Below are 49,573 nucleotides of genomic sequence, written 5' to 3'. Positions count from 1 at the left end.
AAAACGGGAGCAGCCGATCGTTTTATTGATTAGAACTAGTTGTTCTTTAGTTGGATAGATTCGAAATTTATAAGCTTTGTTTACGACCATTGGTTCCACCCCCTTATAGTTATTATTAACCACCGAACGTACGTTTGTCAAAAGAATACTTTGGCTTATGCCAACCGCCATTCATCTCGCCCTTCACACGCTTGAAGAGGGAGTCTTCTGGCGGGAAATGATAAAACACCCATCCAAATTTAGATAATTTCGTATAATCCATAAACATGACCGCACCAGCAACTCCTATACCAAGAAGGCTGCCGACCAATTTAGCATAGAAAGAATAATAATAGGACTCTGCACTTAATACAAACAGTGGAATGAAACCAAGAGCCGTCACCAATAAAAATAAAACTGTCAAACGCCAGTCTACTTTAGGCCTGTGCAAACGATTTAACTTTTGGCCGATTGTAATCGGGCTTCCCATCTGTTGAACGGCCCTCACTTCGGCCTCTTCTTCTGTGTATCCTTGTTTCTTTAGAGCCTCAGTTGACTGCTTCAGATGGAATTCTAGTTCATCTGATACGAATCGTTTTGCCTCTTTGGAACGGATAAACTGTTTTACATCATGAAGAAATTGTTCTTTTTTCACCATTTTCACCCCTCTAAAACAGTTTGCAAGATGTTAGAACCTGCACTTTGTTTAGATTCTGACTTTGCAAGCATTCGGCGCCCTTTATTACTAAGACGGTATAATTTCTTCTCCGTCTGTTCCCATTTGGCCTCAATGAAACCCCTCTGTTCCAAGTCATGCAGCATTGTATACAAAATCCCCTCCTGCTTGGTGAACTTTTCAATGCCCCGCCTTATTAAGGATGACATAATCTGATAACCGCTTTGTTCCTCCTGGAGAATTCGAAAAATGGCGATCATTACTTCCTCATCGCTTTCCTTTACCTCGACAAGTCTCTGTTTAATAGACGTCTTTTGTTTGTCAGTAAACTTTACATCAGCAAAAACGGTTCTTTTCATTGCACGGTTGAGCTGATTCAATTTATCTTCCATCGTTATAACCCTCCAGCTTCTCTTTTAGCATCGCTTTCGCCCGCCGCATCCGGGTTTTTATTGTACCTTGGCTGATTCCCGTCATTTCAGAAATCTCTTTTATCGATAACTCTTGAAAATAAAATAAGTAAATCACTTCCCTGTGTTTTATCGGCAGATTCATCACGGTATGAGCAAGCATTTGATCCTAATCAAGCTTAAGAATGGTTTCTTCGACACTCACCCCTGCCTGTGGCTCCACCCGCTCATCCACCGTATATTCGATGTTCAGATGGTACCAGCTTTTCAAATAATCCTTACAGTGATTTATAGCAATCTTCCATAACCATGTTCTCAACTTTGATTGCTTTTTATATGTAGGCAATGCTTTATAACACTTCACAAAAATCTCCTGCGTTAAATCTTCGGCCACAGTGAGATTTTTCACATATGAGTACACAAGCTGAAGAATATCCTGGCCGTATACAGTCATAATCTCATCCAACCAAATATCTTCTTCACCAGTTACCAGATATTCTGTAAACATCTCCTCCATTACCCTCATCCTTTCTTCCAAATTTATAGACAATTGTCAACAGGTTAAAGTTTTCTTAATTCAACTTTTATTATTAATGGAAGGATTCTTTCCATAATTATGTAAGGATAAATATATAAGAAGAAACTAAAAAAACTGCCCTATACTGGATAGGACAGCCTGTTAAAATTTTATAAAAAGAAAATATAAAATAATCATCAATAGCATAATCACCATAAAGACCGCTATGAGAATTACCTGCGCACTAGAGGGCTTGAACTTCTCCTCGTTAATTTGTCGCTTCTTATGCAAATAACCAATAGTCGCCAATACAGTAATCACTAAACCCAAGGCACAAGTAAACATCCCCAACACAATACTAATCAAATCAATCCGGTCGTCCCGATGCACGCCAATCGTAAAATGCAAACTCGTGGTTAAAAAACCAACACCTACAATCGCAATCACCGTTCTGATCCACGCCAAAAAGGTACGTTCATTAGCCAGATGCTGCTGTGCATACTTTAATTGATTTTTTTCCATGTCATCACCTTATCTTGAATGATTTATGATTAAATCATATCACAGTGATAGCTTTTTCACATTGACACACGGAGCTAAAAAACAGACTGATACACCAAAGACCCTCGATTATTTCTAATGCCCCTGGTATATACCAACCTTTTCATTTATTATTTTATCTCTTAAGGAGCGAAAAGGCTCTAAACATAGATCCGACAAACATAAGCCCCGCACCACCAAGTAATAAATAAATACATAGTGTTTTATCAATAACATTCAAAGGATAAAGCAAGGCACCCAGTGCGAAAAAAGCCCCTATTCCAGTTATAATCCATCCTATTTTTTTCATGCGCAACTCCTAAAAATTAATTATTTAGTAAAGCTCCTCTAAGAGACTCAGCATCTATTCCAAAAAACAGCTCTATCTGATTCCCATAATAATAGCTTAAACCATTTAAAAACTAACAACAAGTACGAGGTTATCATTAACCTTCTATAAGGTTCATTTAAAATTAACTAGAACTAAGAATCTCTCTATACTAAAAAAGGAACCATAACTGGTTCCTTCAGACTGTAAACAAACTCGATAGTATTATAGTATTGGAGATTGTCTAAGTTTTTTTGAGGGGGTGTAAAATTTGAACGTTACTTTCCACTTCAGGCACTCGCTTTCCGCGGGCGGTCCGGGAGCCTCCTCGGCGCCTTTGCGCCTGCGGGGTCTCCCTTGGACGCGCTTTTCCCGCAGGAGTCTCACACCTTCCGTTCCAATCCACTTTGCTTTAACAATTAGATATAAGCTTTTGCCTACAGTCTTTTTTGTTGGCTATGTTCTAAAAGATTGTTGCTATCTTATTAATAGATGAGGACCATTTTGAAGTTAGCTTTTGTCGGCTTTGGATTAATAAGAAAATCATAAATTTTAAAAAAACAATTGATTATATTTTTATAACCTAATAGTATTCGAATTGCAGTAAGTATTTATGGAGAAAGGAGGAAGGAACTATGAATATTAATGTTGAAATTCTTCCCAATTATCGCATTGCATATGTGCGACAAGTTGGTCCATATAGTCCCAATAATGGTCAAGCAATGGAAAAATTAAAGAAATGGGCTGAAGAGAACAATCTTCTCGAATCGGCAATCATACTTGGAATTCCACAAGATAATCCTGAAACAACACTTCCTGAAAATTGTAGATATGACGCTTGTATTGTGATTTCAAAGGATTATCAAATTGATGATTCAATTTGCGAAAGTGAACTTTCTGGTGGTGAATACTTTATTCGCAAAGTCAAACATACAGCAGAAGATATTCAAAAAGCCTGGGCTGAAATTTTCTCATCTTTCCAAAACAGTGGATATCAAATTGATAATAAACCGATTTTAGAAAGATACACTGGTGATATGATTAACAACGAATATTGCGAAATATGCGTACCTGTAAAACCGTTATAGTTTGATTAGTATATTTTACTTGTTCGCCTTACGTCCATCTTTAGAAGATTAAACATAGAAAGGGAGGAACAAGTAGGTTTTAGTAACGAAACTTCTTGTTCTTCTTTTATTCTTCCGCTCCAAAAGTGAAATACATCAGTTTATATTTCTGATATCGATTCAGTTGTAAAATTTGCTTTTTTACAAGCATTCAATAACATTTCATTTGTATTTTCTTTAGAAGACAATTTTTTATTTAACTCTAAGAAACGATGCCATATCAGATAACCATTTAGATATTTTGTTGCTACACCATTAAATCGTTCCATCCAGTCTTTTAATCTTCGATGATAGCTATTAACGTGCTGAACGTGATAAATTTTTTGTCGAACAAATTCCTTATTACGTGCATTAATAGCTTGGTGCTTTAATCCTTTTATAGCCACAAACTTTTTATAGTTAGTTGCCGTATCTGTACATAGTAAAGCAGATTTATCTAAGTAATCACCTAGTACAGCATCTATTTCAAAAGCCGTTATTCGTCCTTTACCAGCCACTTTAGAAAGGATTTCACCGTTTCTATCGTGAGCAACAATCACACATACTTGTTCTTTCGATATACCCCTTTTGGAAGCAGAACCTCCTCTTTTACGAGGTTTTCGGTGAGTAATATTCTTCTTACCTTTATCGCTCTCTAAGAAAAAGGTTTCTTCACTTTCAATAATTCCTAAAAGTTTCCGGTGACCAAGTGATTGCAAGGCATATAAAACCTTATGTATCCAATAGAAGGCCGCACTCAGGTGGATTTTTAATTCTTTAGCGATCGCTCCATTACAAGCTACCTTTTTGACAAAGAAATCACACCGGCTTAACCCTATACACGTCTTCGAGCAAAAGAAGGATTCTTCCGCAAACATGAGTATGTTTACGATGAACATTATGATTGTTATCTCTGCCCATCGGGAGAGATTTTAAAGTACTCAACAACAAATAAAGAGGGCTATCGCGAGTATAAATCATCCAAACACATTTGTGCGACTTGCTCATCACAGTGTACAGAAAGCTAAGACCATCAAAAAGTGGTGACACGCCATATTTGGCAAGAATATACGGAAGAAGCAGATCATCTGCGTCATTATCAAGATGTAAAACCTATTTGTGCGAAACGTAAAGAAAACGATTGAGCGTTTATTCGCAGATGCAAAAGAAAAGCATGGTATGCTTTGGACTACTTTAAGGGGACTTAAAAAATTGTCGATGCAAGCGATGCTTTCTTTCGCATCCATGAATTTAAAGTAGAGGCCAATTGGACATGGCAAGGTCCAAAAATGGCCTAACGTTATGATCTCGTAGAGACCCAAGCTCTTAATCTTGAGCAAAATTCCAAGAAAATATCAAAAGGGGTTCGAAATGTTTTAATTCCGAACCCCTTTTGTCTTAAAAACTGAAAAGAACCATAACTGGTTCCTTACATTGAACTTATTCATATTTTGTTAGATATCCTTTTTATCCTTTTCCATGTATTCCTTTATCTTTCTTTCTTCCCATTCCGATCCGAAGTTACCATGTGCAAAAGTTGTTAAACCGTGTACCAGAACTCCAATTCCCCATCCTCCAAGGGGATAGAGGAACCACCAATAACCAGCATCCGTCATTAGGTTAATAACAAAAAGCATAATATTAACCAAACAATACACCGTTAGATGAATGTAGAATGCCTTAAGGTTTTCCACCCTCTTTTTCGCTCTTAAATATTTATCTTCATTTCCCATTCCCTCGTCCCCTTATCGTAAACACTTAAATATATTATTCTTCACATCAATAATACCTTATTTACCCAATTTTTTTACAGAAATGAGGGCGATGTGCATCCTACTTTGGCATGCCGGGAATTCGGTGAATAATCTAAGATTGATTATCTGCTATCTCTTTAAATTCAGATACACTTCAGCTGGATTTTACCCTATTGTATCCTCTTTCTTCATATGGCTGTATTTTTTCCAACCATGCTTCCTCAAGTTTTTTCAATTCCCGTTTGGCGTCAAAATATCCTGTTTCTTTCGGTTTTAGAACCTCTAGCACCTCAAAAGAAAAGGCTTCTTCCCCATATTGATTCCATTCATCTTGCAGCATTTTATTAGTACTTGATCCCATTTCCAATTCAAATTGTTTACCCTTTAATGTCTTTAAATTCCTGGTGCTTCCGATAAACACTTTATTATTTATCGTGTTTTTTATTTGATAAACTCCCGCCTCAACTTTTGTTTCTTTATATAATTGCTTCAATTCTTTTTTTCGATCCATCTTCATTGCCTCCAGTCGTCATTTCTTCAGCCAATATTGGCTTCCATCAGGCTTTCTATCCAAGAATCCATATTCTATTAAATATCTTCTCAAAAGAACATAGTCATGATAAGCCGCATCCAATATTTGATTGATTTCTTTTTCGTTATATTTCTGATCATTTTTAAAACGTTTCGAAATTTCTTGAAGAACAATAAACCTTTGTTTTTCCTTTGGTGGAAAAGTACTCAAAGCAGCCTGACTACCTTGTGGAAAGAATTTTTTCAATATGACCTTCATTTCATCCTGTGTAACATTATAACGATCATCCACCATCCTTGCTTTTTGATGAAGAGGGACAAATGCCGGCGCATGTTTATCTTTATCTTTTAAAAGTTCCATCATGGCCAAAAATAACTTAGCTTGACGCTCCTTCTCTTTTAATACAAAGCGATGGTTCCGAATGGTAGAAGAACTTCCAATTCCCATTTCCTCTTGAACCTCAGCATCGTTTTTCCCTTGATAAAAAAGACGAAGAAGGCGATTCTGATGATCTGTGAGACCTGTTAGTTTCTTATCGAGATCAATCAAGTATTCGAATACCGATTGATGTGCATTTTCGATATGAATACGCATATACCTCTCTGCCTCATAAAGAGTCCCATCTTTTGGATACACTATCCCTTTTTGAACTGTATTTCCGCACAGCAAACAAATAAACTGATTCTCTTCTTGGATATAGCCCTGTTTTAGCTCATCATGCGATGCACTCCAAAACATTTCTGCATCTTGCATCAAACAAACACTTCCTTGTAAAGTTTATAATATAATAAACATAATATTAATTTGTTTGCATTATGTCAATATTTTTTGAGAATTAGTCACTTTTATATCATAATAGGATAACCATTTATTCATTTTCACCATTAGTTACGTTACACAATATGGGGTAAGACTTTGAGGGCATATAGGTTTGGAAAAAGAGAGAGCTTTCAAGAAGGTATTAAGTAATTGGGTTATTGGGAGTTTGTTATTGATTGGCCAGATTATTTACTGAGTGGATTGGACGTTCCTTGATATGAGGAGGCTACCAACAAGAGATTTTCTTACAAAAGAATCATCTCCTGTTGACAAATATACGTTGAATGTTATCTTTACGAATGATGCTACATCGGTCTATGCATGTTTGATGAATTAGTATTTAATGAGCGAAATAAAAAAACAAAATTTATCTGTAACAATCGTGAGGAAACCTCAACAATACTGGTTTAACACTGACACAGTCATTTTATATCAACATATCCTACTAACTATGAATATCCATTTTTCACAAAATACAGACATTCTCCCGCGTTCAACTTACTGATTAATTAATCCTTCTGATCTATAAAATTCATTGAACGCCGATCTAAAATATTTAAGGAAACTATATCCCCCTGCTTTTAATACTTTGTAGTGATATACCCAAACAGTGAGTAAAGTTCCTGCTAATAAAAACATTCGCAAAAAGCTAATTGATTTCTTTAAGCATTTATTCCGATGCTTTGACAGCCTTTTTATTGTGTGAGATTGAAATTCCACATGCTTAGCTTCATCACGAAGAATTTGTCCACATAAATCATGTAAATCCCCAGAACTTGTAACTTGTTTTAATGCATCATAATACACAGTAGCGATTATTTCAGCAGTTAACAAAACAGTAATAGACTGTTCTAAATTAGCAAACCTTCTAAGCCGCCTAAATACTTGGTCCACCCAGTGCTTTTTAATTATTGGAATGTGCTGCTTTTTCATAAATAGTCCTAAGTCACGCGCATGTCTTTGTTCTTCCTGAATAAAAAGTGTAAGTGCTTGCAAATAGCTCTTATCATGCTGATCGACTAGATAATCCTTGGCAGCTTTGATTAAAAACTTCCCCTCTGAACTTTCCCCTACTTGAAACTGTTGAATGGACTTATAGATCGTTTGTAACTCATGCTTAGAAAGTTTATAAGCATCACTCCAATTCACCTGCTGCACATTCATCTTGTTTTCTTGAAAATAATCTCTCCATACGGTGAAATTAAAATCACCATGTCCCTCCATGATCCATTCATCATTAAGTCCCTTCATACATTCCTCCTATATTTTCTGAATCCTGTTAGCCATTTCCGTAATTATATCAAAAATCGAATCTCATTTAGAAAAAATAACCTATGGAAAAGTTGATTTCAGAGTAACATTAACCAAGGATTCTCTTCAGATGTTACTAAACCACTTCGGCAAACTCAATAAGTGAGTGTAATTGATTTACACAAGACACTGCATAATGTATCGGATGGATATGCTTGAGTTACATGAAACCATTGAAATACTTATACAAAACCAATTAAGTGCCAAGCAACCTAACAGTGAAGATAAAAGTTCAACCGTTGAAGGATTAAAAACGGCAATAATAAAAATCGCAAAATTATAAATAAAAACCTTCAAACATTTAATAGGAATTGATGTACAAAGTAAAAAAAGCATCCAACTAGTTGGATGTTTTTTCAAATAATGATTGGAAATGATTCGATAAAACTGAATAAGTATTAGTTAGGCACAAACTTAAGTATTCCTTCCAGATAAACACCTTGTTCTTTTCTCGTACACGCTCTTAACTTAATTCTTCCTTCCTTTTCTAATTCCTTAGCTAATTGAACTACCTTAGTTCCATCTTCGGCTATCTCTACTGAAAAGAAATTACCTCGAGTGGAAGTTTGAATGAACTTAAATAATCTATCTTTATTCATCTGAACAACTCCTTATTTATTACAAATTCGACATAAAAGATAATCTACCTGCGATAAATAAGAAATAAAAAACTTCCTTGAAGGAATACGAACATGAATAGTTCTATAATCACAAATCAATAGACATTCATTCTTATGCTTAGAAACCGATTTATTTCCCCATAGATTTTTTCCAAGGTAAAAAGAATTGATTCAATCCTGATATTATGCTCGTTCACTTGCCCTAAAACGAAAAAAAGACCCTACACCAATGTATAGGACTATTATTATACATAATAAAAATCAATACCTAAAATAAGGAAAAACTCCCCCGAACAATCATTTTAACTTTCTCCCGATAAAAGTAAAACAGCCAAAACCTTTTAAAGGTCTTGGCTGTTTTTGTTAGCGTCCCAGGAGAGATTCGAACTCCCGACCGACGCCTTAGAAGGGCGTTGCTCTATCCAGCTGAGCTACTGAGACATTTCGCTGATTTTCTTCAGTTCAGTATAACGGTCACTTTTCGAACTTAGACCGTAATCGTGATTTTTATTATAACCTAGTATAATACTCATTGCAATACTAGTAATAATAAATTTTGCAGAGTTATAGAACACCCCTACATTAATTCAAAATTTATCATGGTACTTGAATGAAGCTTGCAGTAAAAAAATGCAGAATACACTCTATCGAACAATTCGAAGTTATCATAATAATCAACAAGAGGAGAACACTTTGTTATAAGCGTTCTCTTCTTTTATCATATATAACTTATTAATTCATGATGACCTACCCATGTTATAAAAGGCAGCTAGAGAAAGCAATGTCATCCTGTTTATTTTAGTTAGATAAGTTACAAAACTGACGAATGAATTTCCGGAGTCTTTGGCATAGTAAACTTTTCATTCCTTCATAAAACCAGTAATTTGACGATACAGTTTCTCGGGATGGGTGAGATTGACCATATGATCAGCACCTGGAATTTCTATGATTCGAGCGTCTGAGTGCTTTCGAAAGTAATTGGCAACACGAAGGTTATCGGGTGAATCTTCCTTACCGATTATCAATAATGTTTTGGCCGTCAATTCTCCTAATCTTTCGATGGCCGGTGGTTGCGGCCAAATCAATTTAACAGCCGGCCATTCAAACATTCGGTTCATATGGTGCCGGAGCATTTGAACCATCAAATTCCGGTGAGGACTCATTGTTACAACACGATACGATGGATCACTGAGCAAAAGCTCAATCATCTTATCGATATCGGGGGCAGCTTCATGAATCGTCTTCATACTCTCTTCAAATTCCTTAGAATAGCTAAACCCAGATAATCCAGGCGCAAGCAAAACAAGTTTTGAAACCCTTTCAGGATAATTCAGAGCGAATTCAGTGGCAATTTGGCCACCCATTGAGTGACCGATGAGTGTCGCCTGATTGATTTCTAGATGATCAAGCAGCGACAGCAAATCTTCAACCTGGTTGACATCTTCTAAAGGGGACGGTGATTTCCCGGTCCCACGTCCGTCAAAAGCAACGACCTTGTAGTGTTTCGCTAAAAGAGATGCGACAAATGTCCAGTTCCGTACATCAGCACCACCAGTGAGGAGAACCACAGGATGACCATTACCATTAACTTCGTAATACAAATCCATTGAAATCCCTCCACCCATTACGATTTAATAATTAAAAATATGTTATCTCTCTTAATAATCCTGCCTTTTTCTGGCTTAACTTACAATTCAAGAAGTACCTTTTAATTCCCTTCCTTATTCTAGAATATGGCCCGATTGCGGAACAAAAATAAAGGAAATATCTTCATCTATAATACACGTTACTTCAAAAAAACCAGCCCCACAAACAGTCGTTTATGGGGCTATTAATCCCTTTAATAAAAAAACAATTTATTTATGTCTATTCATAGAACCAAAACTCATTCCCAAAAACAAATTAACATTTTCGATCATTTACACCTTTTTGGTGCTAATATATGAAAAAAATACATTGGAACGCCCTTGGTTTAGAAGCGATAGTACTAGATACAGGTATTTCCTCTAATAGTCCTCTTACGTCTACTTCAACATCTAATAATCCTTTTCTTTTGGTCATACGAAAAAAACCTCCTATATCGTTAGTAAGATAAGTCGATATACGGTGTAATTTCTTACATGACCGTTATACTGACCGTTTCACTAAACGATATAGAAGGTTTTCGCATCGGGCTTTAAAGCCACTTTGTTAGCGTCCCAGGAGAGATTCGAACTCCCGACCGACGCCTTAGAAGGGCGTTGCTCTATCCAGCTGAGCTACTGAGACATTTATGATATAAGTTGCGGCAAAACTTATGTATTACCTTAACTGTTCCCTTAGGACACTTCTTATTATAGTAGGATACCAAAAGAAAGTCAACGGTTTTTCATAAAAAAGTTTTTTTCTTTTTTATAAGCCAGGAAGCGGGAAAAACGCTTCCTGTTCATTATACATTAAGTTAGTCGATTCGATAAGCCCTACCTAGCTCCTCAACGATTTTTCCTTCAAGATCATAATAGATGATTTCAAGTTGGTCGCTTCCAATATCCAAAATGGCATATGTTTTCTCTTTTCGTCCGCGTGGCTGGCGTATGCTGCCTGGATTGATGAAGAGCCTGCCGTCAATCCACTCGGAACCAGCGGCATGGGAGTGACCGAAGCAAATAATATCGGCACCGATTTCTTCACTTTTATAAGACAAATTCATTAAAGTCATCTTGATGTTATACAAATGTCCGTGGGTAAAGAAAAAGCGCTTGCCACCGATTTCTTCAACAATGTCATCCGGATAGGCAGCATCAATGTCACAGTTCCCCCGTACAGCTAAAAAGCCCTTCATGAGAGGGTCTTTGCTTTCTAGCTCTGAATCACCGCAATGAATCATGGTTGCAACTTCTTGTTTATGACGGTCGGTTATCATGCTGATTTCATGAGTTAAGCCATGACTGTCACTCATTATTAGCACTTTCATCGTCACATTCCTTCTTCCCTTTTTAGAAATTGACCTAGTTTTTCATCCAAAGCCTTCAATGCATGGGCACGGTGGCTGATTTGGTTTTTTTCCTCTTTTGTCAGTTCAGCATTTGTTTTCCCTTGCTCTTTAACAAAAAAGACTGGGTCATATCCAAACCCATTCGTTCCTGAAGGCTTTTCGGTAATCAAGCCTTCCATCGTCCCAGAAACAGTGATTGTTTCCTGATTTGGTGACGCTAACGCTAAGGCGCAATAAAACCTTGCTGTTCTTTCCGCTTCTGGTACACCCTCTAGTTCCTGCAGAACCTTTTTCGTGTTCGCTTCATCACTCTTTGACTCGCCAGCATAGCGCGCAGAGTATACACCTGGACGTCCATCTAATGCATCGACAATCAAACCGGAGTCATCAGCAATCACGAAGTGACCTAGTTGATGGGCAATGGCTTCTGCTTTAAGAATTGCATTTTCTTCAAAAGTCTTTCCTGTTTCCTCCACATCCGGTGCGTCCGGTACGTCAAGAAGTGTTTTTACTTCATATCCTTTTGCAGAAAATAGACTTTCGAATTCTTTGGCTTTTCCTTTATTTTTCGTTGCAATAATTACTGTCTTCATACTTTGTCTCACCCTTTTGTATTTTATCGGCAATAACTCCAAGTGCTTCTTTTTGCACCTCAAATAAGGTTTGAAGTCCTTCTTGAGCTATTGAAAGTAGTTGCTGTAACTCGTTATATGTAAAAGTTGCCTCTTCCCCTGTGCCCTGCAATTCGACAAATTCACCACTGCCGGTCATGATGATATTCATATCCACAAGGGCGCTTGAGTCTTCAAGATAATTTAAGTCTAACACAACTCCTGCTTCTTCAATAATCCCGACACTTGTTGCTGCTAGATAATTTTTCAACGGAAATACCGCCAGTTTCCCCTCTTCATCCAGCTTATTTAAAGCAAGAGCCAATGCGACGAATGCGCCTGTAATTGAAGCTGTCCGAGTGCCGCCGTCTGCTTGAATAACATCGCAATCAATCCAGATCGTTTTCTCACCTAGCGCCTCTAAATCGACCACTGCCCGCAGTGACCGTCCAATTAGCCTCTGAATTTCCATCGTGCGCCCTGTTATTTTCCCTTTTGCCGATTCCCTGATTGTCCGTTGATTTGTTGCTCGCGGAAGCATCGAATACTCCGCATTAATCCAACCTTTCTTTTTACCACGCATGAACGGCGGAACCCGCTCATCAACGCTTGCGGTACAGATGACCTTTGTGTCACCGACGGTAATTAATACCGAACCTTCAGGATGCTTCAAATAATCTTTTTGGATCTGTATCGTCCTTAATTCAGTATTCAGCCTTCCGTCAACGCGCATTTTGTATCCCCCTAATTTCAAAAAAAGAATAAGAGGCAGCGAAAGGCTGCCTCATTGTGTTATATCTATAGTATACAAAATCGATTCTTTAAAAACTACCTGTGTTCACTTTTTCTGGACGGACCACAGGTTCTGATAATTTCTTTCCTTCTTCGTTAAGAATCTCTGCACTGCCTTGCACCTGTACCTCAACACTTTGAATTCCCTTTTGCTCCGTCAAAGATAAAACTAATGCATCAAGAACATCTTGAGAAACCTTTTTCTCTTTAAAACTGCCAAGAATGTTTTCGTTAAAATTGAGGGTAACCTTCCCTTTTGCCACTTTCGGCTGATCAAGTAAGGCCACATCACTCATGAAGCCCGTTTGCAGGTTTGTTCCAGAAGGACTCTTCGTTAATTCCTCAACAGCTGCTGTTACATTATCCGACACCGTCTCGCTAATACGGCGTGTTACCGGTACATAATAGGCATACTCCTCGTCCCCGCCAATGTAATAGACAGTCAAGGCTTTCGTATTCGAAATATCTACCACGTCACTCGTATCAATATTGATTCCGGAAGAACGTGAGATATTTTCATCTATAGGCGTGCCATTGACTGGCATTTCCGAAATATCTTCCCCATTAATTCTCATTTGGATTTTATCAACCGAGTCGAATTGAGTTAGTGTCCATGTAATAGCTTGAAGAATTTTGAGTTCATCTTCTTTTTGGTAATTTTTGAATTCTGGTGAAAAGTCAGCCACAGCCACTCCTTCTTTTATGTTTACACTTATTTGAGTATCGGCAGGAATAACCGCTCTAAACCCATTTGGAAGCTTATCCGTAACTGGTCCATTATCCACGAGGTAGTCAAGGGCCTGTTTTGCGACGGCTTCCGATTTAGGAAGTTCCATTGTCTGTGGTACCACATATCCACTTTTATCAATTAAATACAACTCGGTCTTCACTGTTGTTGTTTCAACAGCTCCCTCTTCCCCATCTGCTGCCGGCTTTTGCTCCCCGTTGGTCTCTTTTAATGAAGTTTCATCCTCGACTAATGAAACATCCTTAGGCGGATCAATCTCCTTTTTCTCTTCACCGCCAAATAATCCACAGCCGGAAAGAAAAAAAGAAGATGCTAGAATGGTAACAACTATTGTTACTTTCGATTTATTGGACATAAAATCACTCCTAGGACAGTTTGTACTCCTATTTATACGAGCCCTAAGGGAAAATAGACCAATTATTTTTCTCTCTGATAATGCAGCTGAGCACTCTGCCCGTACTGCTGTATGTTTGTCAGCTTTAATTCGAATTCAGGATTTCTTGCTTGAAACAAAGAAATCCCTTTACCTAATACGGTAGGAATAATAGAAAGAATCATTTCGCCGTTTTCTCATGAACTCTCTAACTAACTCTGCACCACCGATTAGCCAAATCCTTGAGTCACCTTTTAGATTTTTAATGAAATCTACCACATCTTCATTCACAAATTCAACATGCTCATCTTTTCCTTTCGCACTTCTAGAAAATACGTAGCAGAATTTATCTTGATAAGGAAATTCTTCTGCTAGTGTATGAATCTGTTGATACGTTTTGTTTCCCATAATCACCGTATCAATTTAAAGAAACCAACGTATCCATTATCCCCAGCACCTTCTGTCTCTTCAAGCCAATCTATGCTTCTTCCATCCACGCTTGTAGAATATACAGAACGATATGCTTTGTGATTCCATTTTTTTGCTCCTTTCTACAAAAAAAGACCTCCAAATGGAAGTCTTATAGGTGGTCAATTTTAATTGTTTCTATTGCATTGATATGAATACCGAGCCAACTCGATGCGATTGACCCAAACATATCTCTTGAACCAGTTGTGTAAAAACGATGAACCGGACGCTGCTTGCTTTTATTGATTAATCGATAGTAATCCAAAATAACACTTGCCTCACGGGCTGTCTCTTCCCCAGAGGAAATGACTTGTACTTTATCTCCCATATACTCTGAGATTACAGGCCATAACAGCGGATAATGGGTACAGCCAAGGATTAATGTATCGATGTTCGTTTTCTTTAACGGGTTCAAAGTTTGAGCCACAACCCTATTCACGATTTTCCCTTGAAACTCTCCGCTTTCGACAATGGGGACAAATTTTGGACAAGCTAAACTATCCACTTTCACATCCGAATTAATGGAGGCAAGTGCGTCGTCATAGGCCTTGCTTTTCACAGTACCTTCTGTGCCAATTACTCCTATATGTAGAGAATTAGAAACCTTCAATGCCGCCCTTGCCCCAGGATGAATAACACCCAATACAGGAATCGGAAGTATCGCTCTAATTTCATCGAGCACCGCTGCCGTCGCAGTATTGCAGGCAATGATTAACATTTTAATATCCTTCTTCAATAAGAACCTTGTCATTTGCCAAGTGAAGGTTTGGACATCTTTTTTCGACCTTGGTCCATAAGGGCATCTTGCGGTATCGCCCAAGTAAATTATATTTTCATTTGGTAGCTGGCGCATGACTTCTTTAGCCACTGTCAAACCACCTACCCCCGAATCAATGATTCCTATTGGTTGTTTCAAAAAACTCGCCTCATTTTTCTTTCATTTCTTGATGTAGTTTTGCTAAAGTCTCACTTAAGGAAACAATATCGGATTCACTGAAATTGACTAAAACGCCACTCAAGTACTGCTGCCGCTTGTTGATCACTTCTTCGATAATCCGTTCACCTTCTTCAAGAAGGTGAATTCGAACCACACGCCGGTCTTTCTTATCCTTGACGCGCTGAACAAGCTGATGTTTCTCCATGCGGTCAATCAGATCCGTCGTTGTGCTAAAGGCAAGAAACATCTTCGTAGACAATTCGCCAATCGTCATGTCGCCCGCTTCAAAAAGCCATTGCAAAGCCAAAAACTGTGGAATAGTAATTTTGTAATCACTAAGAATTTCCCGTCCCCTTTGCTTTAGCCATGACGAGACATAGCGCAATTCCCTTTCGATTTCGGCCACATATGCAGCCTGCTTCTCTTCACCCATACACCCAGCTCCCCACTTCATGAAACTTATCATACTACCATTTTGGAGGAAAGTGAAATAAATTTCAAGATAGATTATCTAAAGGACATAATGAAACCCCCTCCATTAAAATAAGCAGCATCTAAAGAAGTCAAAGTAACGAGAATTGTCTCAGACTTCCTTATATGCTGCCAATGAATGGGAGAGAAAAAATTTATAAGGCTTACGTATTAAAAGAGTCAACACATTAAAGCTTAAGTTCTCCCATACGAAGGAGTTCTATAACTGCCTGCGAACGTCCTTTGACTCCAAGCTTCTGCATCGCATTTGAAATATGGTTTCGAACTGTTTTTTCGCTAATAAACAATTCACCTGCGATTTCTTTTGTTGTTTTATCTTGTACTAGTAACTCAAATACTTCTTTTTCTCTTTTGGTGAGTAGTGGCTTATGAGTGAATTCGTTCTCCTTCAAGTAATGTTACCCTCCTTGCCTTCACCAGCATAAAACCCGGAGTGGGTGTCTATTTAGTCAAGATATAGTATGTCGGCTGGGGCAAGGGAGTGACTCTTTTACTTGTCTAATTGAAACTTTATTTAAGAATGTTTGACCTTTGTTCGCTCCATACATTCCTTCATCTCTTCCGGCCAAGGAATCGGATTCCCAGTGGTTTTAGAAACTTGGACAATCGTTCCTCTACCCGTCAAGCAAACCGAACCATCTTGTTTAGTTCCCATGTAATGAATGTCCACAGATGAATTCCCGACACTGGCCGCTTTTACATGGATCATCAATTGATCGTTAAAAAACACCTGCTGGATATAATCACACTGTAAATCAGCAACAACCGGTATCTCATTGCTTCCATCCGAAGTCCAATCCTTCATAAAACCCATGCTATTAAAATACTCAATTCGCGCTTCCTCAAAATAGGTAAATGGAACCGTATTATTCAAATGACCGAACATATCTGTTTCTGAAAAACGGACCTTAATTTCATGTTTAAAAGAAAAATCGCTACCCCACTCTTTTATATTATCGATATATGATATTCTGCTCAATCTGTGCACTCCCCTTTATAAAATGAATGACTATTCACTCATTTTATAAGAAAAAATAAATAATGAAAAGGATTTTATATTCTTATTATGTAAATATGATGGATTCGACCATTTTATAATTTTACACCATACTATTTTCAATTGCTACAGCATAGCGTTAAGCTGTTTTCTATACCAGAAGTTTGTTTTTCCATATTTATATGAACGGATAAATGACACAATTAATAAGCTTTAATAAGAAGAACACAAACAAAAAACAATATAAAGATAATATCCCCACCATTAAAATCCGTTATTTCTCACCTTCTTACATAGGTTTTAGATGTGAAGCTGTTCACATTTTTATACAAAAAAAAGAACCTATATCCTAAGATACAGGTTCTTTTCTCATTATTAAACTTCGTCGCTTCCGAAGAAGTTACGGAATTGTTGAATAGTAGTATCACGGTTTAATGCTGCAATCGATGTAGTCAAAGGAATACCTTTAGGGCAAGACTGCACACAGTTTTGTGAGTTACCGCAGTTTGCAAGGCCCCCATCAGACATAATTGTATTTAAACGTTCAGCTTTGTTCATTGCACCAGTTGGATGTGCGTTGAATAAACGAACTTGTGATAATGGTTGTGGTCCCATGAAGTCTGAATTGCTGTTTACGTTCGGACAAGCTTCTAAACATACACCGCAAGTCATACATTTAGATAATTCGTAAGCCCATTGACGTTTCTTTTCTGGCATACGTGGTCCTGGTCCAAGATTGTACGTACCATCGATTGGAATCCAAGCTTTTACCTTTTTCAATGAATCGAACATACGGCTACGGTCGACTTGAAGGTCACGAACAACAGGGAAAGTACGCATTGGAGCAAGACGAACCGGCTGTTCTAATTGATCAATAAGAGCTGTACATGATTGTCTAGGTTTACCATTGATAACCATAGAACAAGCACCACATACTTCTTCTAGACAGTTCATGTCCCAAGCGATTGCTGTAGTGTGTTTACCTTGTACTGTTACTGGATTACGACGAATTTCCATTAGAGCGGAAATTACATTCATATTCGGACGGTACGCTAATTCAAATTCCTCATCATAAGGAGCTGAATCCGGTGTATCTTGACGAGTGATTATAAAACGGACTGTTTTAGTCTCAGATTTAGTTTCAACCATTTTTTTGCTCCCCCTCTTTAATGTTTCGTTGTGTAATCACGTTTACGTGGTGCGATAAGTGATACATCAATATCTTCGTAATGGAATTCAGGAGCTTGATCCAAGCCTTTGAATGTCGCCATTGTTGTTTTCATGAATTTATCATCATTACGTTCTGGGAAATCAGGTTTGTAATGAGCTCCGCGGCTTTCGTCACGGTTTAAAGCACCAATTGTGATAACACGAGCTAATTGCATCATGTTTTGAAGCTGTCTAGTGAAGGCAGCTCCTTGGTTGCTCCATTTAGCAGTGTCGTTGATGTTAATTTTCTTGTAACGTTCCATCAACTCAAGAATCTTGTTATCAGTTTCTTTCAACTTGTCATTGTAACGAACTACAGTAACATGCTGTGTCATCCACTCACCAAGTTCTTTGTGTAGAACATACGCGTTTTCATTACCATCAAGAGACATTACTGCATTCCATTTTTCTTGTTGTTGTTTTTCGTAACCATCAAACAATGAAGAAGGAATAGACTCTGAAGTTTTATCAAGGCCTTCAATATATTTAACTGCATTCGGTCCAGCTACTGAACCACCATAGATTGCAGAAAGAAGTGAATTCGCACCTAAACGGTTACCACCATGTTGGGAGTAATCACACTCACCTGCAGCAAATAAACCTTTAATGTTTGTCATTTGGTCATAATCCACCCAAAGTCCGCCCATAGAATAGTGAACTGCAGGGAAGATTTTCATTGGAACTTTACGAGGATCTTCACCCATGAATTTCTCGTAAATTTCAATGATTCCGCCAAGTTTGATATCAAGTTCTTTAGGGTCTTTATGAGAAAGATCCAGGTAAACCATGTTTTCTCCATTAATACCAAGCTTCATGTTCATACATACGTCGAAGATTTCACGAGTCGCGATATCACGAGGTACAAGGTTACCATAAGCAGGATATTTTTCTTCAAGGAAATACCAAGGTTTTCCGTCTTTATATGTCCAGATACGTCCACCTTCACCACGAGCAGATTCACTCATTAGACGAAGCTTATCATCTCCAGGGATTGCAGTTGGATGAATTTGAATGAACTCACCATTTGCATAATTTACACCTTGTTGATAAACAATGGATGCTGCTGAACCTGTATTAATCATTGAGTTAGTTGATTTACCGAAAATGATTCCAGGACCACCGCTCGCCATGATGACAGCGTCGCCAGGGAATGATTTGATTTCCATTGAAGTCAAGTTCTGTGCTACGATACCGCGTGCTGTTTGGTCGTCATCGATAACAGCTCCAAGGAATTCCCAGCCTTCATATTTCGTTACAAGGCCTTCTACTTCATAACGACGAACCTGCTCGTCCAATGCGTAAAGTAATTGCTGACCAGTTGTTGCACCCGCAAATGCTGTACGGCTATGTTGAGTACCACCGAAACGACGGAAATCAAGAAGACCTTCCGGAGTACGGTTGAACATTACGCCCATACGATCAAACATATGGATAATCGATGGTGCTGCTTCGCACATCGCTTTAACCGGTGGTTGGTTAGCTAAGAAATCTCCGCCATAAACTGTATCATCAAAGTGGATATATGGAGAATCCCCTTCACCTTTTGTATTTACTGCCCCATTGATTCCGCCTTGGGCACAAACTGAGTGAGAGCGTTTAACAGGTACTAAAGAAAATAAATCAACCTGTTGTCCCAGCTCTGCTGCTTTGATCGTAGCCATTAAACCAGCTAGACCTCCACCAACGATAATAATTTTACCTTTACCCAATTCTGTCACTCCCTTATTTCCATTAGCAAAGCTATGTTTTTCCTAATACTTATAAATGAACTCTATCTTCTTATACGAAAGCGAAAATTGCGCTAACCCCTACATAAGAAAGAAGAACGAAAACGATCAAAGTAACGTAAGTCATGATTTTTTGCGATTTAGGTGAAACTGTCAGACCCCAGCTCACAGCAAATGACCATAATCCATTAGAGAAGTGGAAAATTGTCGAAATGACCCCAACTAAATAAAATGCAATCATAAATGGATTAGAGAAAATCTCAGCCATCATGTCAAAGTCTACCTCTGTACCTAATGCTGCTTGAATTCTAGTTGACCAAACATGCCAAACAAGGAAAATCAACGTAATGATTCCGCTTAGACGTTGTAAAAAGAACATCCAATTTCGGAAAAATCCAAACCTACCCAAATTATTTTTAGCCGTAAACGCGATATAAATCCCGTAAACCGCATGATAAATCAAAGGTAAGAAAATGATGAAGATTTCCAAGAAATAACGAAACGGTATGCTTTCTAAGAAATGTGCTGCTGAATTAAATGATTCCGGTCCCTTTGTTGCCATATAGTTGGTAACTAAATGTTCCAACAAGAACAGCCCGATCGGAATAACTCCAAGTAGTGAATGAAGTCTACGATTCCCAAACTCACGATTTTGTGCCACTAAGTGCCCCCCCTTAATTTGTGAAAAATCATGCAAAGATAAACTGGTGGCTACCTTTTATCTCCGCGTGAAAATAAAGTATAGAATTTGAAACATCCCTATACTTTCTTACAATTATGTGACATGTCCATTTTACTCCTGACTTCTATGTGCGTCAAGAAAACGGATACAAGAATTCTCTTTTTCAGAATAGATTTTTTTGGTTATAATTGTATAATTTTTAATTGTCAAGAATTTAATTTGTAGAAATTACTATTTAATCTATTAATATCCCGGAATAATTTCTCATTTTTTCCCAATTACTATTGAAATAATAAAAAAACAGTATAATTTGCAAAAGAAAAACGTTTATAATAGATTTACAGAAAGAGGCGATAAACTATGAAAAAAAATATTGCTGCAGCGATAGAAGAAGAAATTCAAACAGAAGAATTCCAAGTTCCAGCTTTCGGCTACGAATTAATCAGAGAAGTTTTATTGAACGATATTCTCGGAAAAGATTCTAATCAAATTCTCTATTGGGCAGGTAAACAGTTAGCGAGAAAATTCCCATTGAATGGCGAACAGGAAGTTATTGCATTTTTCCAAAATGCAGGCTGGGGCCATCTTGAAATCATAAAGTTTTCGAAAAACGAGATGGAATTATCCTTAACAGGAGAAATAATCAGCCGTCGCTTAGATCTTCATCCTGACTGCCACTTCCAACTTGAAGCCGGTTTCCTTGCCGAGCAGATTACACTGCAGAAAAGATTCTTTAGTGAATCAACAGAAGAAATCAAACGTCGCGCAAAAAAAGTGACATTTACCATTCAATGGGATCCTAGAGACCCAATCTAATGAGCCCAAAAACAGACTTACCCTTTGTCGGAAGTCTGTTTTTCATTAGACTCCAGGCAATCAAGCAAGCACTTTTGCATGCTGTCCTAGTTTAAACGCTTCATGAAGTGCTTCGACTGCCTTCACCATTTCCTTTTCATTGACGACAGTTGAGACTTTAATTTCAGATGTGCTGACCATTTTCACTTGGATACCTGTGTTAGCCATCACTTCAAACATCTCGGCAGCCACTCCCGGATTAGATACCATTCCTGAACCGACGATAGACACTTTGGCCAATCCGCCCTCTGTTTCCACTCTATCGAATGCCAATTGGTCTTTATTGTTTTCTAGCACGATTAAAACAGCTTCCGTATCTTCACTTTTTATGGAGAAGGATAGGTTTGTTGTATCCTCTGCGGTCATACTTTGAATAATAATGTCAACGTTAATCCGGCTTTTTGCAAGTGTCATGAAAATTGTGGATAATGAACCTAGAGATCGGGGCAAACCATTCACTGTGACCCTTGTAATACTATCTTCAAAAGCAATGCCGCGTACAATTAAATTTTCTTCCATAGTTGCTTCCTCCTCAATTTTAGTTCCTGCTTCTTTCTCTATACTCGAACGGACTTCAAGCGGAATCTGGTGGTTTTTCGCATACTCGACAGCTCTTGGATGAAGGACACCCGCCCCTAGATTGGCAAGTTCTAGCATTTCATCGTAAGAAATAGATTGCAGTTTTCGAGCGTCTTTTATGTAGCGAGGGTCTGTTGTAAATACACCCGTTACATCGGTATAAATATCGCATCGGTCTGCATTCAATGCTGCAGCAATAGCCACTGCAGTCGTATCGGACCCGCCCCTCCCTAGTGTCGTGATTTCTCCGTTTGCATCATTCCCTTGGAAACCAGCAACGACCACAATTTTCTTTGCTTGAAGCTGAGCTTGTATTCTCGAAGCATCAATATTTAAAATCCTGGCATTCCCATGAACTGATTCTGTTTGCATGCCAGCCTGCCAGCCGGTGAAAGAAATAGCTTCACGTCCCGCTTCAATTAAAGCCATCGTTAACAGGGAAATCGTGACCTGCTCTCCAGTCGTCAATAACATATCCATTTCCCTCTTGCTTGGGGTTCTGGAAATATCTTGGGCCATGTAAACTAATTCATCCGTTGTTTTCCCCATAGCTGAAACAACGACGACTACATCATTCCCATTCTCAGCTTCCTCAATTACTCGATTGGCAACATTTTTGATTTTCTCGACACTACCGACGGATGTCCCGCCAAATTTTTGAACGATTAATGCCATCCTAATGCACCCTCTTTTTCTTTTTTAGGCAATAAAAAAAGCAATGAGAAATATCTCATTGCTGTGATCACGTATTTAATACAGTAAACACAGTGAGATAGCTCTCCAGGGTATATCCCCTGACAATCCGCCATTTATTAAATGTCAGACCAGAAAAACAAGGTATGAGTCTTGTCTTCCTTCGGCGTTATCCCCTTTCAAAACCTTTCATCGAAGCTCATACTTCTCCAGGTTTTTACTCTTGAATTCCGCACCTCTATCAGCACTTTTAAGTTGTCTAGTTAAAAATTCCTTCTTATCATAGCATAGAGAAATGTAGGTAGCAAGATTATTCTTGCAATTTTCTAACGATTCCTTCAGCTATCCCTTTTGGCATGCCTGCCTCAATAATTTGTTCTAAAGATGCCTCTTTAATTTTTTTCAATGAACCAAAATGCCTTAACAATTGCTTTCTTCGTTTTTCTCCGACTCCAGGAATATCATCAAGCTGCGAGTGAACCGCATTTTTCCCACGTAGCTGGCGATGAAACGTAATCGCAAACCGATGCACTTCGTCCTGAATTCTTTGCAGCAGATAAAATTCCTGGCTACGCGAATCAAGCGGTACTAGTTCCAGCGGATTGCCAATCATCAATTGCGATGTTCTGTGCTTTTCATCCTTAATGAGACCAGAAAGCGGAATATCAAGACCCAGTTCATTTTCTAAAATATCTCGAACAGCCTCCACATGTCCCTTTCCGCCATCAATAATGATTAAATCCGGAAGTGGCAGCCCTTCTTTTAAAACACGTGAATATCTTCTGCGGACAACTTCACGCATCGATTCATAGTCATCGGGTCCTTGGACAGTTTTGATTTTATATTTGCGATACTCTCTTTTTTCCGGCTTACCATCAATAAATACAACTAAGGCAGAAACCGGATCACTGCCCTGTATGTTTGAGTTATCAAAAGCCTCAATCCGATGCGGAGTGTAAATGCCTAATTGTACCCCGAGATTTTCCACCGCATTGATCGTTCTTTCTTCATCCCTTTCAATTAAAGAAAACTTTTCTTGAAGGGCTATGGCAGCATTTTTATTCGCCAATTTAAGCATATCCTTTTTCGATCCCCGTTTTGGATGAATCGTTTTCACGCCAAGCAGCCCCTCAGCCATTTCCGCATCTACTGACTCTGGCAGCAAAATTTCCTTTGGTTTAAAGTGATTGGTTATCTCGTAAAACTGACCTAGGAATGTAAGAAGTTCCTGATCCGGTTCATCATACACTGGAAACAGTGAAACATCCCTTTCTATCAATTTCCCTTGTCGCACAAAAAATACCTGAACACACATCCAGCCTTTGTCATAGGCATAGCCAAATACATCACGGTCGATAAAATCAGTCGTCATCATTTTTTGCTTCTCCATCGTGATATCGATGTGGGCAATTTTGTCACGGAACTCCTTCGCTCTTTCGAAATCAAGATCTTCTGATGCTTCTAACATTTTTTCTGTCAGTTCTTTTTTTATCTCAGTATGGCCGCCGTTTAAAAATCGATTGATATCATCCACCATTTTTTTATATTCCTGTTCCTCTACATCATACACACATGGAGCCAGGCATTGCCCGAGGTGGTAATAGAGACAAACGCGATCCGGCAGGGTATTGCATTTTCTAAGAGGGTAGATGCGGTCGAGTAGTTTTTTCGTTTCATTGGCCGCAAAGGCATTCGGATACGGACCGAAATATTTACCTTTATCTTTTTTGACTTTTCTCGTAATGATTAATCGCGGATGCCGTTCAGCAGTCAACTTGATGAATGGATACGTCTTGTCATCCTTCAGCATGATATTATATTTTGGATCATGTTTTTTGATTAAATTTAACTCTAAAATGAGTGCCTCGATATTGGACGAGGTAACGATGTATTCAAAATCCTCAATCTCATTAACGAGCCGGAACGTTTTCCCATCATGAGAACCGGTGAAATAAGAGCGCACACGGTTTTTTAACACTTTCGCTTTTCCTACATAAATGATCGTTCCCTGACGATCCTTCATTAAATAGCAACCAGGTTGATCGGGAAGAAGGGCAAGTTTATTCTTTATTTGTTGGTTCATACATTCAGCCTCCTGTTCTCCCTTTTTACAATTAATTATATATCAAGATAGCGAAAAAAGCTTCAAGTCCGCAGACTTGAAGCTTTTTTTAGCTAACTTAATATTAAGCGTGTTTTGCAATAAGTTCAGCAAGTGCTTCTTTAGGTTGGAAACCAACAACTTTATCTACTACTTCACCGTCTTTTAGGACGATTAATGTCGGAATGCTCATTACGCCGAATTTTCCAGCTGTTTCTTGGTTTTCGTCTACATCCACTTTTACGATTTTAGCTGATTCGCCAATTTCAGTATCAAGCTCTTGAAGAACAGGAGCAATCATTTTACAAGGTCCACACCATGGAGCCCAGAAGTCTACAAGAACGACACCCTCGCTAGTATCAGTTGTGAAAGTTTGGTCAGTTGCATTTACAATAGCCATATATTTATCCTCCTCAAATTTACTCAAATAACTAAAGACAGTATAACATTGATACTAGAATCGATGCTAATATTTTGCTTCAGTGGTAGGATGTCCAAAAACAGAGTAAATATACAGGTTTCTTAGCTCTTCCTGATAGCTCAATTATTAATAAAAATTACATGTCAAAAAAAAACAAGGCATTTATCAGCTAACTGTCAAATGCCTTGTTTCTTACCTATTTGTTTCTTCTTTAAATGCTTTCTATTACGCGTTCACTTTTAACTTTTTGAATTCTTCTGTTAGTAGTGGAACAACTTCGAAAAGATCTCCGACAATGCCATAATCAGCTACATTAAAAATGTTAGCTTCTGGATCTTTATTGATGGCAACGATAACTTTAGAGTTGGACATACCAGCTAAATGCTGAATAGCTCCAGAAATTCCGCAGGCAATATATAGGTCCGGAGTAACAACTTTACCCGTTTGACCGATTTGCAAAGAGTAATCGCAATAGTCTGCATCACATGCACCACGAGAAGCACCGACTGCACCGCCAAGAACTTGAGCAAGTTCCTTTAATGGTTCAAAACCGTCTTCACTTTTTACCCCACGTCCGCCGGCAATGATTACTTTTGCTTCAGAAAGGTCAACCCCTTCACTTGCTTTTCTCACAACATCTTTAATAATCGTACGCAAGTCTTTAATATCTACACTTAATGTAGAAACATCACCAGAACGGGACTCATCTTTCGCTAATGGTTCAATATTGTTTGGACGAACAGTCGCGAACACAATTCCAGCTGTGACAATTTTCTTTTCAAATGCTTTACCAGAATAAATCGGGCGAGTGAAAACGATATTTCCGCCTTCTACTTCAATAGAAGTAACATCGGAAATCAATCCTAATTCAAGCTTGCCAGCTAATTTTGGCGCTAGATCTTTTCCTAGTGCAGTATGGCCGAAGAAAATGCCTTCTGGTTTTTCCTGCTCGATGATAGCAAGCAAGCTTTGCGCATAACCATCTGATGTATATTGTTTTAATTGATCGTTCTCAACTGCAACTACCCGGTCTGCACCATACTGGATCAATTCATTCCCAAAACTTTGAACACTGTCACCAACTAAAACACCAACGATTTCTCCGCCATCTGCAGCAAGTTTAGCCGCACCGATTGCTTCAAATGATACATTTCTTAGTGAACCGTCGCGAACTTCGCCCAATACAAGAAACTTTCTAGCCATTTATAAAAACCTCCTGTGCTCTATTTTATCTTTTTGTTGTGTGTAGTATATTTTGAAAAGAACCGCTTGTATTAAATTACTTTTGCTTCACTGCGTAATAATTGAACAAGTTCGCTAACTTGATCGCTAATCTCGCCGTTAAGCACTTTTCCAGCCTCTTTTTTAGCAGGAAGGTAGATTTCAATTGTTTTTGTTTTTGCTTCAACATCTTCTTCTTCCAAATCCAAGTCATCCAATTCTAATTCTTCTAGTGGTTTTTTCTTGGCTTTCATGATTCCTGGCAATGAAGGATAACGTGGTTCGTTTAATCCTTGTTGAGCTGTTACTAGCAATGGAAGAGAAGCTTCGATTGTTTCAGAATCTCCTTCAACGTCACGGATAACGCTTACATTTCCAGCTGCGATGTCCAATTTAGTGATTGTTGTAATGTATGGAATCTCTAAAATCTCAGCAACGCGCGGACCTACTTGTCCAGAACCGCCGTCGATTGCTACGTTTCCAGCAATGATTAAATCAGCATTTTTACTTTTTAAGTATTCACCAATAATTTTGGCAGTCGTGAATTGATCGCCATTTTCTATGTCGTCTTCAATATTAATTAATACGGCTTTGTCAGCACCCATAGCAAGCGCAGTGCGTAATTGCTTTTCAGCTTCTTCAGTTCCAACGGTAATAACCGTAACTTCCCCACCTTGTGCATCACGCACTTGGATTGCTTCTTCTACAGCATACTCATCGTATGGGTTAATGATGAATTCTGCTCCATCCTCATTAATTTTCCCGTTAGAAAGTGTAATTTTTTCTTCTGTATCAAATGTTCTTTTCAGCAGCACATAAATGTTCACGATAATACCTCCCGAATAATTTGAGTTTTGAAGATTATGAATTTTTTAAACATATATTACTGTATTCTTCAGATTTCATCAAAATCCTGCATAATATTTAAAAATAAGTTATTAATTCACTAGTTTTGACATGAAACAACTACTATTTCCCTTTAAATATCGCTTCTCTTTTTTCGATAAAAGCACCAATTCCTTCTTTTGCATCATCAGTATCGAAGGCTTGGCAGAATAGGGCAGCTTCTCTTTCTACACCTTTATAGTAGGAATCATGCTTAGTATAATTTAATAGTTCAATAGCCGACTTTAATGCAAGAGGGCTTTTCTTAGCGATTTTAAAGGCTAATTCCTTCGCTTTCGGAATAAGTTCTTCATCTGTCCAGGCATGATTAGCTAATCCACATTGCACAGCTTGTACTCCTGTAATTGGCTCGCTTGTAAATAGCATTTCTGCAGCTTTTGCCGTACCGACATAACGAGGTAACCGTTGTGTGCCAGCAAATCCAGGAATTAATCCAAGCTGTAGTTCAGGCAAACCTAGTTTTGCTCTTTCCGTTACTAAACGGATGTGACAGGCCATAGCCAGTTCCAATCCCCCGCCAAGCGCTGCTCCGTGAATAGCTGCAATAACCGGTTTTGGAAAAGATTCGATTTTTTCAAATACAGATTGACCATTTTTGGTCAGTTTCTCGAAAGCTTTACCGTTTTCCACTTCTGTAAACTCTTTAATATCTGCTCCAGCAGAGAAAAATCTTCCTTCTCCATGAAGAAGGACAACCCGTACATCCTCGTTCTCCGCAATTTGATCGAAGGCTTGTGACAGCTCTACAATGATTTCCGAAGACAACGCGTTTGCAGGTGCATGATTAATCGTTATAAAAGCAACATGATTTTCAATTGAAAGCTTTAGGTATTCCATATCTTTCCCTCCCGGCATGCTAGTCGAACTTTTTCGATAATTTAATATATGTATACTTTCCCAGAAAACTGAAAGCTGAATTAATCGATTTTTTTCGAGGATGGCTAAGCCACCCTCTTTTAAAATCGTTAACTTTTTAAGCTGCATCCACCTAGTAGAAGGTGGTGAACATCTTTTGCAAGGTCTGAGAGTGAATACTTTTGCTCATTCATCACCCAAGTTGTCACTGTTTCGTCAATCGTTCCAAAAATCATCTGCCTAGCAAGCAAATGATTTAAATCAGGCTGAAATTCGCCGTTCGCTTTTCCTTCTATGATGATCTGGTCAATTAAATGTAAAAATTCTCTTAACACATCATTAATTCTTAGGCGTAATTCTTTATTTGACTGTCTTAATTCCAACTGAGTGACGATTGCTAAATTCACGTCTTCTGAAAGGATTTGAAAATGCTTTTTAATTAGCACATACAGTTTTTCTGAAGCTGAGGTCTTTCCCTTAAGTTCTCCTTCAATCTGTTCTACAAAATAGCCCATCTTTTCTTGAAATAATGATATTAAAATATCTTCTTTATTTTTAAAATAAAGATAAATGGTGCCATCCGCTACGCCTGCTTGCTTGGCGATTTTGGATACTTGTGCTTGATAATAGCCGTTTTGGGCAATAACGATTACGGCTGCATCAATAATTTGATTATACTTTGGTCTGTTGCGTTTCACTGGATGTCCCCTTTCAGAAAATGAATGAATCATCATTCATATTTCTATCATAAAATGGCAACCCTTTACTGTCAAGCAAAAACTTCTAAAGAGTCCTAACATTCTACTATGTTTATTGTACAGCTCAAATCTTTAGGTTGTCCAGTTATTCTGTAAAAACACGGAGCTAAAATGAACCACTGCTCCGTAAGAAGGTTGGGCTTCTTTACGCTTCTTTTCTTTCTTCTGATATTTTTTTCTTTTCTTCATCAATAAGAACTCTGCGTAATATCTTTCCAATCGTGGTTTTCGGAAGTTCCTCTCTAAATTCATAGCTGCGAGGTACCTTATAGGAAGCTAGACTCTTTCTCGCAAACTTATTCAATTCTTCTTCTGTCACACTTGCATCTTTTTTCAGAACGACATAGGCTTTGACCGTCTCACCGCGATATGGATCTGGGATTCCTGCCACGACTACCTCCTGAATGGCCTCATGCTCATATAGTACTTCTTCGACCTCACGAGGGTAAATATTGAAGCCGCCTGCAATGATTGTATCTTTTTTTCTTTCGACTACATAAAAGAAACCTTGCTCATCCATGTAACCTAAATCGCCTGTTAGCAGCCAGCCATTTTTAAATGTGTTTTCAGTTTCTTCCGGACGATTCCAGTATCCCTGCATTACCTGCGGCCCTTTTATTGCAATCTCACCAATTTCATTTGGCGGAAGCTCCTCGCCACTTTCAAGTGACAGAATTACTGAGTCCGTATCCGGCCATGGCAATCCAATGCTTCCTTTAACCCGAGGCTGATCCCAAATAAAGTTGGCATGGGTAACCGGAGATGTTTCCGTTAGACCGAAGCCCTCAACTAGCTTTCCGCCCGTAATTTTCTCAAACTGCTCTTGAATCTCTAGTGGAAGTGGTGCAGAACCGCTTATACAAGCATTGATGGAAGATAGATCATACTTTGCAATATCCGGATGGTTCAAGAGACCGATATACATCGTTGGTGCACCTGGAAACATTGTAGGTTTCTGCTTTTGAATTGTTTTCAGCGTCGCTTCAACATCGAACTTTGGCATAATGATCATCGTGTTCCCTTCCATAACGGAAAGAACCAATACAGTCGTCATACCGTACACATGGAAAAATGGAAGAATAGCTAGAATCCGTTCTTCACCACGTTTATTTTTATAAAGCCACGCATTACACATTTTCGTATTTGCAAGCAAGTTCTTATGGGTGAGCATAACCCCTTTAGGAAAACCAGTTGTTCCTCCAGTATACTGCAAAAGGGCCAGATCATTCTGCACATCAATAGGCTCAGCGACTTCTTCCGGTATTTTTCTTTTCATGATTTCAGTAAATAGATGATGATTACCCGAATGCTCCACATTGATGACAATACCGTATTCCTTTTTTTGAATAAAGGGATAGATAAGATTTTTCGGGAAAGGCAAGTATTCTTTGATGGCGGTTATTATGATGTGTTCTACTTCTGTTCTTGGGGCAACCGCAGTGACACGGGGGAATAAAATATCCATCGCTACGATTATTTTCGCTCCGGAGTCTTTCAATTGATACTCGAGTTCGCGTTCCGTATAGGTTGGATTAGTTTGAACTATGACACCACCAGCCATTAATATTCCAAAAAAGCTAATGACACCTTGCGGACAGTTAGGAAGCATGACGGCAACGCGTTCTCCCTTTTGAAGACCGATACCTTTTAAATAGGCTGCGAACTTTAAAGCTGATACGTACACTTCTTTGAAGGTTAATTCCTTTCCCTGGAAATGAATCGACACCTTATCAGGAAATTCATCAGCAGACTCTTTCAAAAATGAATAAAGAGGTTTATCTTCATACGACAAAACAGCTGGTATTTGTTCGGGATAAATAGCTTGCCACGGCTTATTGCTCATTTGCCCCCTCCTTCTGAATATTCTCAATACTCTTTTTCATTATAATACAACCGGGATTTTCTTACAATTGCTGAAATTTTGAAAAAGTGAGCATAAAGGCTGATAATCAGTAGTAGAGCAGTGAATTCTTGAATCTTTTAGAGTTATAAACTCCTATTTTGCTTTAGCCTTTGGCTTTTTTGACATTTACTTTGCAAACCTTCATGTGAGAGGCAAATCTTAATATCCATCCATCGTAAATTTTTGCTTGCAGTGCCGGTAAAGCGTTTCATTGATAGTTCTTCAATCTTTTGTAACAGTTTAGACTGATCCACTTTCCCTCCTCCTTCTCTTCCAAAAAGTCTATTTAACCAAAAATTAATAATATTTATTACACTTCAAACTTTTTAATAGAGCACAAATAAAAGAAGCGACCAAAGGCCGCTCCTATCAGGTGAAGAATATCATATAAATGATTCCAAACAGAAAAAAAATTCCGCAACAAACGATTAAGATTTTTGCAAGTTTCTCCACAGCTTTCTCCCTCTCATGCAGAGCGTTAAGAAATTCCAGCGCCGATGACAAAAGATAAAGAAATTGAAATGATCATCGATAGGAATCCAACTGCCCGATTATCTTTTTGTATCTCTTCATCTATTTTAAATTTAGGCGTCATAAATTCAAAAATAAAATAACCGATTAGCAGCAGGACAAATCCGTATACGCCCCAGCCAATCATTGTAAGTATCGAGTTCTGATGGAGAATAGATTGTTGAAATACATAGGCAATCCCAAAAATCTTACCGCCTGTGGCCAACGCGACAGAAAGATTTCCTTGTTTGATTTCCTCCCAATTTTTGTACTTTGTGACAAGTTCAAAAATGGCTAAAAAAACAATAATGCACAAAATAACAACACTGTAACGAGCAGCTATATATACATATTCATTTTCCCACATGTTCTCCATGGTACAACTCCCGAATGGTAACTGACCATCCGGCTTGGCAGAATAGCCGGAATGATCACTTTCCTTTATTTAAATTCTACCACCGTAACACCTGTTCCACCTTCTGCAGCCTCGCCGAACCGAATTCGTTTGACAGAGCGGTGATGTTTCAAGTATTCCTGAACACCAGACCGGAGAGCCCCCGTTCCTTTACCGTGAATGATAGATACATTCGAATATCCGGCAAGCAGAGCATCATCAACATATTTCTCCACTCTGGACAATGCATTTTCGAAACGTTCCCCACGCAGGTCAAGCTCTAGGCTAACGTGATAATCTCTTCCTTTTATCGTGGTAAGAGGTTTCGTTTCTTTTACTTTTGTAGTCTTAATGAATTCTAAGTCAGATTCTTTTACCTTCATTTTCATGATTCCGATTTGAACCTGCCATTCATTACTTGAAGCTTTTTCAATTAGATGACCTTTTTGTCCAAAGCTAACAACCTTAACTTCATCTCCAGGTTTTAAGCTTTTATCCAACGGTTTAGCCACTTTATTTGTTGATTTTTTTATTTTAGGTGCTGCTTCTTCAAGTCGCTTTTTCGCGTCGATTAATTCATGCTCTTTAACATCAGCATGCTTTTCAAGACGCAGTTTACGTAAATCAGCAATTATTGCTTCCGCTTCTTTTTTTGCATTCTCCACAATGGCAGCTGCTTCTTTTGCTGCCTTTTCGACCATCGCATCCCGTTCTTCATGGTATTCACCAATTTGCTTTTGAAGGTCTTTATGAAGAATTTCCGCCTGTTTCAGGTGATCTGCGGCTTCTAGTTCCTCTTCTTCGGCCTTCTTACGGCTATCTTCAAGGGACGCTATCATATTCTCAACTTTATTCGTATCCTCACCGATATGGCTGCGGGCGTGGCTAATAACGCTCTCTTCCAAGCCAAGACGCTTGGAAATTTCAAACGCATTACTCCGCCCCGGTACACCAATCAACAGTTTATACGTTGGACTCAAGGTTTCTACATTAAATTCAACGCTTGCATTAATGACGCCCTCCCTGTCATATCCATACGCTTTCAATTCTGGATAATGGGTCGTTGCAATCACACGTGCACCGCGCTTATAAACTTCATCCAAAATCGAAATGGCTAATGCGGCACCTTCCTGAGGGTCAGTTCCCGCTCCAAGCTCATCGAATAAAACAAGGCTATCATAATCGACATTCTTTAGGATATCGACAATATTGACCATATGAGAAGAGAATGTACTTAGGCTTTGTTCAATCGACTGTTCATCGCCAATATCGGCATAAACAGAGGAAAACACAGCCGTTTCAGAACCATCTAGCGCAGGGATTTGCAGTCCGGACTGGGCCATTAACGTACAAAGGCCAATCGTTTTAAGGGTAACGGTTTTACCCCCTGTATTGGGACCAGTGATGACGATTGTCGTAAATTCATCACCAAGGAAAATGTCATTGGCCACGACAATATCACTCGGAATGAGCGGATGTTTCGCTTTGAATAATTTCACGCGTCCTTCATTATTTAGAATAGGTTTAGACCCTTTTATCGCTTTTGCGTACTTTGCCTTGGCGACAAGGAAATCGACTTGTGCGAGCACCTTAACATTGTGAAGCAATTCCGGGGTGAACTCACCGACTTTTTCCGATAACTCGACTAAAATCCGTTCTATTTCCTGTGTTTCCTTCACTCGTGTTTCCTGCAGTACATTATTCAATTGAACGATTGCCTGTGGTTCAATAAACAACGTTTGTCCTGATGAAGATTGATCATGAATGATTCCACCATACACACTTCGATATTCCTGTTTTACTGGGATAACAAAGCGGTCATTGCGGATTGTGATAATGGCGTCTGACAACATTTTCGACGCATTGGAGGAACGAATCATACTTTCGAGTTTTTCTCGGACACGGCTTTCGTTCGTACGAATCTGGTTACGAAGGGTACGCAACTTATCACTTGCAGAATCCATTACTTCGCCGTGCTCACTAATAGCATAAGTAATTTCCTGCTGCAATTCAATCAACGGATGAAGTGAATCAATATATTCTGCTAAAAGAGGAACTTCGATTTCCTGCTCCGCGATTTCATCGAAGAAACGACTCAGAATCCTGCCGGCACGAATCGTACTCGCAAGCTCCATCAATTCCATCGGTGAAAGCATACCGCCAATCTGAGCCCGTTTTGCATGTGGACGGATATCAAAAATTCCGCCCAAAGGCAAATTGCCTTTTAAACGAACAATTTTGGCCGACTCATCGGTTTCTTCCTGCCACCTCGATACTTCCTCAAAGTTAGTGGAAGGCATCAATTGCTGTGCTTTCTCCTTACCTATAGAAGAGGATGCATGTGAGACTAATTGTTCTTTAATTTTATGAAATTCCAATGTCTTTAAAGCTTTATTATGCATGGAGTTAAAGCTCCTCCTTATTTGTGGGCAAATAGTTAGTCATTTCTCTTTAAAAACGTTAATAATCCGTCGGTATCCTTTGCATTAAGGACAGTAGATTTTCTAATCCAGCCTTTTTTAGCCGAAGAAACCCCGACAGGCATATGTTCAAGCATGTCAATGCTATGAGCATCGGTATTAATTACAATCGGAACGCCTGCTTCCTGTGCCTTCCGTAAATGAGGCGGAGCCAAATCTAATCGATTCGGGTTAGCATTCAATTCCAGTGCTGTATTCGTTTCGAGCGCTAGTTCAATAAGCATATCCATATCAACATCATAACCAGTACGTTTGCCGATAATTCTTCCAGTTGGATGGGCGATGATATCAACATGCGGGTTATTTAACGCAGTTTTTAAGCGCTCCATGATCGTATCACGAGGCTGGGAAAAACTTGAGTGGATTGAGGCGATAACCAAATCCATCTCCGCCAGCAACTCATCGTCATAATCAAGTGTTCCATCAGGAAGAATATCCATTTCAATCCCTGAAAGCACGGTAAAATCATCATATTTTTCATTCAGGTCATGAATGATTTGTTTTTGCTCACGTAAGCGTTCCACGGTCAGACCGTTAGCCACTTTCAAATATTGTGAATGGTCAGTGATGGCCATGTATTTATAACCTTTGGCCCGGCACGCTTCAATCATTTCTTCAATCGAATAGGCCCCATCACTCCACGTGGTATGCATATGCAGATCACCTTGAATATCTTCTACCGAAATAAGTGGTTCAGCTGCATCATATTGCTCCACTTCCGTTCCATCTTCACGTAATTCTGGAGGAATAAACGGAAGTCCAAAATGATTATAAAAGAGTTCTTCCGTTTCAAAACTCAATACTTCACCAGTCTCAGCCACTTCTACTCCATACTCACTGATTTTTTCACCGCGATCTTTAGCCAGTTGGCGCATCCGAACATTGTGATCTTTTGAACCGGTAAAATGATGGAGGGTCGTGATAAATTCCTTATCCTTCACGATTCGGAAATCAACAGATATATCATATTCATAATCAAGTACAACTGACACCTTTGTATCGCCGGCTGCAATCACCTGTTTTATGCCCGATAATGAAAGAAGCTGATCCTTCACAGCTTCGGGGTGATCAGTCGAAATAATAAAATCGAGATCTTTAATCGTTTCCCTCATACGACGGATGCTGCCAGCTCTTGATGAACGGATGATATGCTCCATGTTGGTAATAGCAACTTCAATATCATCCGCAATCGGTCTCATGAAGGCAAGCGGAAGCCGATCAGGCCTTGAACCAGCCTCAGCAATCGCAGACAAAATCTTCTCTTCCGTTTTTTTACCGAAACCGGCAAGTGCCGCGACCTTGCCTTCTTCACAAGCAAGTTTCAGGTCATTCACATCATTGATATGAAGCTCTTTATGCAGCTTGGCAATTTTCTTCCCTCCCAACCCTTGAAGTTGTAAGAGTGGAATCAATCCTTTTGGCACCTGCTCCTGAAGCTCTTCAAGAACAGTCGACTTTCCTTCATTGATATACTCTTCAATGACGGCAGCTGTTCCTTTCCCGATTCCACTTAAAGTAGTAAAATCTTCGATTGCCGTCAAACTCCGATCATCCGTTTCTAAGGCTCCTGCCGCCTTGCGGAAAGCTGAAACCTTAAACGGATTCTCTCCTTTTAACTCCATATATATTGCAATTTTTTCTAGTAATTTAATGATATCTTTTTTATTTACTGTCATTTTTTTCACCGCCGAAAAAATTAGTAGGGTGTCCCTTATTTACTTTCTTAAAGATACCTTTCTTGGAGGTAAAGTACAAGCAGTCCGATTTCTTACTATACGAATCAACATGAGAGAAGTTTCAATCGTTCTCCATACAAAGGGGCCTCACCCTTTCAAAGTATAGGAATCTAGGACTTTGAGAAAGGTAGATAGGCCCTCGTTTACTGTCATAAAGATTATTTCATTTTAAAACCAAAGATTTTTAATTTGTTCGGAAAGAAACGGCGTATGTTTCACTATGGATTCTGCCAGAAAAGAGCTGGTTAATGGGTCCTGGATGGAATCCATTGGTAGCAAGGCCGCTATATATAATATAATAAACATGATAAGATAGACTTCGACAAATCCTAATATCCCGCCACCCCAGCGATTTAGCTGTTTTAAAATCGGCAGATGGGTAATGAAATTGAGCATTGATCCAATCATTTGCCAGAGAATTTTGGTAGCGAAGAAAATGATTGCAAAGGCTATAGCGTTGTAAAAGGCTGTTTCAAGCCCGACTGTCTCGAAAAACATATTAATGGTCGAAGTATCACCCATCGTCGGGAACGGGATCCACAATTTCAAATTGGGAGCAAGATCACCGTAGAACACATAAGCGACAATGAAAGCTACTATAAATCCTGTCATATGAACAGTTTGTAAAATAAAGCCACGCTTTAAACCGATTAATAAACCGATTAAAAGAATGGCCAAAATTGCTAAATCAAGCATGTACTCAGTCCTTCTCTCTCTTTAATTCCAGTTGAAGCTGGTCTAGTTCATCTTTTAATTTAATATATTCGTGGACGGTATTCACGGCCGTTAGTACCGCAAGCTTACTCGTATCCAAATATGGGTTTTTCATACTAATTTCTCTCATTTTCTCGTCAACCATCGAAGCAACCTGGCGCATATGGCTCGCGCTTTCTGTACCGACGATTGTATATGGTTGTCCGTATATATCAACTGTTGTTTTATTTCGTTTATCGTCTGACAAAATGATGCCCCCAATCTAAACAATCCTAATTCTATCATATCATGAAGTTTTTCGTCATGAAAGAGAGTACAGCGTCATTTCTTGCATAAAATTGCAATAATTTGTCAAACGAAATCGACCTTAGGTTGAGGACGCACTAAAAAAATAAAATTGAGTTAGGAGTTTACTAATCATGTCTCATGTTGTTTTACTTATCAGTCCTTCACAAATAACGGAAATGAAATCTCATTATTCCTCTTCCTTAGCCGCAAAACTGCCACCAGGAAGTATCTTTTTAGCTAAGCCACCCCTATGTACGGTGACCGCCTATAAATCCGGAAAGGTCCTTTTTCAAGGAAAGAATGCTGAAACAGAAGCGGAAAAGTGGCAGAAAGGTGCTGCTGCTCCAAAGAAAAAAGCATCCTCTTCCGCATCAGTCAATGTCCATCGTTATTCACCGCCTGCCCATATTGGCACCATGTCTGTGATTGGTTCGGATGAAGTCGGAACAGGAGACTATTTCGGACCCATGACCGTCGTTGCTGTCTATGCAAAAAAAGAACAGCTGCCTCTATTGAAAGAACTGGGTGTCCAGGATTCTAAAAATCTGAAAGACCCACAGATTATCGAAATTGCCAAACAGATTAAAGATGTAGTGCCATTCAGTCTGCTTACTTGTGATAATCCGAAATATAATACACTTCAAGCAAAGGGGATGTCACAAGGAAAAATGAAGGCCATCCTTCATAACCAGGCCATAAAGAATCTCATGCAAAAAATCGAGCCAGAACAAGCAGAAGCCGTCCTAATCGACCAATTCGCTCAACCTGATGTATTTTTCAACTACTTGAAAGGCCAAGAACTATTTCAGGCAAACGCCACCTATTTGTGCACCAAAGCGGAAGGCATTCACCTTGGGGTAGCTGCCGCTTCCATCCTGGCACGCTATGCATTCGTAAAACGCTTTGATTTACTGAGTGAAAAAGCCGGTTTCAAAATCCCTAAAGGTGCCGGCTTTGCTGTCGATGAAGCGGCTGCACGATTGATTCACGAAAAAGGAATCGACTCTTTAAATGAATTTACGAAAACCCACTTTGCCAATACAGAAAAAGCGAAGCGACTATATCAACAGAAATATCATAAATAAGGAAAGCGGCTGTTCTTTATGTTATGGAATGATGGCTAGGCCAACTCTCGTATTTTTCTTTGCTTTACTCGTGAATTCGCTCCGTTTACTCGTGAATTCACCCTGTTTACTCGTGAGTTCGCTCTGTTTACTCGTGAATTCGCTCTGTTTACTCGTGAATTCGCTCTGTTTACTCGTGAATTCGCTCTGTTTACTCGTGAATTCGCCCTGTTTACTCGTGAATTCGCTCTGTTTACTCGTGAATTCACCCTGTTTACTCGTGAATTCGCTCTGTTTACTCGTGAATTCACCCTGTTTACTCGTGAGTTCGCCCTGTTTACTCGTGAATTCGCTCTGTTTACTCGTGAGTTCACCCTGTTTACTCGTGAGTTCTGATTATAAAAAGACAGCTTCCCAAAATTCAGGAGGCTGTCTTTTTTTAAATTATCCTCGTAGTTCTGCGCCAGCTTTTTCTTTAACGGCCGCAAGTACTTTATCATGTGCTTTTGTAATATCCTCGTCCGTTAATGTGCGTTCCGGATCGAAGTATTTCAGTGAGTATGCGATGGATTTCTTACCTTGCTCCATTCTTTCGCCTTCATATAAATCGAAGATGCCTACTTCTTTCAGCAGCTTTCCACCGGCTTCTATAATAATGCTTTGAATGTCCCCAGCTTTTGTTGCTTTATCAACAACAAGCGCGATATCGCGTGTGGTCGATGGGTAGCGCGGAATGGTTTCATAGGCAATCGGCGCCACTTCCGCTTCAGCTAATGCTTTTAAGGATAGTTCAAAAATGTACGTTTCTTTAATATCCAAGTCTTTTTGAACAGTTGGGTGCACCTGTCCGATGAAGCCAATCACTTCACCATTCAACAGTACCTCTGCAGTCCGTCCTGGATGCATATCATTAATTTCCGCTTGGCGATAACTGATTTGACCAGCTAATCCTAGTGTATCGAATAACGCTTCAATCACGCCTTTTGCTACATAGAAATCCACTGGTTTCTTTTCGTCTTGCCATAAGTGGGATTCCCATAGGCCTGTGATAGCTCCAGCAATATGTTCTTTCTCTTCAGGAAGCTCTTGTCCGTCCTGCTTAAAGAATACCGAACCGATTTCATATAAGGCAAGTGAATCAAGTTGGCGAGCATTATTGTATTTCACGACTTCTAATAATTGTGGCACGATACTCAAGCGCAGTTGGCTCCGTTCCTCACTCATTGGCATTGCCAAACGAATGGATTCACGAGTTTCCAACGCGAATTGGGCCGCTTTTTCCTGGCTCGTCAGTGAATAGGTTATCGCTTGGTAAAGGCCTGCTCCTTCAAGGGTACGACGAGCTTTCCGACGTTTGATCTGATAGTCTGTCAATTGACCTGGAGTTGCCGAACCGATTGGCAACGTTGCGGGAATGTTGTCATACCCATATAAACGTGCCGCTTCTTCAACTAAATCTGCTTCAATCGTAATATCACCTCGGCGGGTCGGCACTGTGATTGTGAACGTTTCATTGTCAAGCTCTACTCCAAATTGCAGACGTTTGAAGATCGACTGTACTTCAGATACCGTCATGCTCGTACCAAGAAGTTTGTTGATTTTTTCAAGTGTGATACTTATAACAGCAGGTTCCATTGTTAATTCGTCAACTTCTGCTGTTCCTTGAAGAACTGTTCCGCCTGCATACTGTGCAATTAATTGCGCCGCACGCTCTCCAGCTTCACGTACGCGGGCTGGATCGACTCCTTTTTCAAAACGAGCACTTGCTTCACTGCGTAAACCGTGGTCTTTAGAAGCTTTACGAACAACCGTCCCAGCAAAATATGCACTTTCAATAATAATATTCGTTGTATCATTTTTCACTTCGGAATTAGCTCCGCCCATCACACCAGCAATCGCAACCGGCTCGTTGCCATTAGTTATTACTAAATGTTCAGGTGTCAAAGTACGTTCCGCTTCATCCAATGTGACGACTTTTTCTGTACCCTTCGCTCTGCGAATGACAATTTCTTTTGAACCAAAACGATCATAATCAAATGCATGTAGTGGTTGACCGTATTCAAGCAAAATGTAGTTCGTAATATCAACTACGTTATTATGCGGACGAATACCTGCAGACATAAGACGAGTCTGCATCCAAAGCGGTGACGGACCGACTTTTACATCTCTGATGATTTTAGCGATGTATAATGGGTTATCTTCTTTCGCTTCCACTTTGACACTAATATAGTCTGATGCTTTTTCAGTTGCTTCTTCTTTCTCGATAACCGGCCATTTTACTTCCCGACCAAGAATAGCCCCTACTTCGTAGGCAACACCAAGCATGCTCAAAGCGTCAGAGCGATTTGGAGTTAAGCCAAGCTCTAGTACTTCATCACTTAAACCAAGCTCTTCTAATGCATCTTTGCCTACTTCTACATCATTTGGAAACACGAAGATTCCTGTTGCATAGTCTTTAGACACAAGCTTGGATTCAAAACCCAATTCTTGAAGCGAACAAATCATACCGTGCGATTCTTCTCCTCGGAGCTTTGCTTTCTTAATTTTGAAGTTGCCCGGAAGCACAGCACCGACAGTAGCCACCGCGACTTTTTGACCTTTATCGACATTCGGTGCACCACAGATGATTTGAACGGGATTTTCTGCCCCGATATCGACTAGACATTTATTCAATTTATCGGCATTTGGATGCTGTTCACGTTCAAGTACATGTCCGATAACAACTCCTTTAAGCCCTTCACTTTTCTTTTCTACCCCTTCAACCTCAATACCGCTTTTCGTGATTTTGTCAGCAAGCGCTGTTGCATTGATGCCGGAAAGGTCTACATAATCTTGTAACCATTTATATGACACAAACATGGTAGGTCCTCCTTTTTAAAATAAAATTTATGCTTCGTGATGATGGAATTGTTTTAAGAAACGAACATCATTTGTATAGAAGTGGCGGATATCATCTACGCCGTATTTCAACATTGCGATCCGTTCCACACCGATTCCAAAAGCGAATCCCGAGTATTTTTTCGAATCGAATCCAGCCATTTCAAGTACGTTCGGGTGGACAATCCCGCCGCCCAGCACTTCAATCCAGCCTGTTTGTTTACAGACGCTACAGCCTTTTCCACCGCAGATTTTACAAGAAATATCAACTTCAACAGATGGTTCTGTAAATGGGAAGAAACTTGGACGAAGACGGATTTCACGGTCTTGACCAAATACTTTTTTCGCAAACACGTCAAGCGTGCCTTTCAGGTCGCTCATGCTGATGTTTTCATCGATGACCAAGCCTTCAATTTGTTGGAATTGATGGGAGTGTGTCGCGTCATCATTATCACGGCGATATACTTTACCAGGGCAAATAATTTTAACAGGGCCTTGGCCTTTGTGTTTTTCCATCGTTCTAGCTTGTACCGGTGAAGTGTGCGTACGCATTAGGATTTCATCTGTGATGTAGAAAGAGTCCTGCATATCACGTGCCGGATGGCTTTTCGGCAGGTTCAATGCCTCAAAATTGTAGTAGTCGCTTTCGACTTCTGGACCTTCTGCGACTGTGTAACCCATACCGATGAATAAATCTTCAATTTCTTCCACAACACGTGTTAATGGGTGAAGATTCCCCTTGTTAACCGGACGTCCTGGAAGTGTAACGTCAATGGTTTCTGTTGCTAGCTTTGCATTGACAGCAGCAGTTTCAAGAGCTTTTTGTTTCTCCTCAATTTTTGAAGCGATTGCTTCACGAACATCATTAGCAAGTGCACCGATTTTCGGCCGTTCCTCCGCTGACAATTTACCCATGCCACGCAATACCTCAGTGATAGGCCCTTTTTTCCCTAAATAAGAAACACGGACTTCATTCAGTTCCTTTAGTTCGGAAGCTGCGGCAACTTTTTGCAACGCTTCTTCCTGCAGTTCTAGTAAACGTTCCTGCATCATGTCTTCCTCCTTTATTTTCCTTTTTTAAAAATAAACACAAAAAAACCCCAATCCCAGAAAGGGACGAGGTTTATGTATCGCGGTACCACCCTTATTAGTGCATAAGTAAAAAAACTTCGCACTCACTTCATAAAAATAACGGCTCTTCACCGGAACATTTTTCGGACTCTTTGTCGTCTTCCCAATGCCAACTCGAAAGGTGAATTCCCTTAAGCAGCGCCATAAAAATGCTTTCAGTCACGGCATTTTTTCCCTGGTTATGGATATCTTAAGTTACTACTCTTTGTCATCGTTGTTTTCATTATAAAATTCTGTTTTATTATATTATAATTCGACTGCCGTTTCAAATTGATTTTCGTAAATGGTACATTAAAATCCCAGCAGCAATCCCTACATTCAGTGATTCACTTTTCCCGTAGATAGGAATATAGAGGTTTTTCGTAGTTTTCTCTAGCAAGCCCTTTGCTACTCCCTGTCCTTCATTACCGACAAGCAAGGCAAATCGAGAGGACTTTTCCACTTCTTCAAATGGCGAGGCTCCTTCAAGTGCTGTGCCGTAAACCGGTGTGCCATTTTGCTTCAGTTCATCGATGATTTCAGAAAGGTTTCCTTTGATGACAGGCATATGAAACAGACTTCCTTGCGTCGAACGGACCACTTTCGGGTTATACAGATCTGCACAACCTTCGCCCAGAATGACCGCATCAATTCCAGCCGCATCTGCCGTCCGAATCATCGTTCCGATATTTCCTGGATCCTGTACCGCATCAATCAACAGTAGTTTATCCGGATTAATGGACGCCATACTAATTAATTTCTGCTCACATACCGCTGCAATTCCCTGCGGGGTCTCTGTATCACAAATCGCTTTCATAATTTCATTTTTAACATAAATGACTTCTGTGCCTTCTAGTGTAAAATTAGCAGGCATTTCTGTTTCTTCATTAACAATCACTTCAATGACGATTTCTTCTTTTAACGCTTCTTCAACGAGGTGAAAGCCCTCGACTAAATATTTCCCTGTTTTGTCGCGCTCTTTCTTCGTCAATAGCTTTTTCCATTGCTTCACTTGCGGGTTTTTTACGGATTCAATATATTTCAAGGTTAAACGCTCCTTTAACTTCACACTGATTGTCCTATTATAACGCAATTTACATACATATTGCATGCCAGTTTGTGAAATGCTATTAATGTGAGTCATTATGTGTATGAGGAGGAATAAATGTGAATTTAAACCTAAGAAATGCGATCATTCAAAACGTAACTGGTAATACGCAAGAGCAGCTAGAAGACACGATTGTCGATGCAATTCAGAATGGCGAGGAAAAAATGCTTCCTGGATTGGGCGTATTATTCGAGGTCATCTGGCAAAATTCATCTGAGCAGGAAAAACAAGAAATGATTACTGCTCTCGAATCAGGATTAAAAAAATAACAGCCTTCGCAGGCTGTTATTTTTTTGTATTCGCTTACTTCGTTATCGGTACTACTTTATCATTTAGTTCTTCGATAGAGACTTCTTCATCGAGCAGCAAGATGAATTTTTTTGCGCTCACTTCTTCAAGCAACGCTTTTGTCTCAGTAACGGAGTAGCCGTATTTCGTGAAAAAGCTGCGTAAATCTCCAGATCCTTCATCTGTGAAGTAGTGGAAGATTCTTAAAAAAAACGTGTCCTTATCCTGATTGGCGATGATCAATATATCCGTATGTTCATTTCCAAGCTGCACATCATTCTTTATATCAGCTGCTACTGTCATTTGGGGACCAGTAACGCCTTTAGCTTGTAATTCTTGAATTGCAGCAAGTAGTTCCGGATTAGAGTCAAAAACACCATATACGTTTTTTTCCATGTTTCTTCCCCTCCTAGTTACTCTACTTAGAATTAATTCCTTTGTAATTATACCTTGCGGCTTGATCAATAAACAAGCAAATTGTCTAATGAGAAATCCTAACTAATCATTAAAGAAATCCTTTGCATAAAGGGATTCTAACCATCCCCAAAAAATAACAGCCCTGCACAGGCTGTTATTTTTCCGTCTTACAGATGATCGGTGTTAATTCGATTTTTGATGTATTCATCTTTCATGATATCCTTTTCTTCTTGCTGCACACTTTCAACATTCGGGTTCATAGTCCGATCCAGTGCTTTTTTAGTATCAGCAGAAAATGGATCTACATTGGAATCGCTCGCTAGTGTACCCACATAATCCTCAGGATTATGATCCTTATATTTTTCGGTGGAGTTCGCCTTAATTTCTCTTTCTTCAGCTCGCTTTGTGTTCAACCCTTGATTTTCAAATATGTTGGTAGCATTCCCATAAAGCTCTTCGCTTTTCCTGGTTGGGCTTCTACTTCCCTTGTTCGATAAGCATTAGCTGTTGTTTCCGGGAAAAGGTTAGGATCCGGATTATTCACCACGCCTGTTTTAAGTGGATTCTCTGTAGTAAGTCTGTCCGATTTTAGCATGGCGTCGGTAGTAACGTCTTCCTCGGGTGATAAGGATACTTGCTCATCCAGCAGAATCAGGAATTTCCCTGCTTCAACTTCGTTTATATAAGATGTGGCTTCACTATCGGCAAGTCCCATATCTCCTAGCCGGTTCCACATGTCTGCAGAACCTTCGTTCAAGAAAAAGTGTTTGACCTTTTCAATAAAAGAATCCTTATCTGAATTCGAAATGATATCTACATCCGATTTCTGCTTATCATTCGTAAAATTCAAATCTTCTTTTTTATCTGCTATTACGGTTATTTCTTCATCGCGAACTCCCTTTACTTTGAGAGTTTGTATTTCCTTAATAACTTCCGGATTAGAATCAAAAACACCATATAATGTTGTTCCCATGCTTCTTCCTCCTTTAATAATTCCGATTTGTATCTTATATGTATTTATACCCGGATGGACTCAAATTAAACAAATGAGGACTCACCCCAAAGGTGCAGTTTTGTATACATCACGATTGTAAAAAGACTTTAGGAAATAAAAGAGCCTACAGTTTTAAAAACTGCAGGCCCTTTCCATCACTCTTTTAGAAGCGCTCGTTTCTTCGTTCAGTTCCCTTTTCTTCATGTACGATAGGATCATCATTACTATCAAGCTGGGTATCTTCTTTTTTGTGGGTATCCTGGACTTTTTCAGTTTCTTGTACAGCATGTTTCTTGATAACAATTTCATCTGTAACAACTGGTATTTTCGATACGCTTTCATCTACAACCGGGATACGCAATGTTTCCCCTTTATTGATACTGCCTGTTTCCAGACTATCTTCACGGTCTCGTCCATTCACTCCATAACCGTCGTCTTTATTTAATGGATCCGTTTTTTCGGTACCGTTATAACGAGTGTTAGCTGAGTTCGTATCCAACTTTGTTCCCGACGTTCCAACACCCCTTGCTCCGGTAGTGAATTTGTCTCGTGACGTTGCCAGATGTCCTTCTCCCTCTTCTACAAGAACTAGAACTTTCCCGTGTTCTACATCATAAACATGTTCTGCGGCTTCACTGTTTGAAAGCCCTGCATTAGCTAACCTTGTTGAAAGATCAGCCGTATCATCCGGCATGAAGAAGCGCGCTACCTTGTCCATAAAGGATTCGTCGTTTGGGACATTTGTCATCGTATGAACATCAGTTTCTTCTTGATGATTCGTAAAATCTAATGTTTCTTCCTTGTCTGCAACAACCAAAATATCGTCTCCCTCAAAGCCCTTGGCCTTAAGTGCATGAATTGCCTGAATTACTTCTGCATTCGATTCATATACACCATATACTGTTTTATTCATGTTACATTCCTCCTTAGGTTTTGTTGAGTGGATGTTATATAAACTCTACCCGATAAATCCCTAAGTAAACGGGGATGTAATATTTCATTTTTGGTTATAACATTACAATTTGTTCCCAAAACAGAACGGGTTTTTACGTGAAACCAAGTCATAGCAAAGGCTTACACATTTATTAAACTTTAATGTTTATCCGGATTATACCATTTATTTACTTTTATATTCTGTTTGAAGTCAATTAACAACTCCGTTTTATAATGCTACAGCCTCTAAAAGCAGATCCACAATATGAACCGCTTTCGTGCACTCGCTTAAGTTTTCTCTTTCGATTCCCAATTGCATTTGTAGTAAACAACCGGGATTTGCCGTAACAACAATATCTGCCTGTGTTGATTTAGTGTGTTTCATCTTCGAGTCGAGAATTTTCATAGACATCTCTGATTCTACAATATTATAAATCCCTGCTGAGCCGCAGCAACGGTCCGCATCTTTCATTTCCCTAAAATCAATTCCTTCTATCGACTGTAGGAGAATTCTCGGCGCATTCGAGGTTTTCATCACATTCCGTAAGTGACAGGAATCTTGATATGTCACTGACTGTAAGGGTAGTTTCATGCGAACTTTTTCCTGAAAACGTAAATTCACAAGAACTTCACTGATATCTTTCATCTTGTTTTTAAAAGCAATGGCCCGTTCGTACCACTCCGGCTCATCTTGGAGCAAATGGTCATAATCTATAAGGAATGCTCCACAACCGCCGGCATTTGTAATAATATAATCGACTTCATCCGCTTCAAACGCTTCAATATTTCGCTTGGCTAATTGTTTTGCGCCTTCTTTTTCACCACTATGACCATGCAGGGCTCCGCAACAAGCCTGGGCTTTCGGGATTACGATTTCACATCCGGCCAGCTGTAGTAGTTTTAGTGTAGCCTTGTTTGTATCCAAAAACATCGTATCCATTAAACAGCCGGAAAAGAAGGCTACCCTTTTGATCGGATTTCCTATCGCAGGCAGCTCAGTTGGCCTATTTTTCATTTCGGATTTTTTCGGAACCTTCGGCAGCACTTTTTCCATGGTCGCCAGATTATCCGGAAGTATGCTTAGGACACCAGTTTTGCGAGCAATGTACTGAAGACCAGAACGCTGGTAAAATCCCAGCAAACTTGTCATGTTCTGCATCCGCTCTTGATGAGGAAATAATCCCTTAAAAACCGTATTACGAATTGCTTTTACTGGAAGACTGTGTTTTTTATTCTGATGGATGATATCCCTGGCTTCTTCTAAAAGATGTCCATATTTTACACCGGAAGGGCAGACCGGTTCACAGGCCCTACAGCCGAGGCAAAGACTTAAAGAACGCTCTACATCTTCATCCGGTTCAATCAGGCCATCCGTTACCGCTTTCATAAGTGCAATACGGCCCCTTGGTGAATGGGATTCCTTTAAAGCTGATTCAATATATGTCGGGCAATGGGGTAAGCAAAAGCCGCAACGCATACAATTAAGCAATTCATCCTCATTCATTTTCTCCGCAAATTGGTCGGCAATGATTTCCCTCTCTTTGACTGTCGTCATGATGACACCACCACCCTTTTCCTACTTTCTTTGGCGAATACCTTGCCTGGATTCATGATGTTATTCGGATCGAATGCCTGTTTAATTCCTTTCATGGCGGCAATGCCCTCTTTTTTCAGCTTCCATTCAAGGTAAGGGGCCTTCATGGCTCCAACTCCATGTTCACCCGTAATCGTGCCTCCAAGGTCAATAGCCACGGCAAAAATGTCGGCAAAGGCAAGCTCTACTCTTTCCATTTCGTCATGATCACGGGCATCAGTAATACACGTTGGGTGAAGATTTCCATCCCCAGCATGACCAAATGTACAAATGTTCACATTATGTTTAGTAGCGATTTCATTAATGGCTCTAACCATTTTGGCAATTTCCGAACGTGGCACTGTAGCATCCTCTAAAATTGTCGTAGGTTTCAAACGTGCGAGTGCAGAAAGAGCTGTCCGTCTCGCCGTTTTCAAGGCCACTGCGTCGAGTTCCGTTTCAGCAATTTCAACAGAGACCGCTTTTTCATCTAGACAGATATCCGCCATTCTTTTCATATCACGTTCTACAACTTCTGGCGGTCCATCCTGTTCGATTAGGAGAACTGCCTCCACATTGGTAGGCAAACCGATTTTTGCGAAGTCCTCAACCACAATCAACGTTGGCCGATCTAGAAATTCAAGAGTGACAGGAATGATTTTATTTGAAATGATTTTAGCCACAGACTGGGCCGCAGCATCCAGGTCTTGATATAAAGCAAGCATCGTCTTTGTTGTTTCTGGAATTGGAATCAGTTTTAAGATCGCTTCTGTTACGATACCGAGTGTGCCTTCTGAGCCGACAAACAACTTCGTTAAATCATAGCCGGCTACATCCTTGGCAAGCTTTCCTCCTGTCCGAATGATGTCCCCATTCGGAAGAACTACTTCAAGCCCGATGACATAATCACGAGTGACCCCGTATTTTAAACCTCTTAATCCGCCAGAGTTCTCATTAATGTTGCCGCCAATTGTTGAAATTTTCATCGAACTTGGATCGGGCGGATAAAATAAGCCCTTCTTTTCAACTGCAGAAATCATATCCAATGTGATAAGCCCTGGCTGGACCGTTGCCGTTAAGTTTTCCTCGTCTATTTCAAGCAATGAATTCATCCGATTGAATAAAACGACAAGCCCCCCCTGTGTCGGGCATGTTCCTCCGCTTAAATTTGTTCCCGAGCCGCGTGGAATGATAGGAACTTTGTGTTCGTTACAAACTTTGACGATTGCAGCTACTTCATTCGTGCACCCTGGTTTTATAACGGCATCCGGCATCGATTGATACCCAGGCGTTGCGTCGTACGAATAAACAAGGCATTCCACTTTAGAATCATCGTAATTTTCTGAATCAACAATGGCCAGTAGCTGTTGCTTAACCTGTTTTGTTAACATATACATCCCCCTTTTTAAAAATAGTTCTCGATTTTTTTATGTAATTTAAGTATAGAAAAAAGCTAGATAATCTTCTATGTATGAACATATAGATTTTCCAGCTTTTCATATTAATTATTTGTATGTTTATATAAAATTTGTACAGCTAGATACATAATGACTAGATCTGACAGCTTCCTAGGGTTTAATTGGGTCATTTCTTCAATACGTTTGAGCCTGTAATGGAGCGTATTAATGTGTATATGCAGGGATGCAGCGGTTTCTTTCAAAGAAAGATCACAAGAAAAATACATGGACAGCGTTTTAAGTAACTCTTCGTTAAGAAGCAAGTTCTCAATCGTCCGGGTTAAATATTCCTGTCTTGTTTCAGGGGTAACTTCGTCGAGCAGGACTTCGAGCTTCAAGTCCTCATCAAATACAATACTCGATGCAGACAGCGCAATTTTCAAAGACCGCTCTGCTTTAAAAAAGGCCTGTCTAAACGCGGAACCTGATGAACGCGAGCTAACCCCTACGCTCACTTTATATCCGGAACTTCCCTCAAGTTTTTTTTGCAATTGACTTAATTTCGTTAATTGATGGGTTTTTGCACCGATAAAATCAGCTAAAGAAAGAATGACGAACTGGTTCCTTCCCCACCGAACTACGATATCCTTTGGGTGCTGCTGCCTTGTGTAAATCTGCAGCGTCCTCCACACATGCTGTTCAATGATTTTTTCTGTCTGAAATTCACCAAGAATGATTATCCGCTCAGCCATAACATCGATTCCCAGCAGCTTTGCCTTCTGAAGGAATGACTCAT

The 49,573-nt window shown here is 39.5% G+C and carries 52 protein-coding genes, 2 tRNA genes, 4 pseudogenes, 1 riboswitch and 1 other annotated feature (1 of these 60 running past the window's edge); of the genes and pseudogenes, 6 read left to right on the top strand and 52 right to left on the bottom strand.

The features are described 5' to 3' along the window. The 6 genes and pseudogenes from ACQKMR_RS15830 to ACQKMR_RS15805 all read right to left on the bottom strand — a co-directional run. Positions 1–90 (bottom strand): helix-turn-helix domain-containing protein (locus ACQKMR_RS15830; RefSeq protein WP_427697082.1); only part of this gene is annotated, 90 nt, incomplete at its 3' end. Positions 91–115: 25 nt separating this feature from the next. After that, on the bottom strand, positions 116–634 hold the full coding sequence (locus tag ACQKMR_RS15825) for a permease prefix domain 1-containing protein (RefSeq protein ID WP_427698146.1): 519 nt from the start codon (positions 632–634) through the stop codon (positions 116–118). A gap of 5 nt (positions 635–639) precedes the next feature. Then, positions 640–1,047, bottom strand: coding sequence for a PadR family transcriptional regulator (locus tag ACQKMR_RS15820; protein ID WP_427698145.1), 408 nt, complete (start codon positions 1,045–1,047; stop codon positions 640–642). Continuing rightward, positions 1,037–1,582, bottom strand: a pseudogene (locus tag ACQKMR_RS15815) (sigma-70 family RNA polymerase sigma factor). The gene ACQKMR_RS15820 and the pseudogene ACQKMR_RS15815 overlap by 11 nt, the downstream one beginning before the upstream one ends. Positions 1,583–1,744: 162 nt before the next feature. Further along, the gene (locus ACQKMR_RS15810) at positions 1,745–2,104 is read right to left on the bottom strand and encodes a YidH family protein (protein ID WP_427698144.1); all 360 of its coding nucleotides are present in this window, start codon (positions 2,102–2,104) and stop codon (positions 1,745–1,747) included. 154 nt (positions 2,105–2,258) lie between these two features. Continuing rightward, entirely contained in the window at positions 2,259–2,432 is a 174-nt protein-coding gene (locus ACQKMR_RS15805; protein ID WP_427698143.1) for a hypothetical protein, read from the bottom strand. A gap of 653 nt (positions 2,433–3,085) precedes the next feature. Between ACQKMR_RS15805 and ACQKMR_RS15800 the strand changes: the two genes are divergently transcribed. After that, positions 3,086–3,538 carry an AraC family transcriptional regulator gene (locus tag ACQKMR_RS15800; protein ID WP_427698142.1) on the top strand — a complete coding sequence of 151 codons (453 nt, stop codon included), beginning with the start codon at positions 3,086–3,088 and terminating at the stop codon, positions 3,536–3,538. A gap of 140 nt (positions 3,539–3,678) precedes the next feature. Here ACQKMR_RS15800 and ACQKMR_RS15795 read toward each other — a convergent pair. After that, a pseudogene (locus ACQKMR_RS15795) lies at positions 3,679–4,341 on the bottom strand (IS1595 family transposase); the annotation flags it as partial. 39 nt (positions 4,342–4,380) lie between these two features. Here ACQKMR_RS15795 and ACQKMR_RS15790 point away from each other — a divergent pair. Further along, positions 4,381–4,854, top strand: a pseudogene (locus tag ACQKMR_RS15790) (transposase); the annotation flags it as partial. 156 nt (positions 4,855–5,010) lie between these two features. Here the strand turns inward: ACQKMR_RS15790 and ACQKMR_RS15785 are convergent. The 3 genes from ACQKMR_RS15785 to ACQKMR_RS15775 all read right to left on the bottom strand — a co-directional run bounded on the left by ACQKMR_RS15785 (position 5,011) and on the right by ACQKMR_RS15775 (position 6,595). Further along, positions 5,011–5,289 (bottom strand): 2TM domain-containing protein, encoded by a 279-nt coding sequence (locus ACQKMR_RS15785; protein ID WP_427698141.1) that lies wholly within the window; start codon positions 5,287–5,289, stop codon positions 5,011–5,013. A gap of 175 nt (positions 5,290–5,464) precedes the next feature. Continuing rightward, entirely contained in the window at positions 5,465–5,821 is a 357-nt protein-coding gene (locus ACQKMR_RS15780) for a GIY-YIG nuclease family protein (protein WP_427698140.1), read from the bottom strand. 18 nt (positions 5,822–5,839) lie between these two features. Then, the gene (locus tag ACQKMR_RS15775; RefSeq protein ID WP_427698150.1) at positions 5,840–6,595 is read right to left on the bottom strand and encodes a DUF2087 domain-containing protein; all 756 of its coding nucleotides are present in this window, start codon (positions 6,593–6,595) and stop codon (positions 5,840–5,842) included. A gap of 262 nt (positions 6,596–6,857) precedes the next feature. Between ACQKMR_RS15775 and ACQKMR_RS15770 the strand changes: the two genes are divergently transcribed. Then, positions 6,858–6,998 (top strand): DUF5412 family protein, encoded by a 141-nt coding sequence (locus tag ACQKMR_RS15770; RefSeq protein WP_427698139.1) that lies wholly within the window; start codon positions 6,858–6,860, stop codon positions 6,996–6,998. Positions 6,999–7,159: 161 nt separating this feature from the next. Here ACQKMR_RS15770 and ACQKMR_RS15765 read toward each other — a convergent pair whose 3' ends face one another. The 17 genes and pseudogenes from ACQKMR_RS15765 to ACQKMR_RS15685 form a co-directional block, all read right to left on the bottom strand. Next, positions 7,160–7,912 (bottom strand): hypothetical protein, encoded by a 753-nt coding sequence (locus ACQKMR_RS15765; protein ID WP_427698138.1) that lies wholly within the window; start codon positions 7,910–7,912, stop codon positions 7,160–7,162. Positions 7,913–8,370: 458 nt separating this feature from the next. Next, complete coding sequence (locus tag ACQKMR_RS15760) at positions 8,371–8,571, bottom strand: hypothetical protein (protein WP_427698137.1); 201 nt, start codon at positions 8,569–8,571, stop codon at positions 8,371–8,373. 388 nt (positions 8,572–8,959) lie between these two features. Further along, positions 8,960–9,033: transfer RNA gene (locus ACQKMR_RS15755), tRNA-Arg, on the bottom strand. Between the two features lie 419 nt (positions 9,034–9,452). Continuing rightward, entirely contained in the window at positions 9,453–10,199 is a 747-nt protein-coding gene (locus tag ACQKMR_RS15750; protein WP_427698136.1) for an alpha/beta fold hydrolase, read from the bottom strand. Between the two features lie 587 nt (positions 10,200–10,786). Continuing rightward, a tRNA-Arg gene (locus ACQKMR_RS15745) sits at positions 10,787–10,860 on the bottom strand. A gap of 172 nt (positions 10,861–11,032) precedes the next feature. Continuing rightward, complete coding sequence (locus tag ACQKMR_RS15740) at positions 11,033–11,545, bottom strand: metallophosphoesterase family protein (protein ID WP_427698135.1); 513 nt, start codon at positions 11,543–11,545, stop codon at positions 11,033–11,035. Between the two features lie 2 nt (positions 11,546–11,547). Continuing rightward, positions 11,548–12,159: an XTP/dITP diphosphatase gene (locus ACQKMR_RS15735; RefSeq protein WP_427698134.1), complete on the bottom strand. Its 612-nt coding sequence runs from the start codon at positions 12,157–12,159 to the stop codon at positions 11,548–11,550. Beyond that, entirely contained in the window at positions 12,128–12,910 is a 783-nt protein-coding gene (gene rph / locus ACQKMR_RS15730) for a ribonuclease PH (RefSeq protein ID WP_427698133.1), read from the bottom strand. The genes ACQKMR_RS15735 and rph overlap by 32 nt, the downstream gene beginning before the upstream one ends. 88 nt (positions 12,911–12,998) lie before the next feature. After that, the gene (locus ACQKMR_RS15725; RefSeq protein WP_427698132.1) at positions 12,999–14,072 is read right to left on the bottom strand and encodes a GerMN domain-containing protein; all 1,074 of its coding nucleotides are present in this window, start codon (positions 14,070–14,072) and stop codon (positions 12,999–13,001) included. Positions 14,073–14,134: 62 nt separating this feature from the next. Continuing rightward, positions 14,135–14,622, bottom strand: a pseudogene (locus ACQKMR_RS15720) (dihydrofolate reductase family protein). 48 nt (positions 14,623–14,670) lie between these two features. Then, positions 14,671–15,474, bottom strand: coding sequence for a glutamate racemase (gene racE / locus ACQKMR_RS15715; RefSeq protein ID WP_427698131.1), 804 nt, complete (start codon positions 15,472–15,474; stop codon positions 14,671–14,673). 10 nt (positions 15,475–15,484) lie between these two features. Continuing rightward, positions 15,485–15,949 carry a MarR family winged helix-turn-helix transcriptional regulator gene (locus ACQKMR_RS15710; RefSeq protein ID WP_427698130.1) on the bottom strand — a complete coding sequence of 155 codons (465 nt, stop codon included), beginning with the start codon at positions 15,947–15,949 and terminating at the stop codon, positions 15,485–15,487. Positions 15,950–16,154: 205 nt separating this feature from the next. Continuing rightward, complete coding sequence (locus tag ACQKMR_RS15705; RefSeq protein ID WP_028392149.1) at positions 16,155–16,379, bottom strand: helix-turn-helix domain-containing protein; 225 nt, start codon at positions 16,377–16,379, stop codon at positions 16,155–16,157. A 122-nt stretch (positions 16,380–16,501) separates the two neighbouring features. Beyond that, positions 16,502–16,966 (bottom strand): acyl-CoA thioesterase, encoded by a 465-nt coding sequence (locus ACQKMR_RS15700; protein WP_427698129.1) that lies wholly within the window; start codon positions 16,964–16,966, stop codon positions 16,502–16,504. Positions 16,967–17,359: 393 nt separating this feature from the next. Continuing rightward, complete coding sequence (gene sdhB, locus ACQKMR_RS15695) at positions 17,360–18,133, bottom strand: succinate dehydrogenase iron-sulfur subunit (RefSeq protein ID WP_053347215.1); 774 nt, start codon at positions 18,131–18,133, stop codon at positions 17,360–17,362. A 17-nt stretch (positions 18,134–18,150) separates the two neighbouring features. Then, on the bottom strand, positions 18,151–19,902 hold the full coding sequence (gene sdhA / locus ACQKMR_RS15690) for a succinate dehydrogenase flavoprotein subunit (protein ID WP_376102481.1): 1,752 nt from the start codon (positions 19,900–19,902) through the stop codon (positions 18,151–18,153). A 70-nt stretch (positions 19,903–19,972) separates the two neighbouring features. Beyond that, on the bottom strand, positions 19,973–20,581 hold the full coding sequence (locus ACQKMR_RS15685; protein ID WP_427698128.1) for a succinate dehydrogenase cytochrome b558 subunit: 609 nt from the start codon (positions 20,579–20,581) through the stop codon (positions 19,973–19,975). A 381-nt stretch (positions 20,582–20,962) separates the two neighbouring features. On the opposite strand from ACQKMR_RS15685, the gene ACQKMR_RS15680 reads away from it, so the two are divergent. Further along, positions 20,963–21,418: a YslB family protein gene (locus ACQKMR_RS15680; RefSeq protein ID WP_427698127.1), complete on the top strand. Its 456-nt coding sequence runs from the start codon at positions 20,963–20,965 to the stop codon at positions 21,416–21,418. A gap of 60 nt (positions 21,419–21,478) precedes the next feature. Here ACQKMR_RS15680 and ACQKMR_RS15675 read toward each other — a convergent pair whose 3' ends face one another. The 14 genes from ACQKMR_RS15675 to zapA all read right to left on the bottom strand — a co-directional run bounded on the left by ACQKMR_RS15675 (position 21,479) and on the right by zapA (position 36,975). Beyond that, positions 21,479–22,711 (bottom strand): aspartate kinase, encoded by a 1,233-nt coding sequence (locus ACQKMR_RS15675; RefSeq protein ID WP_427698126.1) that lies wholly within the window; start codon positions 22,709–22,711, stop codon positions 21,479–21,481. 90 nt (positions 22,712–22,801) lie between these two features. Next, a riboswitch (Lysine riboswitch) is annotated at positions 22,802–22,978 on the bottom strand. Positions 22,979–23,039: 61 nt separating this feature from the next. After that, complete coding sequence (uvrC, locus tag ACQKMR_RS15670; RefSeq protein ID WP_427698125.1) at positions 23,040–24,812, bottom strand: excinuclease ABC subunit UvrC; 1,773 nt, start codon at positions 24,810–24,812, stop codon at positions 23,040–23,042. A gap of 103 nt (positions 24,813–24,915) precedes the next feature. Continuing rightward, a complete protein-coding gene (gene trxA, locus ACQKMR_RS15665; RefSeq protein WP_427698124.1) occupies positions 24,916–25,257 on the bottom strand; it encodes a thioredoxin in 342 nt (113 codons plus the stop codon). 219 nt (positions 25,258–25,476) lie between these two features. Further along, complete coding sequence (locus tag ACQKMR_RS15660; RefSeq protein ID WP_427698123.1) at positions 25,477–26,454, bottom strand: electron transfer flavoprotein subunit alpha/FixB family protein; 978 nt, start codon at positions 26,452–26,454, stop codon at positions 25,477–25,479. A gap of 71 nt (positions 26,455–26,525) precedes the next feature. Then, the gene (locus tag ACQKMR_RS15655; protein WP_427698122.1) at positions 26,526–27,299 is read right to left on the bottom strand and encodes an electron transfer flavoprotein subunit beta/FixA family protein; all 774 of its coding nucleotides are present in this window, start codon (positions 27,297–27,299) and stop codon (positions 26,526–26,528) included. Between the two features lie 142 nt (positions 27,300–27,441). Continuing rightward, positions 27,442–28,215 (bottom strand): enoyl-CoA hydratase, encoded by a 774-nt coding sequence (locus ACQKMR_RS15650; RefSeq protein WP_427698149.1) that lies wholly within the window; start codon positions 28,213–28,215, stop codon positions 27,442–27,444. Between the two features lie 128 nt (positions 28,216–28,343). Then, positions 28,344–28,931, bottom strand: coding sequence for a TetR/AcrR family transcriptional regulator (locus ACQKMR_RS15645; protein ID WP_427698121.1), 588 nt, complete (start codon positions 28,929–28,931; stop codon positions 28,344–28,346). A gap of 205 nt (positions 28,932–29,136) precedes the next feature. Next, entirely contained in the window at positions 29,137–30,834 is a 1,698-nt protein-coding gene (locus tag ACQKMR_RS15640; protein ID WP_427698120.1) for an AMP-binding protein, read from the bottom strand. Positions 30,835–30,977: 143 nt separating this feature from the next. After that, on the bottom strand, positions 30,978–31,148 hold the full coding sequence (locus tag ACQKMR_RS15635; protein WP_427698119.1) for a hypothetical protein: 171 nt from the start codon (positions 31,146–31,148) through the stop codon (positions 30,978–30,980). A gap of 224 nt (positions 31,149–31,372) precedes the next feature. Continuing rightward, on the bottom strand, positions 31,373–31,780 hold the full coding sequence (locus ACQKMR_RS15630; RefSeq protein ID WP_427698118.1) for a DUF350 domain-containing protein: 408 nt from the start codon (positions 31,778–31,780) through the stop codon (positions 31,373–31,375). Positions 31,781–31,845: 65 nt separating this feature from the next. Continuing rightward, positions 31,846–34,200, bottom strand: coding sequence for an endonuclease MutS2 (locus ACQKMR_RS15625; RefSeq protein ID WP_427698117.1), 2,355 nt, complete (start codon positions 34,198–34,200; stop codon positions 31,846–31,848). A gap of 35 nt (positions 34,201–34,235) precedes the next feature. Beyond that, positions 34,236–35,954: a DNA polymerase/3'-5' exonuclease PolX gene (gene polX / locus ACQKMR_RS15620; protein WP_427698116.1), complete on the bottom strand. Its 1,719-nt coding sequence runs from the start codon at positions 35,952–35,954 to the stop codon at positions 34,236–34,238. A gap of 228 nt (positions 35,955–36,182) precedes the next feature. Next, on the bottom strand, positions 36,183–36,710 hold the full coding sequence (locus tag ACQKMR_RS15615; protein WP_427698115.1) for a CvpA family protein: 528 nt from the start codon (positions 36,708–36,710) through the stop codon (positions 36,183–36,185). Positions 36,711–36,714: 4 nt separating this feature from the next. Continuing rightward, positions 36,715–36,975, bottom strand: coding sequence for a cell division protein ZapA (gene zapA, locus ACQKMR_RS15610; RefSeq protein ID WP_427698114.1), 261 nt, complete (start codon positions 36,973–36,975; stop codon positions 36,715–36,717). Positions 36,976–37,147: 172 nt separating this feature from the next. On the opposite strand from zapA, the gene rnhC reads away from it, so the two are divergent. After that, a complete protein-coding gene (gene rnhC / locus ACQKMR_RS15605; protein WP_427698113.1) occupies positions 37,148–38,101 on the top strand; it encodes a ribonuclease HIII in 954 nt (317 codons plus the stop codon). Between the two features lie 35 nt (positions 38,102–38,136). Here rnhC and ACQKMR_RS15600 read toward each other — a convergent pair whose 3' ends face one another. The 4 genes from ACQKMR_RS15600 to ACQKMR_RS15585 all read right to left on the bottom strand — a co-directional run bounded on the left by ACQKMR_RS15600 (position 38,137) and on the right by ACQKMR_RS15585 (position 43,112). Further along, a complete protein-coding gene (locus tag ACQKMR_RS15600; protein ID WP_427698112.1) occupies positions 38,137–38,580 on the bottom strand; it encodes an alanine-zipper protein in 444 nt (147 codons plus the stop codon). Continuing rightward, positions 38,525–40,939 (bottom strand): phenylalanine--tRNA ligase subunit beta, encoded by a 2,415-nt coding sequence (gene pheT, locus ACQKMR_RS15595; RefSeq protein ID WP_427698111.1) that lies wholly within the window; start codon positions 40,937–40,939, stop codon positions 38,525–38,527. The genes ACQKMR_RS15600 and pheT overlap by 56 nt, the downstream gene beginning before the upstream one ends. A gap of 27 nt (positions 40,940–40,966) precedes the next feature. Beyond that, positions 40,967–42,007: a phenylalanine--tRNA ligase subunit alpha gene (gene pheS / locus ACQKMR_RS15590; protein ID WP_053347235.1), complete on the bottom strand. Its 1,041-nt coding sequence runs from the start codon at positions 42,005–42,007 to the stop codon at positions 40,967–40,969. Between the two features lie 59 nt (positions 42,008–42,066). Continuing rightward, positions 42,067–42,309: a binding site (T-box leader), on the bottom strand. 44 nt (positions 42,310–42,353) lie between these two features. After that, complete coding sequence (locus ACQKMR_RS15585; RefSeq protein ID WP_427698110.1) at positions 42,354–43,112, bottom strand: TrmH family RNA methyltransferase; 759 nt, start codon at positions 43,110–43,112, stop codon at positions 42,354–42,356. Between the two features lie 122 nt (positions 43,113–43,234). On the opposite strand from ACQKMR_RS15585, the gene sspI reads away from it, so the two are divergent. Further along, positions 43,235–43,444, top strand: coding sequence for a small acid-soluble spore protein SspI (gene sspI, locus ACQKMR_RS15580; RefSeq protein ID WP_427698109.1), 210 nt, complete (start codon positions 43,235–43,237; stop codon positions 43,442–43,444). A gap of 34 nt (positions 43,445–43,478) precedes the next feature. Here sspI and ACQKMR_RS15575 read toward each other — a convergent pair whose 3' ends face one another. The 7 genes from ACQKMR_RS15575 to ACQKMR_RS15545 all read right to left on the bottom strand — a co-directional run. Then, a complete protein-coding gene (locus ACQKMR_RS15575; RefSeq protein WP_427698108.1) occupies positions 43,479–43,859 on the bottom strand; it encodes a hypothetical protein in 381 nt (126 codons plus the stop codon). A 188-nt stretch (positions 43,860–44,047) separates the two neighbouring features. Beyond that, entirely contained in the window at positions 44,048–44,293 is a 246-nt protein-coding gene (locus tag ACQKMR_RS15570; RefSeq protein ID WP_427698107.1) for a hypothetical protein, read from the bottom strand. After that, a complete protein-coding gene (locus ACQKMR_RS15565) occupies positions 44,290–44,853 on the bottom strand; it encodes a general stress protein (protein WP_427698106.1) in 564 nt (187 codons plus the stop codon). Before ACQKMR_RS15565 ends, ACQKMR_RS15570 begins: the two co-directional genes overlap by 4 nt. 184 nt (positions 44,854–45,037) lie before the next feature. Beyond that, positions 45,038–45,787, bottom strand: a complete 750-nt coding sequence (locus ACQKMR_RS15560) for a general stress protein (protein ID WP_427698105.1) — start codon at positions 45,785–45,787, stop codon at positions 45,038–45,040. Positions 45,788–46,036: 249 nt separating this feature from the next. Further along, positions 46,037–47,362, bottom strand: a complete 1,326-nt coding sequence (locus tag ACQKMR_RS15555; protein WP_427698104.1) for a (Fe-S)-binding protein — start codon at positions 47,360–47,362, stop codon at positions 46,037–46,039. Beyond that, positions 47,359–48,771 (bottom strand): glycolate oxidase subunit GlcD, encoded by a 1,413-nt coding sequence (gene glcD, locus ACQKMR_RS15550; protein ID WP_427698103.1) that lies wholly within the window; start codon positions 48,769–48,771, stop codon positions 47,359–47,361. Before glcD ends, ACQKMR_RS15555 begins: the two co-directional genes overlap by 4 nt. A 110-nt stretch (positions 48,772–48,881) precedes the next feature. Further along, positions 48,882–49,573, bottom strand: the 3' portion of a protein-coding gene (locus ACQKMR_RS15545; RefSeq protein ID WP_427698102.1) for a CdaR family transcriptional regulator. The gene runs 424 nt beyond the window's last position; 692 of the gene's 1,116 nt are visible here — the last part of the coding sequence; its start codon lies off the right edge, out of view; its stop codon occupies positions 48,882–48,884.

The sequence above is a fragment of the Peribacillus sp. NPDC096540 genome (assembly GCF_050278525.1).
Lineage (GTDB): Bacteria > Bacillota > Bacilli > Bacillales > DSM-1321 > Peribacillus.
This window is presented reverse-complemented; position numbering and strand designations above follow the sequence as displayed.

Bases quoted from the DNA above. Each gene is read 5' to 3' on its own strand.
- sdhB (WP_053347215.1), bottom strand. From the start codon at position 18,133: ATGGTTGAAACTAAATCTGAGACTAAAACAGTCCGTTTTATAATCACT.
- ACQKMR_RS15680 (WP_427698127.1), top strand. From the start codon at position 20,963: ATGAAAAAAAATATTGCTGCAGCGATAGAAGAAGAAATTCAAACAGAA.
- ACQKMR_RS15810 (WP_427698144.1), bottom strand. From the start codon at position 2,104: ATGGAAAAAAATCAATTAAAGTATGCACAGCAGCATCTGGCTAATGAA.
- rnhC (WP_427698113.1), top strand. From the start codon at position 37,148: ATGTCTCATGTTGTTTTACTTATCAGTCCTTCACAAATAACGGAAATG.
- ACQKMR_RS15800 (WP_427698142.1), top strand. From the start codon at position 3,086: ATGAATATTAATGTTGAAATTCTTCCCAATTATCGCATTGCATATGTG.
- ACQKMR_RS15710 (WP_427698130.1), bottom strand. From the start codon at position 15,949: ATGAAGTGGGGAGCTGGGTGTATGGGTGAAGAGAAGCAGGCTGCATAT.
- ACQKMR_RS15750 (WP_427698136.1), bottom strand. From the start codon at position 10,199: ATGGATTTGTATTACGAAGTTAATGGTAATGGTCATCCTGTGGTTCTC.
- ACQKMR_RS15775 (WP_427698150.1), bottom strand. From the start codon at position 6,595: ATGCAAGATGCAGAAATGTTTTGGAGTGCATCGCATGATGAGCTAAAA.
- pheS (WP_053347235.1), bottom strand. From the start codon at position 42,007: ATGCAGGAACGTTTACTAGAACTGCAGGAAGAAGCGTTGCAAAAAGTT.
- ACQKMR_RS15780 (WP_427698140.1), bottom strand. From the start codon at position 5,821: ATGGATCGAAAAAAAGAATTGAAGCAATTATATAAAGAAACAAAAGTT.
- rph (WP_427698133.1), bottom strand. From the start codon at position 12,910: ATGCGCGTTGACGGAAGGCTGAATACTGAATTAAGGACGATACAGATC.
- glcD (WP_427698103.1), bottom strand. From the start codon at position 48,771: ATGTTAACAAAACAGGTTAAGCAACAGCTACTGGCCATTGTTGATTCA.
- ACQKMR_RS15555 (WP_427698104.1), bottom strand. From the start codon at position 47,362: ATGACGACAGTCAAAGAGAGGGAAATCATTGCCGACCAATTTGCGGAG.
- ACQKMR_RS15760 (WP_427698137.1), bottom strand. From the start codon at position 8,571: ATGAATAAAGATAGATTATTTAAGTTCATTCAAACTTCCACTCGAGGT.
- ACQKMR_RS15675 (WP_427698126.1), bottom strand. From the start codon at position 22,711: ATGGCATTAATCGTTCAAAAATTTGGCGGGACATCCGTCGGTAGTGTC.
- ACQKMR_RS15560 (WP_427698105.1), bottom strand. From the start codon at position 45,787: ATGAATAAAACAGTATATGGTGTATATGAATCGAATGCAGAAGTAATT.
- ACQKMR_RS15625 (WP_427698117.1), bottom strand. From the start codon at position 34,200: ATGCATAATAAAGCTTTAAAGACATTGGAATTTCATAAAATTAAAGAA.
- ACQKMR_RS15805 (WP_427698143.1), bottom strand. From the start codon at position 2,432: ATGAAAAAAATAGGATGGATTATAACTGGAATAGGGGCTTTTTTCGCA.
- ACQKMR_RS15735 (WP_427698134.1), bottom strand. From the start codon at position 12,159: ATGAAGACAGTAATTATTGCAACGAAAAATAAAGGAAAAGCCAAAGAA.
- ACQKMR_RS15820 (WP_427698145.1), bottom strand. From the start codon at position 1,047: ATGGAAGATAAATTGAATCAGCTCAACCGTGCAATGAAAAGAACCGTT.
- ACQKMR_RS15575 (WP_427698108.1), bottom strand. From the start codon at position 43,859: ATGGAAAAAAACGTATATGGTGTTTTTGACTCTAATCCGGAACTACTT.
- polX (WP_427698116.1), bottom strand. From the start codon at position 35,954: ATGACAGTAAATAAAAAAGATATCATTAAATTACTAGAAAAAATTGCA.
- ACQKMR_RS15785 (WP_427698141.1), bottom strand. From the start codon at position 5,289: ATGGGAAATGAAGATAAATATTTAAGAGCGAAAAAGAGGGTGGAAAAC.
- ACQKMR_RS15600 (WP_427698112.1), bottom strand. From the start codon at position 38,580: ATGATAAAGTACTTGCGGCCGTTAAAGAAAAAGCTGGCGCAGAACTAC.
- uvrC (WP_427698125.1), bottom strand. From the start codon at position 24,812: ATGAACCAACAAATAAAGAATAAACTTGCCCTTCTTCCCGATCAACCT.
- ACQKMR_RS15740 (WP_427698135.1), bottom strand. From the start codon at position 11,545: ATGAAAGTGCTAATAATGAGTGACAGTCATGGCTTAACTCATGAAATC.
- ACQKMR_RS15660 (WP_427698123.1), bottom strand. From the start codon at position 26,454: ATGGCTAGAAAGTTTCTTGTATTGGGCGAAGTTCGCGACGGTTCACTA.
- ACQKMR_RS15725 (WP_427698132.1), bottom strand. From the start codon at position 14,072: ATGTCCAATAAATCGAAAGTAACAATAGTTGTTACCATTCTAGCATCT.
- ACQKMR_RS15565 (WP_427698106.1), bottom strand. From the start codon at position 44,853: ATGGGAACAACATTATATGGTGTTTTTGATTCTAATCCGGAAGTTATT.
- ACQKMR_RS15630 (WP_427698118.1), bottom strand. From the start codon at position 31,780: ATGGAGAACATGTGGGAAAATGAATATGTATATATAGCTGCTCGTTAC.
- pheT (WP_427698111.1), bottom strand. From the start codon at position 40,939: ATGTTTGTGTCATATAAATGGTTACAAGATTATGTAGACCTTTCCGGC.
- ACQKMR_RS15765 (WP_427698138.1), bottom strand. From the start codon at position 7,912: ATGAAGGGACTTAATGATGAATGGATCATGGAGGGACATGGTGATTTT.
- ACQKMR_RS15640 (WP_427698120.1), bottom strand. From the start codon at position 30,834: ATGAGCAATAAGCCGTGGCAAGCTATTTATCCCGAACAAATACCAGCT.
- ACQKMR_RS15615 (WP_427698115.1), bottom strand. From the start codon at position 36,710: ATGCTTGATTTAGCAATTTTGGCCATTCTTTTAATCGGTTTATTAATC.
- ACQKMR_RS15650 (WP_427698149.1), bottom strand. From the start codon at position 28,215: ATGGAATACCTAAAGCTTTCAATTGAAAATCATGTTGCTTTTATAACG.